This is a genomic window from Rhodococcus sp. IEGM 1306, assembly GCF_036541985.1.
Classification (GTDB): domain Bacteria; phylum Actinomycetota; class Actinomycetes; order Mycobacteriales; family Mycobacteriaceae; genus Rhodococcus_F; species Rhodococcus_F qingshengii.
Map to the genome: position 1 here is coordinate 114,013 of NZ_JAZHFF010000001.1, position 55,267 is coordinate 169,279.

General features: G+C 62.3%; 59 protein-coding genes (1 of these 59 cut by a window edge). 35 read left to right on the forward strand and 24 right to left on the reverse strand.

The genetic code is table 11. The annotated features are described in order from the left end of the window. Positions 1–81 precede the first annotated feature (81 nt). Both V3587_RS00600 and V3587_RS00605 read right to left on the reverse strand, forming a co-directional pair. Positions 82–2,037 (reverse strand): ABC1 kinase family protein, encoded by a 1,956-nt coding sequence (locus V3587_RS00600; RefSeq protein WP_283376001.1) that lies wholly within the window; start codon positions 2,035–2,037, stop codon positions 82–84. A gap of 303 nt (positions 2,038–2,340) precedes the next feature. Continuing rightward, positions 2,341–2,478 carry a hypothetical protein gene (locus V3587_RS00605; RefSeq protein WP_168421993.1) on the reverse strand — a complete coding sequence of 46 codons (138 nt, stop codon included), beginning with the start codon at positions 2,476–2,478 and terminating at the stop codon, positions 2,341–2,343. Between the two features lie 1,421 nt (positions 2,479–3,899). Between V3587_RS00605 and V3587_RS00610 the strand changes: the two genes are divergently transcribed. After that, positions 3,900–4,199, forward strand: coding sequence for a DUF4259 domain-containing protein (locus tag V3587_RS00610; protein WP_223304584.1), 300 nt, complete (start codon positions 3,900–3,902; stop codon positions 4,197–4,199). Between the two features lie 34 nt (positions 4,200–4,233). On the opposite strand, the gene V3587_RS00615 is transcribed toward V3587_RS00610, so the two are convergent. Further along, positions 4,234–4,410, reverse strand: a complete 177-nt coding sequence (locus V3587_RS00615; RefSeq protein ID WP_003940548.1) for a hypothetical protein — start codon at positions 4,408–4,410, stop codon at positions 4,234–4,236. A gap of 218 nt (positions 4,411–4,628) precedes the next feature. Further along, complete coding sequence (locus tag V3587_RS00620; RefSeq protein WP_003940195.1) at positions 4,629–5,510, reverse strand: alpha/beta fold hydrolase; 882 nt, start codon at positions 5,508–5,510, stop codon at positions 4,629–4,631. A 113-nt stretch (positions 5,511–5,623) separates the two neighbouring features. Here V3587_RS00620 and V3587_RS00625 point away from each other — a divergent pair, with 113 nt between their 5' ends. Genes V3587_RS00625 through V3587_RS00635 form a run of 3 tightly spaced genes read left to right on the forward strand, consistent with a single transcriptional unit; the run spans position 5,624 to position 7,164 of the window. Beyond that, on the forward strand, positions 5,624–6,268 hold the full coding sequence (locus tag V3587_RS00625; protein WP_003939902.1) for a TetR/AcrR family transcriptional regulator: 645 nt from the start codon (positions 5,624–5,626) through the stop codon (positions 6,266–6,268). A 9-nt stretch (positions 6,269–6,277) separates the two neighbouring features. Beyond that, positions 6,278–6,727, forward strand: a complete 450-nt coding sequence (locus V3587_RS00630; RefSeq protein WP_019745537.1) for an FAS1-like dehydratase domain-containing protein — start codon at positions 6,278–6,280, stop codon at positions 6,725–6,727. Next, a complete protein-coding gene (locus tag V3587_RS00635) occupies positions 6,724–7,164 on the forward strand; it encodes a MaoC/PaaZ C-terminal domain-containing protein (protein WP_283376002.1) in 441 nt (146 codons plus the stop codon). The genes V3587_RS00630 and V3587_RS00635 overlap by 4 nt, the downstream gene beginning before the upstream one ends. A gap of 76 nt (positions 7,165–7,240) precedes the next feature. Here V3587_RS00635 and V3587_RS00640 read toward each other — a convergent pair whose 3' ends face one another. After that, positions 7,241–8,095: a hypothetical protein gene (locus tag V3587_RS00640; protein WP_283376003.1), complete on the reverse strand. Its 855-nt coding sequence runs from the start codon at positions 8,093–8,095 to the stop codon at positions 7,241–7,243. Between the two features lie 120 nt (positions 8,096–8,215). Between V3587_RS00640 and V3587_RS00645 the strand changes: the two genes are divergently transcribed. The 4 genes from V3587_RS00645 (at position 8,216) to V3587_RS00660 (ending at position 12,313) form a co-directional block, all read left to right on the forward strand. After that, a complete protein-coding gene (locus V3587_RS00645; RefSeq protein ID WP_283376004.1) occupies positions 8,216–9,280 on the forward strand; it encodes an NAD(P)/FAD-dependent oxidoreductase in 1,065 nt (354 codons plus the stop codon). A gap of 119 nt (positions 9,281–9,399) precedes the next feature. After that, positions 9,400–10,587 (forward strand): ATP-binding protein, encoded by a 1,188-nt coding sequence (locus tag V3587_RS00650; RefSeq protein WP_042924931.1) that lies wholly within the window; start codon positions 9,400–9,402, stop codon positions 10,585–10,587. Beyond that, positions 10,584–11,303, forward strand: a complete 720-nt coding sequence (locus V3587_RS00655; protein WP_003940327.1) for a M50 family metallopeptidase — start codon at positions 10,584–10,586, stop codon at positions 11,301–11,303. The genes V3587_RS00650 and V3587_RS00655 overlap by 4 nt, the downstream gene beginning before the upstream one ends. Before the next feature lie 173 nt (positions 11,304–11,476). After that, positions 11,477–12,313 (forward strand): SDR family oxidoreductase, encoded by an 837-nt coding sequence (locus V3587_RS00660; RefSeq protein WP_158170428.1) that lies wholly within the window; start codon positions 11,477–11,479, stop codon positions 12,311–12,313. A gap of 54 nt (positions 12,314–12,367) precedes the next feature. Here the strand turns inward: V3587_RS00660 and V3587_RS00665 are convergent, their stop codons facing one another. Continuing rightward, positions 12,368–13,375, reverse strand: a complete 1,008-nt coding sequence (locus V3587_RS00665) for an NAD(P)H-dependent glycerol-3-phosphate dehydrogenase (protein ID WP_003940093.1) — start codon at positions 13,373–13,375, stop codon at positions 12,368–12,370. 97 nt (positions 13,376–13,472) lie between these two features. Further along, positions 13,473–14,201, reverse strand: coding sequence for a FadR/GntR family transcriptional regulator (locus V3587_RS00670; RefSeq protein ID WP_039973128.1), 729 nt, complete (start codon positions 14,199–14,201; stop codon positions 13,473–13,475). Positions 14,202–14,334: 133 nt separating this feature from the next. On the opposite strand from V3587_RS00670, the gene V3587_RS00675 reads away from it, so the two are divergent. The 4 genes from V3587_RS00675 to V3587_RS00690 all read left to right on the forward strand — a co-directional run bounded on the left by V3587_RS00675 (position 14,335) and on the right by V3587_RS00690 (position 17,895). Continuing rightward, complete coding sequence (locus tag V3587_RS00675) at positions 14,335–15,723, forward strand: GntP family permease (RefSeq protein ID WP_003939838.1); 1,389 nt, start codon at positions 14,335–14,337, stop codon at positions 15,721–15,723. Between the two features lie 12 nt (positions 15,724–15,735). Continuing rightward, entirely contained in the window at positions 15,736–16,266 is a 531-nt protein-coding gene (locus V3587_RS00680) for a gluconokinase (RefSeq protein ID WP_003940404.1), read from the forward strand. Positions 16,267–16,342: 76 nt separating this feature from the next. Then, on the forward strand, positions 16,343–16,780 hold the full coding sequence (locus tag V3587_RS00685) for an SRPBCC family protein (RefSeq protein WP_007729979.1): 438 nt from the start codon (positions 16,343–16,345) through the stop codon (positions 16,778–16,780). 143 nt (positions 16,781–16,923) lie between these two features. After that, a complete protein-coding gene (locus V3587_RS00690) occupies positions 16,924–17,895 on the forward strand; it encodes an alpha/beta hydrolase (RefSeq protein WP_095972066.1) in 972 nt (323 codons plus the stop codon). A gap of 6 nt (positions 17,896–17,901) precedes the next feature. On the opposite strand, the gene V3587_RS00695 is transcribed toward V3587_RS00690, so the two are convergent. Genes V3587_RS00695 through V3587_RS00705 form a run of 3 tightly spaced genes read right to left on the reverse strand, consistent with a single transcriptional unit; the run spans position 17,902 to position 20,175 of the window. Further along, positions 17,902–18,705, reverse strand: a complete 804-nt coding sequence (locus tag V3587_RS00695) for a transglutaminase-like domain-containing protein (protein WP_030536536.1) — start codon at positions 18,703–18,705, stop codon at positions 17,902–17,904. A gap of 58 nt (positions 18,706–18,763) precedes the next feature. Further along, a complete protein-coding gene (locus V3587_RS00700) occupies positions 18,764–19,330 on the reverse strand; it encodes a nucleotidyltransferase family protein (RefSeq protein WP_058037946.1) in 567 nt (188 codons plus the stop codon). Positions 19,331–19,332: 2 nt separating this feature from the next. Then, entirely contained in the window at positions 19,333–20,175 is an 843-nt protein-coding gene (locus V3587_RS00705; RefSeq protein WP_019745522.1) for an alpha/beta hydrolase, read from the reverse strand. 146 nt (positions 20,176–20,321) lie between these two features. Between V3587_RS00705 and V3587_RS00710 the strand changes: the two genes are divergently transcribed. Continuing rightward, complete coding sequence (locus V3587_RS00710; protein ID WP_042447024.1) at positions 20,322–21,431, forward strand: DUF6670 family protein; 1,110 nt, start codon at positions 20,322–20,324, stop codon at positions 21,429–21,431. 18 nt (positions 21,432–21,449) lie between these two features. Further along, positions 21,450–22,025, forward strand: coding sequence for an AAA family ATPase (locus tag V3587_RS00715; protein WP_261255136.1), 576 nt, complete (start codon positions 21,450–21,452; stop codon positions 22,023–22,025). Here V3587_RS00715 and V3587_RS00720 read toward each other — a convergent pair. Continuing rightward, positions 22,008–22,652, reverse strand: coding sequence for a formylglycine-generating enzyme family protein (locus V3587_RS00720; RefSeq protein ID WP_283376005.1), 645 nt, complete (start codon positions 22,650–22,652; stop codon positions 22,008–22,010). The two genes, V3587_RS00715 and V3587_RS00720, sit on opposite strands and share 18 nt — an antisense overlap. A 26-nt stretch (positions 22,653–22,678) precedes the next feature. Then, complete coding sequence (locus tag V3587_RS00725) at positions 22,679–24,199, reverse strand: PucR family transcriptional regulator (RefSeq protein ID WP_256670004.1); 1,521 nt, start codon at positions 24,197–24,199, stop codon at positions 22,679–22,681. Positions 24,200–24,374: 175 nt separating this feature from the next. On the opposite strand from V3587_RS00725, the gene V3587_RS00730 reads away from it, so the two are divergent. Beyond that, positions 24,375–24,839, forward strand: a complete 465-nt coding sequence (locus tag V3587_RS00730) for a nucleoside deaminase (RefSeq protein ID WP_003940577.1) — start codon at positions 24,375–24,377, stop codon at positions 24,837–24,839. Continuing rightward, positions 24,836–26,167 (forward strand): cytosine permease, encoded by a 1,332-nt coding sequence (gene codB / locus V3587_RS00735; protein ID WP_083056556.1) that lies wholly within the window; start codon positions 24,836–24,838, stop codon positions 26,165–26,167. Before V3587_RS00730 ends, codB begins: the two co-directional genes overlap by 4 nt. A 94-nt stretch (positions 26,168–26,261) precedes the next feature. Here codB and V3587_RS00740 read toward each other — a convergent pair whose 3' ends face one another. Beyond that, complete coding sequence (locus V3587_RS00740) at positions 26,262–27,113, reverse strand: mechanosensitive ion channel family protein (protein ID WP_430459228.1); 852 nt, start codon at positions 27,111–27,113, stop codon at positions 26,262–26,264. An 80-nt stretch (positions 27,114–27,193) separates the two neighbouring features. On the opposite strand from V3587_RS00740, the gene V3587_RS00745 reads away from it, so the two are divergent. From V3587_RS00745 to V3587_RS00760, 4 genes are all read left to right on the forward strand, one after another. Beyond that, complete coding sequence (locus V3587_RS00745) at positions 27,194–27,832, forward strand: DUF2461 domain-containing protein (RefSeq protein ID WP_073512600.1); 639 nt, start codon at positions 27,194–27,196, stop codon at positions 27,830–27,832. A gap of 428 nt (positions 27,833–28,260) precedes the next feature. Then, entirely contained in the window at positions 28,261–29,253 is a 993-nt protein-coding gene (locus tag V3587_RS00750; protein ID WP_283376006.1) for an ABC transporter substrate-binding protein, read from the forward strand. Between the two features lie 83 nt (positions 29,254–29,336). Further along, positions 29,337–30,122 (forward strand): alpha/beta fold hydrolase, encoded by a 786-nt coding sequence (locus V3587_RS00755; protein WP_064687776.1) that lies wholly within the window; start codon positions 29,337–29,339, stop codon positions 30,120–30,122. Positions 30,123–30,192: 70 nt separating this feature from the next. Further along, a complete protein-coding gene (locus V3587_RS00760; RefSeq protein WP_283376007.1) occupies positions 30,193–30,921 on the forward strand; it encodes a Clp protease N-terminal domain-containing protein in 729 nt (242 codons plus the stop codon). Here the strand turns inward: V3587_RS00760 and mqo are convergent. Then, complete coding sequence (gene mqo / locus V3587_RS00765; RefSeq protein ID WP_283376008.1) at positions 30,905–32,347, reverse strand: malate dehydrogenase (quinone); 1,443 nt, start codon at positions 32,345–32,347, stop codon at positions 30,905–30,907. The genes V3587_RS00760 and mqo overlap by 17 nt on opposite strands. A 95-nt stretch (positions 32,348–32,442) precedes the next feature. Between mqo and V3587_RS00770 the strand changes: the two genes are divergently transcribed. After that, complete coding sequence (locus tag V3587_RS00770; RefSeq protein ID WP_042447004.1) at positions 32,443–33,351, forward strand: LysR substrate-binding domain-containing protein; 909 nt, start codon at positions 32,443–32,445, stop codon at positions 33,349–33,351. A gap of 58 nt (positions 33,352–33,409) precedes the next feature. On the opposite strand, the gene V3587_RS00775 is transcribed toward V3587_RS00770, so the two are convergent. Continuing rightward, positions 33,410–33,613, reverse strand: coding sequence for a cold-shock protein (locus tag V3587_RS00775; protein WP_003939930.1), 204 nt, complete (start codon positions 33,611–33,613; stop codon positions 33,410–33,412). 346 nt (positions 33,614–33,959) lie between these two features. On the opposite strand from V3587_RS00775, the gene V3587_RS00780 reads away from it, so the two are divergent. Together V3587_RS00780 and V3587_RS00785 are read left to right on the forward strand one after the other, a co-directional pair. Further along, entirely contained in the window at positions 33,960–35,009 is a 1,050-nt protein-coding gene (locus V3587_RS00780; protein ID WP_283376009.1) for an ABC transporter substrate-binding protein, read from the forward strand. 46 nt (positions 35,010–35,055) lie between these two features. Then, positions 35,056–35,775, forward strand: a complete 720-nt coding sequence (locus V3587_RS00785; RefSeq protein ID WP_283376010.1) for a dienelactone hydrolase family protein — start codon at positions 35,056–35,058, stop codon at positions 35,773–35,775. Here the strand turns inward: V3587_RS00785 and V3587_RS00790 are convergent, their stop codons facing one another. Next, complete coding sequence (locus V3587_RS00790) at positions 35,776–36,501, reverse strand: SDR family NAD(P)-dependent oxidoreductase (RefSeq protein ID WP_054188428.1); 726 nt, start codon at positions 36,499–36,501, stop codon at positions 35,776–35,778. It lies immediately after the preceding gene. 72 nt (positions 36,502–36,573) lie between these two features. Here V3587_RS00790 and V3587_RS00795 point away from each other — a divergent pair, with 72 nt between their 5' ends. Beyond that, positions 36,574–37,113 (forward strand): MarR family winged helix-turn-helix transcriptional regulator, encoded by a 540-nt coding sequence (locus V3587_RS00795; protein ID WP_283376011.1) that lies wholly within the window; start codon positions 36,574–36,576, stop codon positions 37,111–37,113. Here V3587_RS00795 and V3587_RS00800 read toward each other — a convergent pair whose 3' ends face one another. The 6 genes from V3587_RS00800 to pcaH are packed head-to-tail and all read right to left on the reverse strand — an operon-like array spanning position 37,114 to position 43,042. Then, positions 37,114–38,325 (reverse strand): acetyl-CoA C-acetyltransferase, encoded by a 1,212-nt coding sequence (locus V3587_RS00800; protein WP_283376012.1) that lies wholly within the window; start codon positions 38,323–38,325, stop codon positions 37,114–37,116. Positions 38,326–38,349: 24 nt separating this feature from the next. Then, positions 38,350–39,174 (reverse strand): IclR family transcriptional regulator domain-containing protein, encoded by an 825-nt coding sequence (locus tag V3587_RS00805; protein WP_003940116.1) that lies wholly within the window; start codon positions 39,172–39,174, stop codon positions 38,350–38,352. Beyond that, positions 39,171–40,352, reverse strand: a complete 1,182-nt coding sequence (gene pcaDC / locus V3587_RS00810) for a bifunctional 3-oxoadipate enol-lactonase/4-carboxymuconolactone decarboxylase PcaDC (protein ID WP_283376013.1) — start codon at positions 40,350–40,352, stop codon at positions 39,171–39,173. The genes V3587_RS00805 and pcaDC overlap by 4 nt, the downstream gene beginning before the upstream one ends. Further along, complete coding sequence (gene pcaB, locus V3587_RS00815) at positions 40,349–41,677, reverse strand: 3-carboxy-cis,cis-muconate cycloisomerase (protein ID WP_283376014.1); 1,329 nt, start codon at positions 41,675–41,677, stop codon at positions 40,349–40,351. Before pcaB ends, pcaDC begins: the two co-directional genes overlap by 4 nt. Positions 41,678–41,688: 11 nt before the next feature. Then, positions 41,689–42,330, reverse strand: coding sequence for a protocatechuate 3,4-dioxygenase subunit alpha (gene pcaG, locus V3587_RS00820; RefSeq protein WP_218747810.1), 642 nt, complete (start codon positions 42,328–42,330; stop codon positions 41,689–41,691). Continuing rightward, positions 42,323–43,042 carry a protocatechuate 3,4-dioxygenase subunit beta gene (gene pcaH, locus V3587_RS00825; protein ID WP_007730015.1) on the reverse strand — a complete coding sequence of 240 codons (720 nt, stop codon included), beginning with the start codon at positions 43,040–43,042 and terminating at the stop codon, positions 42,323–42,325. Before pcaH ends, pcaG begins: the two co-directional genes overlap by 8 nt. A 171-nt stretch (positions 43,043–43,213) precedes the next feature. Between pcaH and V3587_RS00830 the strand changes: the two genes are divergently transcribed. Further along, positions 43,214–43,960, forward strand: coding sequence for a CoA transferase subunit A (locus V3587_RS00830; protein WP_030536554.1), 747 nt, complete (start codon positions 43,214–43,216; stop codon positions 43,958–43,960). Continuing rightward, entirely contained in the window at positions 43,957–44,604 is a 648-nt protein-coding gene (locus V3587_RS00835; RefSeq protein WP_003940102.1) for a CoA transferase subunit B, read from the forward strand. The genes V3587_RS00830 and V3587_RS00835 overlap by 4 nt, the downstream gene beginning before the upstream one ends. Before the next feature lie 63 nt (positions 44,605–44,667). Here V3587_RS00835 and V3587_RS00840 read toward each other — a convergent pair whose 3' ends face one another. Further along, entirely contained in the window at positions 44,668–45,546 is an 879-nt protein-coding gene (locus V3587_RS00840) for an AraC family transcriptional regulator (protein WP_283376015.1), read from the reverse strand. A gap of 154 nt (positions 45,547–45,700) precedes the next feature. Here V3587_RS00840 and V3587_RS00845 point away from each other — a divergent pair, with 154 nt between their 5' ends. The 4 genes from V3587_RS00845 (at position 45,701) to V3587_RS00860 (ending at position 49,802) form a co-directional block, all read left to right on the forward strand. Continuing rightward, on the forward strand, positions 45,701–46,273 hold the full coding sequence (locus V3587_RS00845) for a peroxidase-related enzyme (RefSeq protein WP_058037940.1): 573 nt from the start codon (positions 45,701–45,703) through the stop codon (positions 46,271–46,273). A 133-nt stretch (positions 46,274–46,406) separates the two neighbouring features. Next, the gene (locus V3587_RS00850; RefSeq protein ID WP_283376016.1) at positions 46,407–48,104 is read left to right on the forward strand and encodes a hypothetical protein; all 1,698 of its coding nucleotides are present in this window, start codon (positions 46,407–46,409) and stop codon (positions 48,102–48,104) included. Next, on the forward strand, positions 48,076–48,693 hold the full coding sequence (locus tag V3587_RS00855; RefSeq protein ID WP_283376017.1) for a sortase domain-containing protein: 618 nt from the start codon (positions 48,076–48,078) through the stop codon (positions 48,691–48,693). Before V3587_RS00850 ends, V3587_RS00855 begins: the two co-directional genes overlap by 29 nt. Positions 48,694–48,719: 26 nt before the next feature. Further along, a complete protein-coding gene (locus tag V3587_RS00860; RefSeq protein ID WP_283376018.1) occupies positions 48,720–49,802 on the forward strand; it encodes a M20/M25/M40 family metallo-hydrolase in 1,083 nt (360 codons plus the stop codon). Here the strand turns inward: V3587_RS00860 and V3587_RS00865 are convergent. Further along, positions 49,763–50,788 carry a LacI family DNA-binding transcriptional regulator gene (locus V3587_RS00865; RefSeq protein WP_042446970.1) on the reverse strand — a complete coding sequence of 342 codons (1,026 nt, stop codon included), beginning with the start codon at positions 50,786–50,788 and terminating at the stop codon, positions 49,763–49,765. The two genes, V3587_RS00860 and V3587_RS00865, sit on opposite strands and share 40 nt — an antisense overlap. Before the next feature lie 234 nt (positions 50,789–51,022). Between V3587_RS00865 and V3587_RS00870 the strand changes: the two genes are divergently transcribed. The 5 genes in view from V3587_RS00870 to V3587_RS00890 are tightly spaced (at most 2 nt apart) and all read left to right on the forward strand, a layout consistent with a single transcriptional unit that may run on beyond the window. Further along, positions 51,023–51,865, forward strand: coding sequence for a BtpA/SgcQ family protein (locus tag V3587_RS00870; protein ID WP_003940276.1), 843 nt, complete (start codon positions 51,023–51,025; stop codon positions 51,863–51,865). Positions 51,866–51,867: 2 nt separating this feature from the next. Next, positions 51,868–52,767: a carbohydrate kinase family protein gene (locus tag V3587_RS00875; protein WP_209921895.1), complete on the forward strand. Its 900-nt coding sequence runs from the start codon at positions 51,868–51,870 to the stop codon at positions 52,765–52,767. Beyond that, positions 52,764–53,771, forward strand: coding sequence for a substrate-binding domain-containing protein (locus tag V3587_RS00880; RefSeq protein WP_019745494.1), 1,008 nt, complete (start codon positions 52,764–52,766; stop codon positions 53,769–53,771). The genes V3587_RS00875 and V3587_RS00880 overlap by 4 nt, the downstream gene beginning before the upstream one ends. Positions 53,772–53,773: 2 nt before the next feature. After that, positions 53,774–54,544 (forward strand): ATP-binding cassette domain-containing protein, encoded by a 771-nt coding sequence (locus V3587_RS00885; RefSeq protein WP_003939830.1) that lies wholly within the window; start codon positions 53,774–53,776, stop codon positions 54,542–54,544. Next, positions 54,541–55,267: the 5' portion of an ABC transporter permease gene (locus V3587_RS00890; protein ID WP_283376019.1), read on the forward strand. It continues 317 nt past the right edge of the window; only the first 727 of its 1,044 coding nucleotides appear in the window; it begins with the start codon at positions 54,541–54,543; its stop codon lies off the right edge, out of view. Before V3587_RS00885 ends, V3587_RS00890 begins: the two co-directional genes overlap by 4 nt.

The window sequence follows — 55,267 nt, forward strand, 5'->3', positions numbered from 1 at the left end:
CGGCCGCGTTCCCTCGCGGCCGACGCTCCTGGCGCTCGACTTCGACGACATCGAGATCAAGCGATGAACATCAGTTACTGGTTACCGGTTGTCGAGTGTGAACAAACGGAACACGGTCCGCATGCACAGAACGACGCCGACGAAGCCCAGTACCGCACTCGCGAGTGCATAGCCCGACAGCTGAGGTGTGAGTTGTGGTCCGCCAGGTACGAACAGAAGGATCGCCGCGACAATCAGCGCGGTCACCCCCGCCGCCATACCCAGGGCGTTGTTCGCCGACCGTCGTAGCCATCGCCTGTCGTCGGGGTGTGCGATCGAGCGAGTGCGAAGTGTGAAGCTTCCCGACGCGATCGAGGTCGCGATCTGATCGAGCTGACCAGGCAGGCGCCTGACCACCGCGGTTGTGACCGCCGTCGTCGACAGGATTGCCTGCGCGGCTGCAGTCGGGCTGGCGACATGGGTCAACAGTCGGGGTACTTCGGCCCGAACAGCAGCGACGAGGTCGATCTGCGGATCCAGGAGCCGCAGGGCGCGCTCCAAGGACGCGAGCGAACGGAAAGCGGCGGCGACGTCTCCCGGCACTCCGATTCGGTGTTCGCGAAGCACAGTGAACATTCGCGCGAACGATGCCATGGAAACATTGGGTTGGACACTGAGCAGGGTGATCTCTCGGCCCACCTGGTGACGTAGTGCTCCGCGATCAACTTCGGGCGGCACGTCGAATGCCATCAGCATCGCGTCGACTGTCGCCACCGGATCACCTGCGAGGGCAGCGTTGAGGAGCACGGTGAACAAGATCCGTGTCTCGCCGTCCAGAACCCCTACTGCGCCGAAGTCGAGGAGCCCGACCCGGCCGTCATCGAGGATCATGATGTTGCCGGGGTGCAGGTCCGCGTGAAACACGCCGTGGACAAAGATCCCGTCGAGCAACGACGCAAGAAGTTCGTTGGCGATGCTGCTGCGGGTGTCGCGGTCGAGGCCGGTGAGCGCCGACTCACCGTCGGAGAGCGGTGTGCGGTGAAGACGTTCCATCACGAGCACCCGTCCGCTACTGAGGTTGGGGTAGATGTGCGGAACGACGATATCCGGGCGGTTCGACATGGTGGAAGCAATCGCGCCGGTATTCGCTGCTTCGGTGCGGTAGTCGAGTTCCTCGAGCAGTGACGTGACGAGGCCCCCGGCGAGTCGGTGAACGCCGATATCGCGTGCCCAGGGAAAACGGGTCTCCGCGCGGGATGACACGCGAAGGAAGATATCGCAATCCACGCTCACTTGTGCGCTCGCCTCGGGCCGTTGAACCTTCACCACAACGTCGACGCCTTCAACGGTGCGCGCGGAATGTACCTGTGCGACAGAGGCGGCGGCGAACGGCTCCACATCGAACCATGCGAACACCGACTCTGGTGCGTCGCCGAGTTCCGATGCCAGTAGCTCCGCAATGCGGACTGGATCAGCCGGTCGTGCCGAACTTTGCAGAGACGAGAGAGTGCGAGCCAACTCGGGTGGTATGAGGTCGTCTCGCGTGCCGAGGATCTGTCCCAGCTTGACGAAAGTGACACCGCACCGGTTGATTACTTCCACCAGCGCGTCCCCGAACTGAGGCGCTGATGGCCCAGCACGGAGAGCGGGCCCGCCTCCCGCTCGCACGACGATGCCCATGATCTGGACGTATCGCTTGGTTCGTCGCCACGATTTGCGGCTGCGCTGCAATGCTTCTGGCGGTCCGGGGATGGACCCTGTTGGAAGGACAACTTCGAGGAAAACCAATGCGGCCAGGCATGCTGCGAACACCCAGAGCGCGACAACTCCGAAGAATATGAGCGCTGTTCCTAAACTCACCAGAAGTTGATCGTCCTGGCTGGCAATTCCTGCAAGTGTTGCGACGTATCCCGACAGTGGAACCCCCGCCGAGAGTGCTATCACCGCGACCGCAAGGGTTCGCGGCCATCCGACTCTCGTCCCCAGCGTTCGTCGCATCACGCCCGCCAGTGCTGCTGCAAGAAATGGCGTCGTGACGATCCAGACCATCAAGTCCATTGCGATAGCGTACGGGTTCGCAATCTGCGATACATCCAGGAAAACCCCGAGCCCACCCCGACTGCCGGGTAACAAGCCCGACAGTGCCCAAGCGTCGAACATGCTTGGGCACTTCGGTGTTCATTCGCTCCGATGTCGACTCGTCCTGATCGACCGTCCAAAACTGCGTTCACTGACCATCCGCGAGGCCGAACTGCGCATCATGCTCGTCAGCGATGTCCCGGCCACCTTTCGCGAGGAGTATTACAGCCGAAGAACAGGCTGCGATGGACGCCGAGCAGAAGTGAGACCGAGTGGACTCCTTTAAAGAATGGGGCCGCCGGTGAACAGGTTGAGGAGACTCACCGCGAAGAACTGGACGATCGCTATGGCGGTGGCAAACGGGTCGCCCGCATACGTAGCTTGGTTGACCCATTCGTTGAATGCGTTGATCGAACCCATTGTGATTCCTCCTGAGTAGTGATGGCGTGACTGATTGAAACTGGTGGTGCGACACTCGACACGAGGGACGTCAGTACGGACCCAGCGCAGTTGGGCATATGAGGCCACGAAAGGTCAGTGACGAGCGCCGACAGTACGCTGCGGTTGCGGCCCTCTGTGTTTCGAATGTAGTTCCCCGACTTAGGAATACCGTGAAGGACGGGCGGATTCGGTTACGAGTGTCCCGCGACAGACGACATCGTCAATATTATGATGTCGGCAACAAGCGCGACGACGGCACCAATCGGATTCTGGACAATCCACGAAATTACTTCAGTCATGTTCTCGGTCCTTCCTTAGCGTAAGACGCGTGATCGAATACTCGATGAGCTATTGCAGTACCCGGCCCCGTTCGGCGAATTAAGCCTTTGCCGAGGATGATTGGCGCAAACAGATAGATCGCACACCGGGGGCGTTGAATCAACTCGCCCAATCGTTGCACCTCTGTGCTCCGGGTTCTATTCGTTACCAACATCTTTCGGAGAAGGGGTGATCAGTCCCATCAGTGATCGGTACCCCGTGTGCGAAGCCCTTTTCCGTAAACACCTGCCCAGCAACGTCGTAACGTCAGAGGTGGCAGTTGGCAAAGCCGACCGTCTTCTCGAGATCGTGGCGAGTTTTGCTGGGTAGATGTGACACTACCTTGCGGTTTCGCCGGATCAGTCTTCCTTTCGGAGATCGATGGCTGTTCTTCGTTTGGTTGTTACACAATCGACGGAATCGCTGTTGGGGGTTGCGATGCGCAGCTAATTCCCCTACGAATCTTCAGGAATTGCCTGCGGCACTCGTGGATATGGATCCTCGATCTCCACCGAGCGCAATTCCGTGTGCCGACAAACATCGCAGTGCTTCCGACCGGATCGATGCACCCAGAACCAATCGCCGTCACGCACAAAGGGCCAGACGGTTCTGGGAAAGACCCAAGCGCTCCTTCAGTTCCCGGCGATCTGTTGCGCCAGTTCGAGTTCACGCCTGATCTAACTGGTCGACGCACAGTGGTGTACCGGTAGCCAAAAGAGTCCTGCCGGTCGGTTAGTGTTGACGGTGAAATACGACGCGGAGGTGACTGTGAGAATCTGGAACTGGTTGATGCTCAAAATTTCAGCAATCGGCGGGTCGCCGAAATTTCGGAAGATAGTCGACAGTCCGATTTGGGCGGGCGCCAATGACCGCAAGCTCTGACTGAGCGGGCGGCAGATTCTCCAATTTGCAATTGCCGACCTGAAACTGCGAGCACGCTCACGGCCTGCTGCGACGGGAACGCGACTGTCGACCTGAATTTATCCGCAATCGATATGGGAGGGCTTGTGGGAGTCTGGGGTCCGGGAAACTTTGACAGTGACACCGTCGCGGATGGGTTGGGGGCCCTGACCGGTCGAATCGTGGACGACATCACTGCCGAGTTCGAAGACGATTCGAGTCTGGAGCCGGATGAATGGGGCGGGGAGATGGTGCCGGCGTGGCTCGAGATCCTCACCGATATTGCCCAGACGAAACGAGTCGGTGTGACGTTTCCATCCACGCAAGTGCTGATCGACTGGCGCGATCGATATCTGCGCGTGTGGGATGGCTACATTGACGAACTCGAACCGGACGAGGATCACAAGGTCGCTCGACGTGCAGTGCTCGTCCATACTTTCGAACAGGCGGTCGCCCTCGCAGCCGAGCGCGAACAGGCATAAACCTGGTGCGGCCGCGCTACTGACCATAGATCCGTCAGTTCCCCGGTGGAACGACGGTGAACGTGAACCCTCCGGAAGTCATTGCGTTGGCTTCTTCGAACATCGAACAGAGAGCTTCGGCGGCGTCGGTCGCCAATACTCGGGCGGCGCTGGGGGTTCGACCTCGGGCCGTCACCGCGAGCCCAGGTACGTCCGCATCTGTGATCGTCAATCGGACTCGTGGTCGGAAGCACTGCCACCGAGTATCTGCGCGAGGAGATGGTCTTCGTCCACCACAGACCTCCCGCCACGACCAAAACGGCGGCGGCAACGGCCACCATTACCTGACCGCGGTGGTCGGAGAGGAATGTTCTCCTCTGTCAGTTGTACCGCCTTGGCCAGCTGATTGACCGGCTTCATCACCACCTTGTCGGCGGCTGGTCCGCGAGATCACGTCCGCTTCGCGTCGTCATGATTGCGGACGAACTTCATGAGTCGGGGAATCACCCGATCGGGTATGTGTCCCAGGATTCCGTGGCCGGTTCCGGCATAGATCTCCACTTCGGCTTCAGGTACAAGATCAGCTAACCTCGCGGCCACCTGCTCGGGGTTGGAGACCACCGTCTCAGCACCGGAGATTACGAGCATGGGAACCGAAATCGACTGCACTTCTGCATCCTTGAGCATTCGTGCCCACCCGATACCGGGCCGGTAGTTCAGCGCTTCCTTGGCGAGGGCGAACTCGAGGTCGCCGAGAACGTACCCGGGGGACAGCCAATCGTTGAGCTTGCGAATATTCTTGTCGGTGCGGCGCATACCGGCGCGGACCATCTTCAGCAGCACACGCCACGAGGGCTTGTCGAAGACTCCACCCGGTTCGATGAGCGTCACACTCGCCAGTCGTTCAGGAGAATGAAGTGCTACGAGAACGGCATGCCACGCGCCCTGCGAGTAGCCGACCAGGTGGACGCGATCGACCTCGAGTTCGTTCAATACCTCGCTGATCCAGGTGGCGAAGTCGGACTCCCCGGTCAGTGGAGAAGTCTGGACACTGAGGCCTGGTGTGCCGATCGTGTCCAGTGCGTACACGACTCGGTCTCGGCACAGGTCCTCGATGACGATGTGCCATTGCAGACAATTGGCCCCGAGAGAGTGCACCAGGACGATCGGCGTCTCCGTGCCGGTCCCCGACCTACGGACATGGGTGGTTCCGAACGATGTCGGCACGTCGAGTTGTGTCGACGGAACCGGCCAGGTGCTCTCCAGTTCTCGGTAGATGCTCTCGTACGCCTGCTTTGATGCTTCGTTCTTGAATCGTCCGATCTTCGGCATGAGCCTCCCTCTCGCTGCATTCAATTTTGATGGTATGACCGTATCACTAATGCGGTACGTGCGTATCATTAACGGGTCAAAGTCATCTATATCGAAAGGGGAAGGACAGCCTCATGCCGCGACTGGTCGACCATGAAGTGAGGCAACGGGAGATCACCGACGCGGTGCGGCGAGTAATTGTCGACGGTGGGCTCGCGGCGGTGACATTTCAGTCCGTTGCTGCCGAGGCCGGGATTTCGGTGCGACTCGTGCAGTACTACTTCGGCACGAAGCGGGAATTCCTTCTCGCGACGCATCAAGCTGTGCGTCAGGATGCGGGTGCTCGCTTGATGCAGGAGTTGTCTGTTCTTGGCGCGGAAGCGACACCCCGCGAGGTTATTTCAGCGTTCCTTGTTGGCATGCTCCCACTCGATCGACAACGTCGGGAGGAAGCGATTGTTCTCGGCGCCTTCCACGCTGCCGCACTGACCGGACAAGGAATCGCCGCCGAGGAAACCCTCACTGCCCCAAGAGAGTTGACAGCGCTCATTTCCGGCCAGCTTCAACGAGTGACCAATCGGGACGCGGTTGCGCCGTCAATGGATCCCGACCTCGACGCCGAGCTCATTCTGGCGGCTGTCGCCGGGCTCGCCCAGGGGATGCTTCCCGGCTACGCCACAGCAGAATTGGCGGTCCAGTTGGTTGAGCGTCTCCTCGATCGCATTCTCGGGCCGACGAGACCTCAGGCCACGAATCAACCCGAAGTCGGCCGCCGTTAGTATTCCGGGATGTCTCCTGTGAACCCAGCGCTCGCCGGCCGGGTGTTTCCCTCGTCTTCGTACCTTGTCGGGCGCGAGAAGATTCGCGAGTTCGCTCTGGCGGTGCGTTCGAGCAATCCCTTGCACCATGATGTCGGTGTCGCCAGGGAGGCCGGGTTCGTCGATGTCATCGCACCGACAACATTCACAACCGTTGTCCAGCAACGAGCGATCATGGCACTGCTGCGCACGCCGGATACCGGGCTCGATCCGACTCGTGTGGTCCATACTTCCGAGAAGATCGAGCATCAGCGTCCGATAGTCGCCGGCGATGACCTGTCTACGACACTGACGATTACAGGGGTGACAGTGCGTGCAGGCAGTGCGATCCTGTCGACAGTTTCCGAGATCCACGACGTGACCGACGCTTTGGTTGCGACGGTCACCTCGACCCTGCTGGCGCGAGGAGAAGGCGCATGACCGTACCCGTCGTGCCGGTTTTCGAAAACCTCGTCCTTGGTGACATCGTCGCGAAGGTTGATCTGGTCCTCAATCGTGATGACCTAGTTCGCTACGCCGGTGCCTCCGGCGACATGAACCCGATCCATTTCAACGACGCAATCGCTACTGCGGCTGGGCTACCGGGAGTTCTGGCGCACGGAATGCTCACTGCCGGAATTGCTTTGCAGGCTATCGTCGACTGGGTTGGTGACCCGAGCGGTGTGATCTCGTATGAAACTCGCTTTACTCGGCCCGTCGTAGTCGATGCCGTCGATGGTGCTGATCTCTCCATCACTGCGAAGATCGCGCGGATCGACTCCACAACGCGGACTGTGCGTATCGATGTCACCGTCATGCATAAGGGCCAGACGGTTCTGGGAAAGACCCAAGCGCACCTTCAGTTCCCGGGCGCCTGACAGGATCGCGGGCTGCTACTGGTCACATCGGGACCTACGCATCCGGGCGGGAGATCAACTGCATTGTGGCGCAGCACTACCGGAAAGACACCAACAGCTCGTCCGACGCTTGCATCGGTGCGTATCCGTCGGCGATGACGCGCCGACATCCGTCGATCTCGACGGTGAGTAATCGTTCCTCGTTCGTAGGACGGTCCACGTAGATCGTCGACGCCATCTCGGTGGCCACCGCGTCACAGTCGGGAGCGGGTGGAAGTCCGTCGAAGGTTTCCGTCGTAGACGATGTGCCTACGAATTCGGTGGAGGAGAATCGGCAGAAAACGCTGCCCGCCGACAGCGATGTCAGCGCCGTTGTACCTGTCGTGGCTGGTCGGTAGGTCGGCCTGCAATGCGACAGTTCGTAGATCTGATCGTCGGACAAAGCTATCCGGTGTTCGGTACTGCCGACCGGTGTCAGTTCCTTGATGGCGGCCAGGCCACCGGGTTTCGGTAGTCCACACGAATCGGAGGGATACCCCGGCCGAGTTGCTCGGCCTCGATCGTCGACCAACCAGAATTGCTCCAGGACAGCCAGGCTGTAGTTGTCACCGCAGCCTTCGGGGAACCAAGTCTTGTGCGCGGACGAGCGGTTCAGCATTTCCACCGCCCGACTGAAATCGCCCTCCCAACGGTGAGCAGAGAAGCTGACGGTTCGGTCGGCTGCCACGTTGTCGCTGACAAACGGGTCGCACGTGACGGCGGCGACGGGTACGAAATCGTCTGGAACTGTCGCAGTTGGTGTCGTCTGGAGCGGGCCGATCGGATACGGGGTCGCGCACCCCAGCGTCTCGGCGTCGACTATTGCGGCAACAGGACGGTCGGGGATGGTCACGTGCCAAATGCCGGCAACAGCGAGGATGACGATCACGACTGCGAACCAACGCCAGAGCATGAGCACACCGTATCGTTCCCGATGTACGCCGAGCGGGAACATGCCTAGTCCTCCGTTAACCGCCGAAGTCCTCGCATCCAAATTGAGTGGATCCAGGTCGCGGCTCGCAGATATGGTCCAATGGTGACGCATCCGAATGGTCGAAACGACAGTCCGATCCTGGTGATTGGTGCCGGCATCGTCGGCGCGTCGATCGCGTATCACCTGGCGCGCGTTGGTCTCCGAGTCGCCGTGCTGGAGCACGGCTCGGTGGCGGGAGGGGTGACCGGCAACTCCTTTGCCTGGGTCGGCCTCTCGAAGAGTGCCGCAGAAACTTACTCAGATCCGTTCCGGCAAGGCGCTGCAGTCGAAATCGACCGCCTGGAGCGCGAACTCGTCGAGCCAATCGGTTTGCGCCGCAGAGGCGCGATCACCTGGGAAGAGACGGAAGCGGAGACTCGAGCGTTCGTAGATGCTCATCGAGCACTCGGCCATCCCGTCGACCTCATCGGTAAAGAGGAAATCCTTGCTCGTGAGCCGGGATTGCGGACGGCCCCCTCGGTCGCAGCGTACGCGCCTGATGACGGTGGCGTTGACCCGGTTGCGTTCGCTCGATCGCTCCTGCGAGGTGCCGAAGAGTACGGTGCCACAGTGTATTCCGATGTCAGTGCGCTCGGGGTGCTCGCGGAGGGCATGAGAGTGTGCGGAGTAATGACTGCCGACGGTCCCGTCTACGGATCGGCCACCGTGCTCGCTGCGGGTACCGCGATTCCTGGACTCGCGGCGTCGGCGGGAGTGGACGTCGAGGTCGACGCCTCCCCGTGTTGCCTCATCAGATTCTCGACGCCCTACCCATTGGTGAACGGAATACTCTCCTCTCCGGATTTCGAGATCCGGCAATTGGACGACACGACACTGATTGCGGCTGAAGATGTTCCGGTCGGGTTCTCCGGAGATGCTCGTGAGCTTGCGGGGCCGACGCTGCGCGCGATCCGCAGTCAGCTCGAGGACGGTGACCAAGTGGAACTGATCGAGGCGGTAGTCGCTGACCGTCCCATCCCGCGTGGTGGCCGCCCGCTGCTGGGCTTCGCCGAAGGCGTGTCGGGGCTCTATCTGGCCGCGACGCATCCGGCGATCATTCTGTCCGGAGCAATTGGAGCCCACGTGGCCGGGGACTTCGCCCGAGCGTCAACCCTGGACGGTTAGACGACGACGCCGGAGCCCGGTTCGACAAGGTTCGAGCCGATATTGCGGTTCCTAGTTCTCTCTAGGACACGCGCTAGAGAGCGGGATATTCGTCTACTCGGCTTGTACCGTCGATGGGCATGGACCCCGTGCGCAATCCGTATGCCCCCGGTGCCGGTCAACGCCCGCCGGAACTCGCCGGGCGCGACAAGCAGATCGACGCCTTCGACGTCGTTCTCGAGCGAATTGCGCGTGGCCGCCCGGAACGAAGTGTTGTCCTCACCGGATTGCGTGGCGTCGGCAAGACCGTCCTGCTCAATCAGTTGCGTTCGGCCGCGATCTCCCGGAGCTGGGGGACAGGCAAGATCGAGGCGCGCCCCGATCAGGATTTACGACGCCCACTCTCGTCGGCGCTGCACATGGCAGTCCGAGAGATCGCGGTCTCCCATCGCGATCCGGAGCGGGTCGAGCAGTTCCTCGGAGTCCTCAAATCGTTTGCCCTACGCGCCACTGCGGACAAGGGAATGCGGGAGCGCTGGCAACCAGGCATCGACGCACCCGCGATCAAAGGCCGGGCAGACAGCGGCGACATCGAGATCGACCTGGTCGAGTTGCTGCTCGACGCGTCGTCGCTGGCCAGGGATGTCGGCGTCGGGATCGCAATCTTCATCGACGAGATGCAGGACCTCGGTGCCGCGGATGTCTCGGCGATCTGCGGGGCCTGCCACGAGTTGAGTCAGGACGCGGCACCGTTGATCGTCGTCGGGGCGGGGCTTCCGCATCTGCCTGCTGTGCTGTCGGCGTCGAAAAGCTACTCGGAGCGCCTGTTCAGCTACCACCGGATCGACCGCCTCGAGCGTGAAGCTGCAGATCAGGCACTGATTGCGCCTGCCGAGCGTGAGGAGGTCGAGTTCACCGAATCCGCGCTCGACGCTCTGTACGAAGCGGCTGACGGGTACCCGTACTTCGTTCAGGCCTACGGGAAAGCCACGTGGGATGTGGCGGCGTCGAGTCCGATCACGGCAGAAGACGTGCGCGTCGGCGCACCGACGGCTGAGGAAGAACTCGCTGTCGGTTTCTTCGGATCGCGGTACGAGCGAGCAACACCTGCGGAGCGTGAGTACATGCGCGCCATGGCCGATCTCGCCGGTGACGACGGACCCGTCGCAACCGCGAAGATCGCCGTCGAGTTGGGGCGCAAACCGGCTTCCCTGTCGCCGGCACGCGATGGACTGATCAAGAAGGGGCTGATCTATTCGGCAGAACGTGGATCCATCGGATTCACGGTCCCGCACTTCGGCCGATACCTGCGCGGACAAGCGGAGTGAACGCGCTCGAAACCGCGTGGGATCGGGTGGCGGCGCTCAGTCCCAATCCGCCGGCCTGGGTGGTTCAACTGGCCGCGTTGATCGCCGTGATCATCGTTCTCGAACCGCACCTGTGGCGGATCGCCCGCAACGTCGTCACCATCGCACACGAGGGCGCTCATCTGATCGTCGCAGTCCTGGTCGGTCGACGGTTGAAAGGTCTTCGCCTGCATTCGGATACGTCGGGTGTTGCTATTTCGTCGGGCAAACCGACCGGCTTCGGCGTCATTCTGATGACGTTCGCGGGTTACGTCGGTCCGTCGATTCTCGGACTCGGCGCGGCCGGGTTGTTGGGCGCGCAGCGCGCGGTCTCGGTGCTGTGGATCGGCGTATTCGTCATCGCGGTGATGATGGTCCTGATCCGAAACCTCTACGGAGTCTTCTCACTTGCCGTGGTGGGAGCCGTGTTGTTCGGACTCGTCTGGTGGGGGACCCAGGAGCAGCAAGTGGCCGCAGCGTACTTCCTGACGCTCTTTCTCCTCTTTGCCGGACCACGCCCGGTCGTGGAACTTCAACGGCAGCGAATGCGACGAGGCGGGGCACCGGACTCGGACGCCGACCAATTGGCCAGGCTCTCACCGATACCCGCGATCGTCTGGGTCGGGTTGTTCCTGCTCGTGAACGTCGCGGTGCTCGTGCTCGGCGGATGGTGGATTCTGCGCCCGGTGGGTGGCTGACCGGATTGAGCCTTTGTCCCGTCAGGACAACGGACCAACGATTGTTGATGCTCTGCGGACGTAGTCATCGCATGAAGGCGCTCATATCGTGGAAGTCGACGAGTGGTCGTGTGGGGACTTCACGCGGCCACACCCGCAGCGACGAAGACCGTCGACGATGACAAGGATTCGTTTTGGACGACAAGAACTTCCGCGGAAGAACCGCGATCATGTCCGGGGGAAGCCGTGGCATCGGACTTGCCATCGCCCGTGCGATAGCGCGCCGCGGCGGAAACATCGTGTTGCTCGCCAAGACCGATACGCCGGATCCCAGGCTGCCCGGAACTATCCACACGGCTGTGGACGAGTTGAACGATCTCGAGGGTCATGCCGTTCCGGTCGTCGGCGACGTGAGGAACGACGACGACATCGCGCGGGCCGTGGCTGCAGCGGTGGAGCACTTCGGTGGCATCGACATCGTGGTCAACAACGCAAGCGTCCTCGACATTTCGAAAACCGAAGACCTCACGATGAAGCGATTCGATCTGATGCAGCAGGTCAACGTCCGTGGCACCTTCGCGCTCACCCGCGCGTGCCTTCCGTACCTTCGGGTTTCGGCCAACGCGCACGTATTGACGCTGTCGCCACCGCTCAACTTTTCGCCGCACTGGTTGGGTGCTCATCCGGGCTACATGCTGGCCAAATACGGAATGACATTGGCGGCCTTGGGCATCGCCGCAGAGTATTCAGGTGCACCGATTTCGAGTAATTGCCTGTGGCCGGAGACCATGATCGCCACGGCCGCCGTCGGAAACCTGCTCGGGGGAGACGACAGTATCGATCACTCGCGTTCACCCGAGATCATGGCCGATGCGGCTGTCGAGATTCTCGGGCGTCCCGCCGGCACGGATACCGGTCGTACGGTGCTCGACGTCGAGATCTTGCGCGAGGCGGGGATCTCGGATTTCTCGCAGTACGGCGGTCAGTCACCGTTGGCGATCGACATCTTCGTCGACGCTCCAATTTCGTGATCTCGGGCGATCTACAGGTATCTAGCCAAATCGCTAGATACCTGTAGATCTTCCTCACGCCACTTCGTGCTCGCCGCCCGGGGCAACCTTCTGAAGTCCGCGATATGCGTCGCTGGCACTTTGGCGACCGCCGATGACGGCCTCGACCTCCGCGGCAATCGGCATGTCGACACCGTATTCACGGGCCAGATCCATGACGGTGGGGGCAGTCTTCACGCCCTCGGCAACCTGGCCGAGCTTGGCGACCGCCTCCTCGACGGTCAATCCCTGCGCCAGAGCTTCGCCGACGCGACGATTGCGAGAAGTCGGAGCCATGCAGGTGGCAATCAGATCGCCGACGCCCGTCAAGCCGGCAAAGGTGCGCGGGTTGGCGCCCATCGCTTCACCGAGTCGAGTCATCTCGGCGAGGCCGCGTGCGAGCACCATCGCACGAGTGTTGTCACCGACTCCCAGGCCGTCGGCCATGCCCGAGGCGATGGCAACGATGTTCTTGAGGATGCCGCCGAGTTCGCAGCCGAGCACGTCGGTGTTGCGGTAGACGCGGAAGACCGACGACGCGAACAGGGGTTGCAGCGCGGCGGCGACACGATCGTCCTGGGTGGCCACGACCGATGCCGCGGCCATGCCGTCGACGATCTCCTTGGCGATGTTGGGGCCCGCGAGCAGTCCGACGGGATGGCCGGGCAGGCACTCGGCGATCACTTCGGTGGGGCGCTGCCGGGTGCCGGGCTCGAGACCCTTGGACAGTGACAACACCGGGACCCACGCCCGAACCTCGTTGGCGATCTCGGCGAGGGTGGAGCGAACGGCGTGCGAAGGCACCCCGCATACGAGTACGTCCGCTTCGCGGGCGGCTTCGACCAGATCCGAGGTTGCCTTGAGCCCCTTGGGAAGTTTGCGCTCACCAAGGTATTTGGAGTTGGTCCGTTGCGAATTGATCTCGTCGGCTGCTTCGGAATTGCGTGCCCACAACAGGGTCGGGGTGTTGCGGGCAGCGAGGCCGGCCACCGTGGTTCCCCACGATCCGGCACCGAGGACGACGACGCGTACCGGGCGGGCCATCAGAGTGCGCTGTTCTGGGTAGCGAGTGCTGTCATGGCGCCAAGCGTTCCACTTGCGGAGCAGTTGCGGGCCAATTCCGCCGAGTCTGTGGCTCGACTTACAGATGAGGCGGCGGTTCGGGGCTTTCGCGCATTGTTTCGACCGCTTCTGCGGATTCCGCGACGATCGAGCGCATGGCGGCTTCCGCGGCGTCGGCGTCTCCGGCCTGAATAGCCGATGCGACCACTCCGTGCAGGTGAATCGCTTCGGGGTCGGCCTCGTGGGGCATCAACGAGTGGCGGGTGCGGCCTTCGAGTATCTCGACGACGATCTGCGACATCGCCCGCAGCATCGGGTTGCCGGAAGCGGCGAGCAGTGTGCGGTGAAAGTCGGAATCATGGCCGAGATATGCGTCGGTATCGGCAGCGCGCGAGGTAGCTGACATGCCGATGACGGCTGCAGTGAGAGCGCCGCACTGCTCAGGTGTGGCGCGAGTTGCGGCCAGTCGCGCAGCCAGAGGTTCGATGCCGGAACGGAGTTCACTGAGGATCGAAAGTTGCTCGAACCGATCAGGACCGGCCAGTTGCCAGCGGATGACGTTGGGGTCGAGCGAGTTCCAGTGTCCGGAGCCCAGGATGGTGATTCCGACGCGTCGACGAACCGAGGCGAGTCCGAGGGATTCGAGAACGCGGACAACTTCGCGGATGACGGTTCGCGACACGTCGTATCGCGTTGCCACCTCGTCGGCGGAGATCGTGGTTCCCGGAGCGAGCACACCACCGACTATGTCTTGGCCGAGCTGTTCCAGCATCGAGTCGTGTAACTGCTGAAACGGGACAGAAGGCATACGTAGATCGTCCCATGCGTATGGAGTAAGCCCGGTGGAAGCCGAATAAATACTACAAATTAGTGTCTGCTCTTGAAATTGTAGGTTAATTAAGGAACAGTGACCTCAATCACTCATCGGACTGGGAGTCCCTATGAACACCACAGCATTGCTGGCGGCCGAGGTCGTCCCCGCTGGTAGCGACGCACGATTGATCATCGCTGCAGTCGCCGGCGTCGCGGTCATCATCGCGTTGATCACCTGGCTGGACCTGCATCCCTTCCTCGCGCTGTCCATCGGCGCGGTGGGCGTCGGTCTGGCGGCCGGCCTCGGATCGGCCGAGTCGGTCGCGGCATTCGCGACAGGCTTCGGGTCGACAATGGGAAGCGTTGGAATCCTGATCGGTTTCGGCGCGATGTTCGGCAAACTCCTCGCCGATTCCGGCGGTGCCGACCGAGTGGTCGACACGCTGGTCGGCCGTTCCAGCACGAAGGCGCTTCCGTGGACCATGGCTCTGGTCGGCGCAGTGATCGGTCTGCCGATGTTCTTCGAAATCGGTCTCGTCCTGTTGATGCCGGTCATCATCCTCGTCGCGCGGCGTTCCGGCTTGTCCCTGATGCGCATCGCGATCCCCACCCTCGCCGGCCTCTCGGCCATGCACGGGTTGGTTCCCCCGCACCCAGGGCCGCTGGTTGCAGTCTCGGCTTTGAACGCAAACCTCGGCCTCACCCTCGCGCTCGGTGTCCTCGTCGCGATCCCCACTGTTGTTCTCGCCGGACCGGTCTTCAGTAAGTACGCCGCGCGGTGGGTCGACGTGAAGGTCCCGGATCTTTTTGTCACAGGCGAAGATCGAGGCGAGGAAGAGAAGAAGCAGCGTCCCTCGTTCGCGGCTACTCTCGCAGCGATCCTCCTGCCGGTTGTTCTCATGCTGGGCAAGGCATTTGCAGACGTGATCGCACCCGATTCCGAGGCACTACCCAAGTCCGTCCTCGACTTCCTCGGAACACCCGTTGTGGCTTTGGGTCTCGCGGTTCTGGTTGGAATGGTGCTGTTGGGTCGCGGCGGCGGAATGGACCGCAAGGCCATCTCGAAGTCACTCGAGAGTTCCCTACCTCCCATCGCAGGCATCTTGTTGATCGTCGGCGCCGGTGGCGGTTTCAAGCAGGTCCTGATCGACACCGGTATCGCCGGAGTGATCGCCGACGCGATCAAGGGCAGCAGCCTCCCCGTGCTGTTCCTGGCCTGGCTGGTAGCGGTATTGATCCGCGTCGCAACGGGTTCGGCAACGGTGGCAACAGTGACGGCGTCGGGCATCCTCGCTCCGGTTGCGGCAGACCTCTCGTCCGCACATGTCTCGCTGATGGTGTTGGCGATCGGTGCGGGCTCGCTCTTCCTCTCGCACGTCAACGACGCCGGATTCTGGTTGGTGAAGGAGTATCTGGGCGTCAGCGTGGTACAGAACCTCAAGACCTGGACCGTGATGGAATGCATCATCTCGGTATCGGGCCTGGCCGGAGTGCTCGTGTTGAGCGCATTCATCTAGGTAGGCGAGCACATGAACAGCGAAGCGGCACAGCAGAAGCAGTATCCCGTGCTCGTCCTGATGGGTGTCTCGGGTTCGGGAAAGTCGACGGTCGGCGGCATGCTCGCCGGAGCGATGGGTTGGGACCTTCAAGAAGGCGACGATCTGCATCCGCAGGCGAACATCGACAAGATGGCGACCGGGCATCCGTTGAACGACGAAGACCGCTGGCCCTGGCTCGACAAGATCGCCGTCTGGATCAAGAGCCATACCGACGCCGGTCAGCCGGGCATCGTCACGTGTTCGGCACTCAAGCGCAGCTACCGCGACGTGCTTCGCGGTGAGCACGTCGTGTTCGTGCACCTCGCCGGTTCGCGGGATCAGATCGGCCAGCGATTGACCGCTCGCCTCGATCACTACATGCCCGCCTCGCTCCTCGACTCCCAGATCTCGACACTCGAGGCCGTCGACCCGGACGAACAGGCCATCGTCGTCGACGTGGGCGGGAGTCCCGCCAAGATCGCGGAGGAGATCCTGCGACGGGTGGAGACATTCGAATACTGAGCAAGCCCGGCGTGTAGGCACCCGCGGTTCGGGTTACGGTGCTTGGGTGACTGCTGCTGCGCAGACGGACTGAACCGTGACCGACTTCGACTTCCACAGCGTCTGGACGCTTCCTGCCTCTGCTGACCGCGTCTACGAGGTTCTCGCGGATGCCGAACGGTATTCGCAGTGGTGGCCTCAGATACGCCGAGTCGGGACGATCGACGAGCATTCAGGCTCCATGTCCATCCGCAGCGCTGTCCCTCTGACGCTGCTGGTCTTCGGGCGACGCGAGGTGGAAGACTCAGTTGACCGCTTTCTGAAAGTGCGTCTCACCGGCGCAATGACCGGGTGGAGTAGCTGGGCGGTGCGCCCCGCTGGATCTGGTTGCACAGCCGAATTTCGGCAACAGGTAGCGGTGTCCGGAGCGCTTGGTCTGGCCGCGAAGGTCGCGAAGCCGCTGTTCGAGTGGAATCATGAAGCGATGATGCGTGGAGGGCACCGCGGACTGTGCGCATATCTCTCCCGGCCGTGATCGCGACCAGAACTTGCACACGCTCGAGCAATTGATCCATACCCGTCGTGTCATTTTGACGCAGCGTCAGTTATCGTTCACATCAGCAGCCGACAAGTATGTGTAACTCAAATGCACAAAACGGCTTGACCTGGGAGGACGCTATGCGGACGCGAGATTCGACGGTATGGCATTGGAACGTGAGTCCGCGAGCGCGGGTTATCTTCTGCCTGACCAGGACGTTCGTGAAGCCGATGTTCACCCTTTGGCCGACCACCGAACGTGGTATCCGCCAACTCGAGCGACTCGATGCGATGGCGGACAAACTGCCGAAGCCGAAGAACCTCGATATCGAGCCTTTCACGCTGGGGGGTGTGCCCAGCGAGAAGGTGCAGCATCCACGCAAAGCGCAGGGCGAGTTGGCCGGCGCCACGATCCTCTACTTCCACGGAGGGGGATTCGTCTTCTGCGGTCTGGCAACGCACCGGGCACTGTGCGGTTTGCTCTCTGCGAAGGCCGGAGTACCGGTGATCTCCGTGCGCTACCGCCAGCTGCCGGAAGGTTCCATCGGCACCTCCGTCAAGGACGCAATGGCCGCGTACACCGCGTTGCTCGAGACAGCCGAAGACCCGAACAAGATTGTGGTTGCCGGTGACTCGGCGGGCGGATACCTGGCCATGAAGGTCGCCGAAATTACCGCACTGCGCGGAATCACGCGGCCCGCTGCCGTGGTGGGATATTCCCCTCTTCTCAACGTGAACCTCGAGGACCATGATCCCGATTTCATGAAACGTGATGCCTACCTACCGATGTCACAGGTGGAAAAGCTCAAGGACCGGTGGCTCGAGGGGCCGGACGAGATTCCTGGTGCGCAGTCGCCGATCAACGCCGACGCCAGTCTGATTCCGCCGTCGTTCCTGGTGTCCGCCGAATACGAACTGATGCGTCCGGACGTCGAGATCATGACCGAAAACTTGATCAAGGCAGGACAAGCCGTCGAAACGCACATCTGGAGTGGGCAGATCCATGCTTTCCCGGTGATCGGCAAAGCTCTTCGGGAGGGCAAGGCGATCGTCGATCTGACAGTCAAGTTCCTCGAGCGAACGATGGCCTCGCAGAACCAGATCAGCGCCTGACGCTTTTCAGCCGATCGATGTGAGTGTTGCGTAGTCGTCGTTGTCGAGAACGCCGTCGACGACTGCGCGAACTTCCGAGGCGTGCAACGTGATCGAACCGCCGTGATTGTCGAGGAAGGCTGTGTCTGCGGCATCTCGGCCGGTCGAGATGCGCACAAGATTGCTGCGCGGCGCCAATTGCGTTGCATCGACCACGCGCCAGACGTGGTCGATATTGGCTTCGACTACGGCGTGAAAATCCATCGGATCGCAGCCCGGCGCGTAGACGGCCACCAGTCGAGCGGGAATCCCCACGGCGCGCAGCAGTGAGATGGTCAGGTGCGAGTAGTCGCGGCACACTCCGGCGCCGGCGAGCAAGGTGTCGACCGCACTGTCGGTGCCGCGACTGGTGCCGGGAACATAACTCAAATGTGTACTCACCCAGCGAGTGACTTCGAGGAGGAGTTCGGCCGGGGGAGTGGCGAGATCGAATTGCCCGGCGACAAAACCGAAGAACTTGTCGGCCTCGGCATACCGGCTGGGGCGCAGATATTTCGACACGTCGTAGTCGCTGACCGACGCCGGTTCTGCGCGGCCGATGACGGTTGCGTCGTAGCTGACGATCAGTTTGCCTGGGGCACAGTCGAGTAGGTGAATCCGGGTACCGTGTTCGGCGGTGATCTCGCGGGGTTCGAGCGGATTGCCGTCATGGACGAACGACATCGTTTCCAGCAGTTCGACACCCGGCGCGCGCGTCACCGCGATCTTGAACTCCAGGTTGGTCGCCTCGTCGATCTCGATGTCGAGCAGGGCGGCGACGGTACGTTTCATCGGGCCATCTTTACACCGAATACGGACACCCACCACCTGGGAGGATTGTGACGTGCGATCAGGCTTCGGGGTAGTCGACGTCGACGCCGCTGCTGAGGTCGCTGCACTCCACCAACTCGACCCCGTGTTCGCGTAGGTAGGTGTTGGCGCCGCCGTCCCCGGTGAGTGACTTTGCAAGCGTCGGCCAGTGGTCGCGTCCGATCAGGACGGGATGGCCGGGACGGCCGTGAAAGACAGCTCTTCGCAGTATGTTTCGTGATGGGGAGCTGTGACCCACGATCCGCGTCACGGTGTCGGCGTTGAGGTCCGGGACGTCGACCAGAGAGATCGCTGCCGCATCTGCGTCGTCGATTCGCATGGCGGCCTCGAGTCCGCAGCGCAGTGACGCGCTCATTCCGTGTTGCCAATCCGATATCACCACAATGACATCGGTGGTGGGCAGTAGTTCGAGGGCGTCCTCTGCCTGCGCGCCGAGGACCACGATGACCGGTGAGAGGCCTGCGGACTGCAGTGTCGTCACCCCGTGGTGGAGCCAAGACTGACCCTCGGCGTTTGTGACGAGCGCTTTGGGCTTGCCCATGCGGGATCCGACCCCGGCCGCCAGCAGGATCCCGCACGTAGACATGACTATGCTCCGGTGACCCGCGGACGCAGCCACTCGATCAGATCGTTCAGAACTTCTTCCTGCTCAGGCTCGTTGAAGATCTCGTGGTACAGGCCGTCGTACACCTTCAAGGTCACATCCGAAGAGCCGGCCAGATCTGCGACGAGCTTGCTGCCGGCCGGGTCCGTCAAACGGTCGTCCGAGCCGTGTTGAAGCAGTACGGGAATGGTGAGCGAGGGCAGGCGCGCCGGGAAGCCTTCCGCGGCGGTGATCATGCCGCGCGCGATGCCGGCGGGAACCTTGCCGTGGTGAACCAGCGGGTCGGCGTTGTACTTGTCGACGACCTTCTGATCACGCGATACGGCAGCAGCTTCCAGGTTCTCGACGGGCACGTCCGGGAGGTATTTGCCGACGATCTTGCCCAGCTGCATCACGATCTTCGGAGTGCCGGTTGCGATGATCACCGCAGGTCCGGACAGGGCGAGGGCTTTGAGATCGGCCTGATGGTCGAGGGCGTAGGAAAGGGCGATCGCGCCGCCCATGCTGTGCCCGAGCAGGAACTTGTCCTTGCCGGGATGTGCCGCCGTCACGATCGAGAACAACGTGTGGACGTCGTCGGTGAAGTCGGAGAATTCCTTGAGGTGAACGCGCTTGCCGCCAGAGCGTCCGTGCCCGCGATGGTCGGGTGCGTACACGATGAGCCCGAGTTCCCCGAGCCGCGCAGCAACATGGTCGTAGCGCCTCGCGTGTTCGCCGAGTCCGTGGCACAGGACGAGAACCCCGGTGGGTTCGCGGTCCGGTGTCCACACGTCGTAGACGATCTTGGTGCCGGCCACTCCGGTGAACGACGACTCTTCGTGCTGCATTGTTGCGCCCTCTCTGCGACCGGTTCCGGTACGCGGATTCTCACATGCTATTCGCCGCGTGCGCAGGGCGCGGGTGTTCAGGGTGTGAGGTCGTCGAGGAAAATTCGACACTTGTTTGTTACGTCTGGTTACATTAACTTAGGAGCGTGACCGGACAAACCGTTGATCGTTCCGACCCTGTTCCCGCCACCCGCTCGCGCCGATTGTGGCGACCCGCGGTTCGGGCCTTGCTGGACGGCGCGCTACCGCTGATCGACAAGCGAATGGCGGAATCGGTACGCCCGTTCGATCGGCCCGACATGATGCGTCCGCACCTGGCTTCGCGGAAGTTCGCGTGGACGCACTACGGGATCTTCGTTCCCCGGCTGCCAGGGCCTCTCCGTTACCTCAACACCATGACGTTGATCGGTGCAACCGGGACGGTGGTGTTCGACAACGACTATCTCGCTGCACCAGACGCGCGAAACACCGCAACCGTGCTGAGTTCCACCGCAGCGCCGGGCCATCACTTCTACCGGGCGTACGACGCTGCCGATGAGTGTGCATTCGAAGAAGATGGTTCGCGAATCGCCTTCGGTGACAACCTGATCATCGAGAACAGCTATCCGAACTTCCGTGTCACCGGGCGATACGACTCATTCGACGTCGATCTCGAGATCGTGGCAACGGACCAAGCGTCGTGGTTCGTGCGTAATCCCGTCTACGACCACGTCAGTCTGCTGGCACAGTGCTCCGGAACAATTGCGAGTCCGGATGGACCGGTGAGTATTTCGGCTCCGTGCACCGTCGAGTACGCGCGGTGCATGACACCGCAATCGTTGACTCGCCGCGCGCTTCCCGAGTCGTGGAAGCTCCCGGCCGACTTTTTCACCTACCAGATCGTTCAACTGGACGACCGGCATCAGTTGTTGCTCACCGATGTTCGAGCGTCAGGGGTTACGGCGTGCAAGCTCGCCTACATTCGGACTGTCGACGGTAGTGCGAAGGTCTTCGACGACGTCGAGTTCGACGTGCTCGAGTACGCCGACGCATTGCACGTCGACCCACAGGGTCGCGAGATGCGTGTGCCGCGCGTACTGCGTTGGCAGGTACGCGATCACGGCAGGACGGTCGTGGAGTTCGAGGCCGAGATCGACTCGGAGTGGCGCTACGGTCACGGCAAGGGATACGTCGGCGCGTATACCTACCGGGGAAGCTTCGACGGTGCGTCGATCAACGGCACCGGTTACATCGAATGGGTGGACTGCGAAGTGTAAGGCCCCTAGGGTGTATCGGTGCCTTTCGTAGACCCCGCCGCGCTGACGATTCGTCCGCAGAAGATCCTTGTCGCGGGGACTTCCGGTGCCGGAAAGACGACTCTCGCCGGTCGAATCGGGCGGCTTCTCGAGATCGAACACACTGAGCTGGACTCGCTGTTCCACGGGCCCGGCTGGATTCCGCGCGACAGTTTCGAAACCGAAGTACGACGCTTTTCCAGCGAGCCGGCCTGGGTGACCGAGTGGCAGTACGGTGCGGTGCGTGAGCTTCTGGCCGAGCGTGCGGACCTGATGCTGTGGTTGGATCTGCCTCGGCGGACGGTGATGCGCCAGGTGATCACACGAACCGTGCGTCGGCGATTGCATCGAGAGGTGTTGTGGAATCGCAACATGGAGCCGCCACTGCACACCATTCTGTTCGATCCGGATCATGTGGTGCGCTGGGCCTGGCGAAGCGACGGACGCAACGTCGGGCGTATGGCCACGGTCCTTGTCGATGTGCCGTCGTTGCCGATAGTTCGGCTTCGCAGTCGAGAAGAGATCGAGGCTGTGCTCGAAGTCCTCGGCCGTCTGCCCTCAGATCGTCTGAGCTAGGCGAAATCCCAAGTCGTCGATAGCAAATGTCGGGTGGCTTCGCCTCCTTACGGTAGCGCCGCAACCGCGCTCACTTTCGGCCCAACTGCCGCCGCGGAAGATCCGGTACGTGCCGTAAACCTCGGGGTCGTAGAGATCCCAGCACCATTCCCAGACATTGCCGATCATGTCGTACAGGCCCCAGTTGTTGGGTGTCTTGGTTCCGACGGGATGCGCTCTACCCTCTGAATTGTCGCTGTACCAGGCAATCTCGTCGATCTCGCCGAAGCGGTAGCCGGAGGTGCCGGCCTTGCATGCGTACTGCCACTCAGCCTCGGTGGCGAGCCGGTAGCCAGTTGCGCCCCGGTCCCACTGCGGAGAATCGGTGTCGACGTCTCGATATGCGGGTGTCAGACCGTCCGCGACTGACAGTGTGTTGCAGGTTGCGATGGCGTCCTTCCATGAAAGGTCGACCGCTGGTTTGCTCGAATCGTCCGACGAATCTCCGTGAAGCAGCGCCCTGGTGGTGAGATGGCGTGCGAGGCGGAAGGATTCGACTTTCGAGGTCCACGCAGTACCTTTGCGGTCGTCCCGAAGGTGCACCTCGCCGGCAGGGATCTCGATCATCAACTCCGCTGCTCCGGTCATTCGTTCATCATCGCAGAGGTTGTCGCTCACCCGGGGAGACGCTCGAACGCTGCTTGTGGATCAAGGCCGGTGCGCATGCGCCATGCGGTCAGCGCAAGCCCGAGGCAGACCACCTGTGCCGGATCGTCGAGGGAAACACCCATCAGCTTCTCGATACGCGTGAGCCGTGCATAAAGCGACTGACGCCGAATGCCGAGGAAATCCGCGGTTCTCGCCTTGCCGCCCCGATGTGCGAGGTACGCGTCGAGCGTTCGGACGAGATCGGCGGAATGTGCTGTGTCGTATGCGATCAGCGAACCGAGTTGCTCGGTTACGAACACGGACAGCGAAGCGGGTGTCGTTCCGGCGGCGAGCAGTCGTTGGACGCCGACGTCCCTCGCGAGGATCACTCCGGTCCGGGTGCCGAAGCGCCGCGCGATCTGGACGACTTCGCGAGCTTGCGCGACCGCAGCCCCGACGCCCGACAGGTCCGCGACCGGCGTCGCCACTCCGAGCGTGCGTACCGCGGAACCGCCCGGCCCGCGGCGTAGCAGCTCGTCGGCTTCGGTGAACGCAGTCCGCACTCGAGCGGGGGATGCGGACGCCCACCCGTGCGCGAGCACGATGACGTGATTGGCCGCAGTCCCGACGACACAGGAGCCGAGCACGGCCCGCACGGCGTCGCGTACTTGGTCAGCGAGCTCTCGAACCGGGGTTTGCCGATCGATGTCGACAGCGGCGACGAGGACGTGGTGCCCCTCCGACAACGGCGTCCACCCGGCCGCTGTCAGTCGCTCGGACAAGTCGCCGTGCGATGTGAGCACACCGCCCACCACGTCGGTGATCACCGATTGGGCGAGTGACTGTCTTGGGCCGAGATCGCCGTGACGGCCGAGTTCCAGAGCTACCGCGACGGCGGCGCAGTTTGCGACGGCGGTTCGGCGTGTGGTTGCCGGCCCGCACAGGACAAGTCGACCGAGTGAGTTCGTCGGGCCGCGTACGTCGTGGATAGTGCGTTCGGTCTCGGATCGCTCTGCGCCGGTTGTGCTGCGCTCGACGGTTCTGCCATCCGCGTCGAGCAGATCGACGCCGCACCCCGCGAGTCGTGACACCTTGTCGAGCAGCGCAGTCATGCCCTGGCCTGCAACCACGAGACTCAGAAGTTCTTGCCAGACAGGCTCGCCCGCTTGCGCCGAACCGAGAGTGCGGCGGAGCATGAGGTCGTGAAAGTCTTCGACCATCCGCTCGAAGGGCACTACTGCGTGCAGGGCCAAGAACGCGAGTCCCCGTCGGCGCGAAGCTTCGACGAGTTCGGGAGGGGCCGTGAGGAACGAGCGCCCGACTTCCATCGCGAGTGCGACGCATCCCGCGTCCGCCAATTGGTCGATGTAGGCGGTGAGCTGCTCGGGAGATCGCCCGTGCAGACCGAGGCCCGTGGTCAGAAGGACCTCACCTCCGGACAGCAGCCCACCCATTTCGTACACCTCGGACGAATGGACCCAGCGGACCACCGCGGTATCGATGTCGCCCGCGAGCACCTCGATTGCGGCGGCCTTGAACGAGGGCATCGCAAGAACTTGTCGCAGAGTCGGGAGCATTTCTATATCGTCCGCCGAGGGGGCACTTCGTCATAGAGCTAGTTCTGCCGAACTGACAGGTTGTCCCTTGTCGGGCTGTTACCACCGTGGTCGGATTGTGACACGAGCCACAATCGACGATTTTGGTCAGACTCCAGGAGCGCACATGAATCATCCGGCACACACCGATGAGTATTTTCTCGGACTTGCGATCGAACAGGCGAAGATCGGTTGGGAGGAGGGCGGCGTGCCGATCGGCGCGGCGCTGATTCACCGGGGCGAGGTTCTCGCAGTCGGACGTAACCGTCGGGTCCAGATGAACAGCGCCATCCGTCATGGAGAGACCGACTGCATCGAGCGCGCCGGACGACTGCCGGCCTCGGTGTATCGCGAGTGTGTCCTCTACACGACTTTGTCGCCGTGCTTCATGTGCGCCGGAACGGCGCGCCTGTACGAGATCCCTCGAATCGTGGTCGGCGAAAATCGTTCCTTCGAGGCATCGGAGGAATGGTTGCGCAGCAGCGGAATTCAGGTCGACGTCGTCGACGACGCGGAGTGTGTGGCACTGATGGACCGCATGCTGGCCGAGCGCCCGAGCCTGTGGCTCGAAGACATCGGCGAAGTTGTATGAGCAGCGCCGTCGAACCTGCCACGGTCGCAGGCGATTCGGAGAGCGCAGGCCACCCGATCGATCCAGACTATCCCGTCACTCCGGTTCCGCTTCATGCACGTAAGCCGTTCTTCTCGCTCGCGGTGGTGTTGCTGGGGTTCACCATCTTCACACCGACGATGTTGGCCGGAGCAGCGCTCGGTACCGCGTTCTCGTTCTGGAAACTGATGGTGGTGATCGCCGCCGGATCCGCCATCTTGGGGGTCTACGTCGCCATGATGGGGTTCGTCGGAGCCCGAACCGGGCTGACAACAGTTGTGATGGCGCGCTACAGTTTCGGCACTCGCGGGTCCAAGCTCGCTTCGATCCTGCTGGGCGGTACCCAGATCGGCTGGTACGGAGTCATCATCGGCACGATCGGCGATCTCACCGCGCAGGCATTGGGCTGGGATTCCTATCTCGCGCGGGCGTCGGTGATGATCGCGGCGAGCATCTTGATGTGCATCACCGCCTGCTACGGCTACCGCGGAATGTATTGGGTCTCGCTCGTCTCGACGCCCTTGATCCTGGCGTTGGCCTGCTGGGTCGTATTCCGGTCCCTCGAGGAAGTCGGTGGGTTCTCCGGCCTGGTCTCGGTTCAACCGCAGACGACCATGACGATCGCGCTCGCAATCACCACTGTGGTCGGCACGTTTGTATCGGCGGGAACGCAAGCGCCCAACTGGACCAGGTTTGCCCGTTCCGGATCACAAGCGGTGTGGGCCTGCGTTATCGGGTTCCTCCTCGGAAACGGATTGATGATCCTGTTCGGTGCCATCGGAGCTATCACGTTCCACGAAGGTGACTTCGTGCTGATTCTCTACAACCTCGGGCTTGTCGGCTGGGGCCTGGTCTTGCTGTTCGGGAACCTCTGGAAGAGCAACGCCGACACCGCATACGCCTTCGGGGTGGCCGGCGCCGAATTGTTCAGAAAGCCCCGCAAGACCCCGTTCGTCATCGGTGGGTGTGTGATCGGCACGGCGCTCGCTCTGACCGGTGTGCACAACCATCTTGTCGACTATCTGAGCCTGCTCGGAACGTTCATCCCGCCATTGGGCGGTGTGATCATCGCGGACTTCCTGTGCCGCTGGCGGCGCGGCATTCCCGAGGGTTACACCCCGCAGCCGGTCCACTGGCGAAACCTCGCCGTCTATGCCGTCGCAGCGTTCCTCGCTTGGCTTTCCGGTGAGTTCGAGGTGGGAATCCCGCCGCTGATCGGAATCGTGGCAGCAATTGCTCTGACGATGTTCCTGCACAGGGTGTTTGGCAACAGCTCGGCAGATCGGGAGGTCTCGACCTCCACCGTCTGAATCGTGCGTCAGGCACCAGCGAGCCCCCGGTGGTTTCGACCCCGCCGGGGGCTCGCGTAATTGATGGAAAGGGCAGTCGATTCCGTTTCAACCGTCAGCGCAGAACAGGCAGGTACGGTGCCTCGATTCCCTGCTCTTCGAACGCAGTCAGCGCCGAGCGTGCAAATGCGCGCTGGACTGCCCACTGGCGCCCAGGCTTGACCTGCGCCGTCACTCGAATGGTAATTGCCTCGGCAGTAACCGAATTGACTCCCAGCATCTCCGGCTTGTCGATCATGTCCGCCCTGATCGGTTCGGACTCCGCCGCCTCGAGGACAGCTCGCGTCGCCACCTCGCACGCTTTGTGCACGTTCGCATTGTGGGCGATGGGGAGATCGAGAACTGCAGTGGCGTAACCCTGACTCATGTTGCCCACTCGCAGGATTTCGCCATTGCGGCAGTACCACAAGGTGCCGTTGGCATCTCGAATCGTGGTGACACGCAGGCCCACTGTTTCGACGGTGCCGACCGCGTCGCCGAGATCGACGACGTCGCCGACACCGTACTGATCTTCCAGCAACATGAAGATGCCGGAGAGGAAGTCACGCACCAGGTTTTGTGCACCGAAACCGATGGCAAGACCGATGACGCCGGCGGATGCGATGAACGGCGCGACGTTGATCCCGAGGATGCCGAGGATCTGCAGCACACACCAGACGAGGATGACGATGGACACCGTCGATTTGAGTACCGAACCGATGGTCCGGGCTCGCTGCGATCGGCGCTCGTTCACCTTGGCGTTCGGAGACTTGCGAGGCTTGGACATTCGATCGATCCCGCGGTGCAGTGCGAAGCGCAGAACGACTGCGAGCGCCACGTAGATCGCGATCTCGACGGGTCGGTGAATCAACCAGTCTCGGTTGGTATCGGTCAGTTCCCATGCTTGTATTTCGGAAATCATCTCCATGCAGTCTACGGATTCGGGCCGATCCGGGCATCGGTGCAGGGCAGACGGTCCAAAGCCGAACAGGCAGCTAGGCTTACGTCATGGCTGCGTTCACTGGCATACCCGTTGCTGCACTCGATTTCTACGAAGACCTGGAAGCCGACAACAGCAAGACCTGGTGGGCAGCGCACAAGGAGACGTACGACGAAGTGGTTCGTCGTCCGATGGCGTCGTTGACCGCGGCGTTGGAGGACGAATTCGGCACGGCCAAGCTCTTTCGGCCGTATCGTGACGTTCGATTCTCGAAGGACAAGATCCCGTACAAGACGCACCAGGGAGCGTTCGTCGGTCTCGCCGAGAGCTGTGGCTACTACGTGCAGATCGACGCGGCAGGGTTGATGGTGGCCGGTGGTTTCTACGCCAGCAGTTCGGAGACCATCGCGCGTTATCGTGCGGCTGTCGACGACGACGTTCGAGGGCCGGAGCTCGAGAAGATCCTGGCCTCCGTCGAGAAGGCCGGATTCACGATCGGCGGCGACAAGCTCAAGACGGCGCCTCGCGGATACACGGTCGATCACCCGCGGATCGAATTGCTGCGTCACAAGTCGCTGACTGCTGGTCGTAGTTACCCAAGCCCGTCGTGGCTGGACAGCGCCAGGACGTTGAAGGAAGTTCGCGCGGCGTGGCGCGCACTGACACCTTTGGTCGAGTGGTCGGGGCAGGTGCTCGGACCGAACTGACCGTCCGACAAAAAGTGTGACGCAGCCGTAGGAGAGTTCACCTCGAGTTCATCAAAACTCGAGACGCCTGGGGCTACCGTGGTGTGTGTAACTCAAAGTCTCGGCACCGCTTCGAGTCGCAGCGCCGCAGTTCGAAGCCATTTTCTCTCGATCGACATCGTGAACAACCCGTGTCAGTGGAGACCATCATGGCTATGTTTCTTGCTCTCGTCCTGATCATCTCGGTTCTCGGAATCGTCGGCACCTACCTCGCGTTCAGCGCGGTCTACTTCGTCGAGATGCGCAAGCTCGACAAGTAGGGCGGCTCGATTTGGCCTGATTCGACTATTTCTGGGCCGATCGCGACGACCCTCCCTGCGTACGCTGTTAGGGCATCCTTATCCGCTCGCAACAGTGGATGATTCATTTCTTTTGGAGGTTCGACACGCATGCCCGCTCAATCCACGCTCTTGCTTCCCGAGGGCTACTCCGACAACCGCCTCGTTTCGGACCTCACACGTCGGCAGTTCGGCTTCGGTGCCGGGATCGCCGGGCTGGGCGCGTTCCTGGCGGCCTGCGGTGACAGCGGGAGCAGTTCGGGTGAAACCGAAATGCGTTCTGTGACGACACCTCTCGGAACGTACGACATTCCTGTCAATCCGAAGAGGGTTGTCGCGATCGACTCGCGGCTCGATCTGGAACCTGCTGTAGCTCTGGAACTTCCGCTCGTCGGCTACACGTACGCCCAGGCGGCACCGTGGGTGCCTATCGATTCGTCGGTACCGTTCCTGTCGGAGATCCCCAACCGCGAGCAGATCTTGGCGCTCGAGCCCGACCTGATCGTGTGCCTGAACTACGAGAGCGAGTGGTGGCCGGTGGCCGAGATGTCCACCATCGCACCGGTTCTGACGACAGAGTTCACCGACGACTGGCGCACAAACCTCTCGCGGTTGTCGGGCTGGCTCGGTCGAACGGCCACACTCGATCGATTGACGCTCGACTACGACAATCTGATTTCCGACATCCGCAGTCGTCATGCCGAGAAGATTGCGTCCAAAACCGTTGCCAGTGTCTCGTTCATGCCGGACACGAACACGCTGTACGTCACGAGCATCCGTACCTCCGAGAAGGGCGACAAGCCCAGCGACATGACGCTCGGCGACATCGGTGGCAAAACCGCCACCTCGGAGGGGCTCGATCCCGAGGGCGGCGTCAGCCTCGAAGGCCTCGACGTGCTGGCCGGCGTCGACGGCTTCATGATCACCGAAGACGAGGACAGTGCGGCGTACCAGGCATTGGTGGCGAGCAAGCTGTGGCAGCGACTCCCGGCAGTGCAGGCGGGCAACGTCACCAGTCTGGGTGGCTCCACCTTCTACGGTTCGATCTACACGATTTCCTACGTGGCGCAGGGTTGGGATGCCCTGTACAACAAGATCAGCTGAAGCCTCTGCCGACCGGACCGATGAGTTTAGGTAACGCGGGCGGTCTAATCAGGTAGGCATTGACCAGACCTGAGGAGATCGACGTGCAAACAGAGCAATCCCCAGCGGTAGTGCAATCCCGCGACGGTACGACCATCGCATACGAACGCTCCGGTGCCGGACCAGCAGTGGTCCTGGTCGCCGGAGCGTTCTGCGACCGCGGATGGTTCGATTCCCTGGCTGCAGAGTTGGCGGCGGACTTCACGGTGTACTCGTACGACAGGCGCGGACGCGGGGACAGCGGTGACAGTCGCGCGTTCTCGATCGACGCCGAGGTGGAGGACTTGCGAGCGGTCGTCGCTGCCACCGGTGAAACACCGCTCGTTTACGGATTGTCGTCGGGTGCCGCGCTGGCTTTGGAAGCCGCTGCGCAGGCCGTTCCGATGCGTAAGCTCGCCGTCTACGAGGCGCCGTACATGGACGACGACCAGCGTGACGAGACTGCCCAAAGTGACCTGGAGCGATTGATTGCGGGCGGCGACAGGGAAGGTGCTGTGACGCGTTTTCTGGATCTGACCGGCGCGTCTCCGGAGATGGTCGACGAGATCAAGCGGAGTGCCGATTGGCCCGACATGTGCGCCATCGCGCACACCTTGCCTTACGACGTCGCGGTGTGTGATCACGGCTGCGAGTCGCTCGATTGGCTGGCCTCGATTACCGTCCCCACGTTGGTCATGTACGGCGGTGACAGTGGTCAATGGGCGCCTGCTTCGGCAATGCGAATTGCCGCACAAGTCTCGGGGACAAAGACTTTGGAGATCCCCGGTCAGGGCCACGGCGTCGCCGACGACGCTATTGTCCCGGCTCTGCGTGAATTCTTTTCCGGCTGAGCACTGGGCGGCGAAAACGATCGTCAACCTAGGGTTGACGTTTTCGATTGCGTCAACCTATGGTTGACGCATGAGTAAACCAGTGGAAATGACCAACAAGGTTCGACTCGACGACCTCATCGACGCGATCAAGAAGGTGCACACCGACGCGCTCGACCAACTTTCCGACGCCGTGATTGCCGCTGATCATCTCGGTGAAGTTGCAGATCACCTGATCGGCCACTTCGTCGACCAGGCGCGTAGGTCGGGAGCGTCGTGGACGGAGATCGGCGCGAGCATGGGTGTCTCGAAGCAGGCTGCGCAGAAGCGTTTTGTTCCCAAGGCGCCGAGTGATCAGAAGCCGATGGATCCGAACGAAGGGTTCAACCGGTTCACTCCCCGGGCGAAGAACGTCGTCATGGCCTCGCAGAACGAAGCCCGCGCCGCCGGTAACGCAGAGATCCGGCCGGAGCACCTGCTCCTGGGGCTCGTCGAGGAGCCTGCCGGGTTGGCTGCGAAGGCGATAGTGGCGCAAGGGGTGGAGCTCGAATCCGTCCGAGCTGCAGTGGCCGGTGTACTACCGACTCCGACTTCCGAACTACCAGAACTCATTCCGTACGACGCTCGTGCGCGCAAGGTCCTGGAACTGACGTTCCGTGAGGCTCTTCGCCTGGGCCACAACTACATCGGAACCGAGCACATCCTGCTCGCGCTGCTCGAACTCGAAGACGGATCAGGTGTTCTGGCTGATCTCGGAATCTCGAAGTCGGTGGCGGAGTCGAACATCGTTGGAGCACTGGCCGTCATTCAGGATCAGTGATCGGTGTCAGTGCCGGCATCAATTCCTTAAGTGCCGGCATCCATTGCTCGATGTGGCTCGGAAAGCACTTGGCGAGTACGTCCGTCATCACAGATGGTGCAACCGAAGCTCCCGGCGATGCACCCAGGAGACCGGCAATCGATCCCTCTGCGCTGGTGATTACCTCTGTGCCGAATGTCAGCATCCCGACCTTTCTCGGATGAGGCTTCACCAATTGGGCGCGCTGCCCGGCCTGAATCAGCTTCCAGTCTGCGGGATCGGCCTCGGGATAGAAGCGTTGCAGTGCGGCAAACTTGCGCCGTTTCGATGACAGTAATTGGCTGAACAGGTATCGGACGAGCGAGATGTTCTGTATTCCGACAGCAAGCAATACTGCGACGTTTCGGAATCGGATCGTAGCGAACAAGTCAGTTAGCTTGCCATGCTTGAGGAGTCGTGTGCTGAAGGTGGCATACGGTCCGAACATCAATGACGGGCAGCCGTCGACCACACGCCTGTCGAGATGGGGGACCGACATCGGTGGTGCTCCGATCGCGGCTTGGCTGTACACCTTCGCGTTGTGGGAGTCGACGACGGTGCGTTTTTCGGTATGCAGGAACTGGGCTCCGAGTGGGAACACCGCATAGCCTCGAACCTCGGGAACTCGCGCCTTCTGAAGAAGCCTGAGCGCGTACCCGCCTGCGCCGACGAAGACGAATCTAGATCTCAGTTGGAACCGAATGCCAGAGATAGTGTTTCGCCCACAGATGAGCCACGTGCCGTCTGTCATGCGCTGGAGTGATGTTACGTCGTGGCTCGTGCGGATGCGTGCACCACGATTTGTCATGGTGTGAAGCAGTTCTCGGGTCAGAGCACCGAAGTCCACGTCTGTACCTGCTGCGTATCGAGTCGCAGCTATCGGTTCGGAATCCATTCGGCCGCGCATCATCAGCGGCGCCCAATTATTGACCGTCTGAGGATCTTCTGTGTACTCCATGGCTGAGAATTCGGGTAATCCATGTAGCGTGGCGTGGCGCTGACGTAGATATTCGATGTCTCGTTTGCCGAAAACGACGTCCATGTGAGGGGTTGGGTTGACGAACGATGGGGTTTGTTTCAGCTCGCCGGTTTCCGCGAGTGATCCCCAGAATTGGCGAGACAGGTGGAATTGGTGGCTGATCTCTACAGCTTTCGCGGGGTCGCTGGGGTCGGGCATGTAGTTCAGTTCGCATAGGCCCGAATGGCCGGTTCCTGCGTTGTTCCACGCGTTGGAGCTTTCGCCGGCGGGTTCGCCGAGCCGTTCGAGTACCTCGATGGACCAATCGGGTTGGAGTCTTGCGATCAATGTACCCAGCGTTGCCGACATGATCCCGGCGCCGATGAGTATTGCGTCGAGTGGGGGCTCTTCGGAACCAGGTTTCAATCCCGACGGTGGCGACGTGAACATGGGCGGCCTTTCCTCAGAGGTTGGGGTGTATGTGCATCGTGGCCCCAAACAGACTCATCCGTCCAATGAAGAAACCATCGGTTTATGATCCGAATATGGATGAGTTTCGATCGGCTGAAGTAGAAGGGCTGGCGCCGCTTCTGGCGGCCTTCGATGTGGCCGCGGAGGAAGGTCACATCACGAGAGCTTCCGACCTGCTCGGGATTCCTCAGTCCTCGCTCAGCCGGAGATTGAAGACGCTCGAAAAGACGCTGGGATTTCAGCTTTTTCAGCCGGTTGGGCGCCGGGTTGCACTGACCTCGGCAGGGCGCGAATTACACGAACTAACTAGCCGCCTCGTCAAGGAGCTGGACAACGCAGTAGGTCTGGTCCGCAGTAACGCGGATCCGGAGGGTGGCCTCGTACGATTCGGGTTTCCACTGACATTGGGCCCGATCAGCGTCCCGTCGCTGCTCGCAGAGTTTCACGAGGCGGCGCCGCGGGTGCGATTGAACCTTGTGCAAGCGCATGGGGAATCACTCGCGCAAATGGTCCGAGACGGGCGTCTGGATCTTGCCGTGATGATTCCAGCGCCGGAGGACTTGCCTACAACGCTGTTGGGGCATCAGCAAATACTCCTGCATGTGGGTACTGGACATCGATTAGCGGCGAGAGATTGTGTCGACCTCGCGGAACTGGTCGACGAGACATTCATCGCGAGTCCGCCCACCTATCACCTTCGGATGTTGCTCGACTCTTGCTGTATGCAAACCGGATTCGAGCCGAGGGTTGCATTCGAGATCACGGAGTTCGAAACGATTCGTGCCCTGGTCTCGCGTGGTCTCGGTATCGCGTTGCTCCCCGTCGCCGAGGTCGATCACCCGGATCTCGTCGCTGTTCCGGTAACGGGCGTTCGCGATCGAACCATCGCGTTGGCCGTCGGCAATTACCGCCTGACGCCCGCCGTAATTCGACTGCGTGATCACCTGATTGCTCGTGCAACAGCGCTTCTCGGGTCGCCGTAAGGACAATGCAGAAGAGGGCCGCACCCTTGCGGGTGCGGCCCTCTTCTTGTGTCACTGATCAGACAGCGCGCACATTGGTGGCCTGAGGACCCTTCTGGCCCTGGCCAACCTCGAACTCCACACGCTGGTTCTCGTCGAGCGACTTGTAGCCGTTGCCCGAGATTTCAGAGTAATGAACGAACACGTCCGGTGTTCCGTCGTCGGGAGCGATGAAACCAAAGCCCTTTTCGCCGTTGAACCACTTCACGATGCCCTGTGCCATACCGATACTCCCTACAAACTCGATCCGGGCCCTCACATCGAAGTCCCGATCTCGATATGTCTATCCTCCCACGCCGCGCAAGTCGAACGGTGGGCGACGTGCAAAAGACGGTAATTCGGAAGCTTTCGAGGAGGGAATGGCAACTGATCTTCGACTGATTTTCGACGCTGGAGCGACCCGATCGCCGAAGGCAGGGACTGGTGGCTCGCCCAACTGCCTGCGGTGATAGATCAGCGGGAATGTACTTGTCCGCTCGAGAACGGTCCATTTTTATCGCTCCGATCTCTCGGAATCGCAAACGTAGGAACCCTATGGAAGATGAGGGTGGGCTAACCTCTCTTTCGCTGTGCCCTCGGCGCGCGCAGCAGTCGCCGAGAAGGAGAGTGCATACATGTACGGAACGATTTGTGAATCCACGACGTCTGAACTGGTGGACCAGCTCAGTCGCCGTGGGTTCTTCGGCGTCGGCGCGGCGGCAGCGGCCGCCATCCTTGCGGGGTGTTCGACTACATCAGATGCTTCTGATGCCGGCGAACAACGTGAGGTGATCAATGCGCTCGGAACCACCACGATCTCGGGGAAGCCGGAAAGGATCGTTGTTGCCAGCGACTTCACGGATCTCGAATTCCTGCTCTCTCTCGGCGTTCACCCAGTCGCCTACGGCAATACGGGTGCGTGGGACCGCGGTGCACTGCCGTGGCAGAGCACCGCTGGAATAGCCGATCTCGAAAGCTTCGACACCACAGGCGAAATCAGCCCGGAAATCATCGCGCGCTACTCACCGGATCTCATCATCGGAATGAAGACCTATCTCGAACCGGCAGCCGAGAGGCTCAGCCAGATCGCGCCGGTCATCGCGCTGGACTGGACCACCTCGTGGCGTGACGGCGTCGCCACGGTCGGGCAGGCCGCTTTTGTCGACGAGGCCGCTGCTGCAGCGATCGCCCGGACCGACGCCCTGATCTCCGACACCGCCGCTTCGCTGAACGGCTTGGGTGGCAAGACGATCATGATCGGCTCGATGTACGGCGATCAGTTGTATGTGCAGGGGGATGCCAGTGCGCCCGGGGTTCTGCTGCGCGAACTCGGACTCGACTATCGCGGATACAACGCCGAGCAGATGACTGCGCTGTCGATGGAGCAGGCGGAGGTACTCGCACCCGCAGACATTTTGCTCAGCCTCGCTTCTGATCAGGAAGCGACGACGAGGTTGGAGAACTTCGCAGTTTTCCAGAACCTCCCCGCGGTGAAGGCGCGAGCCTATGCGCCGGTCGAACTTCTGCTCTCGAATGCCTTTGTCGACAATTTCGGTCCACTGAGCGCACCGTACGCCTTGCCGCAGCTCGCCGGGGTCTTGACCGGGCTTGCGGCGGGCCAGGGAAAACAGCTCCCCTGACCTCGCTTCCGAGCCTATTGACGCCGCGTCGGCCTAGCATCGAAACATGGTGGACATAGATCTGACGGGCCGCGCCGCAGTAGTCGGCGGATCACAACCGCTGCGAGCGATACTCGAAACCCCCACTACCCCCGGCCCGTGGCCGGGGGTAGTGATGATTCACGAGGCCTTCGGGCTCGAGGAGGTGATGCAGCGGCAAGCCAAGCGGCTGGCCGCTGCGGGATTCCTGACGCTCGCTGTCGACCTCTACAGCGCGGGCGGGGCGAAGCGGTGCCTAGTGCCCACCATGACGTCGATGCTTCGAGGACACGGCAAGGCGTTTACCGACATCGAAGTCGCTCGCAGTTGGCTGGTGGAATCCCCGGACTGCACCGGAAAGATTGGTGTCATCGGATTCTGCATGGGCGGCGGCTTCGCGATGGTCAGCGCCGGAGATTTCGACGCTGCCTCGGTCAATTACGGTCAGCTTCCACGCAAACTCGATGAGGCCGTGGTGGATGCGTGCCCGATCGTCGGGAGTTTCGGAGGCAAGGACTTTTCGCTCCGGCGCGCGGCAGCGAAGCTGGAGACGGCGCTCAGCAATGCCGGTATCGAGAACGACGTCAAGGAGTACCCCACCGCCGGCCACGCGTTCCTCAACGACGCGGAGGCCGGACCCAAGGTGCTTCGTCCTTTGGAGCGCATCCTCGGAATCGGTCCCGATCCTGTTGCAGCGCAGGATGCCTGGAAGCGAATCGACTCGTTCTTCGAGCGCCACCTGGCGTGATCAGCGACTGGTTCTCTCACCGCCGTTGACTGCCAATACCTGACCGGTGATCTGCCGGGCACCCGGTGAGGCCAAGAAATGGACGGCTGATGCGATATCGTCCGGGGTTCCGGCGCGCTTGGTGCTGGTGGATTCGATCAGCATCGCGCGACGCTCGTCCGTCAGAAAGTCCCGGAAGAACTCGGTGTCGGCGATGTAACCGGGGGAGACGATGTTCGCCGTGATGCCTTCTGGGCCCAGTTCGGCGGCCAGATCGACATTCCACGTCGCAACTGCTGCTTTGGCAGCGCCGTACGCTCCAGCTCCCTTGTCGGCGGCAATCGATCCGATGGTGATGACGGCACCGCCACTGGGGATTCGATCTCGAACTGCTGCTGTGGTCAACACTGCCGAGATCAGATTGGAGTCCAGATTGGCCCGCCACCCGGCGGCCAGGGATTCCAGATCTGACGGCGCTTCACGATCGAAGTCCGTGTTACCGCCGGCGCAGTGCGCCACGACGTCGATGGTTCCCGGAAGCGAATCCTGCAGCCGCTTCAGGTCTTTCGGGTCGGAGTTGTCACAAGTCAAGGCGTGAACATTATCGCCCAACTCCTCCGCGGTCTTTTCGAGTGGTTCCGTGCGTCGGCCGGTGACAAAAACGGTGTCTCCGTCCCGGGCGAACGCCGCTGCAACTGCGCGCCCGATCCCTGTTCCGCCGCCGGTTACCAGAACTGTGCGTGTCATGCCTACCTCCGTGAGCTACGTTTAGACCTATACGAAGAACGTATCATTTAGAGCTAAACGAGGTGTGCAGTGGTGGGCGACTACAACCCGGACGACGCGGTGGACGCGGTTGCCTTGGCGTGGCTTCGCGAAAGGCCGGGCACGCCCGTGGAGGGTATCGGCATCGTCACCAGGCTGTGGATGTGCGCCAAGCTGCTCGGTGAGGATCGCCGACGGGTACTCGCCTCGGCCGGTGCGGACACAGCCACGCTGGACCTACTCAGTGTCCTGCGGCGATCCGGCGAGCCGTATCAGTTGACGACTCGCCAGATCACCGAGCAGACCGGAGTCACGGCCGGTGCGATCTCGCAGCGACTCGCACGCGCGGAGAACGCGGGTCTGGTGGAGAGGTCCTCCGCCGCGCAAGGGTCACGAATAGTGCTCGTGACCCTCACTGCCGCCGGTCACGAGCTGGTGGAGCAATTGGTGGACCGAGTTCTCGGCCGTGAAGCCGAACTGACGTCGATTCTCACCGAGCAGCAGCAGGCCGAACTCACCGACCTGCTGCGTGTCTTTCTCGACGGCCTACGCGGCGAACTCGGTGACTCCGGCGTCGCGCACGTCGGGGCTTGATCAGGACAGGCGCTCGAAGACCGCAGCCAGGCCCTGCCCGCCGCCGATGCACATCGTCTCGAGGCCGTAACGCGCTTCGCGACGGTCCATCTCGCGCAACAGGGTGGCCAGGATTCGTCCACCCGTGGCTCCGACCGGATGTCCGAGGGAGATGCCGGAGCCGTTGGGGTTGATGCGTGGGTCGTCGGCCTCGAGATTCCAACTCTGCAGGACTGCAAGTGCTTGTGCCGCAAAGGCTTCGTTGAGTTCGATGACGTCCATGTCCACCAGGGACAGCCCGAGGCGGCCGAGTGCCTTCTCCGACGCCGGTACGGGGCCGATGCCCATGGTGCGCGGCGGAACGCCCGCAACGCTCCAACTCGCGAGGCGTGCGAGCGGTCGCAGTCCGAGGGTACGAGCTTTGTCGGCGGTGGTGACGATCGCCAGTGCTGCGCCGTCGTTCTGACCGCTGGCATTACCTGCAGTCACGGTGGAGTCGGGGTCGATCTTTGCGCGCATGGGACGAAGGCGCGCAAGCGATTCCATCGAGGTGTCGGCGCGTGGATGCTCGTCGGTGTCGACGAGCAGGGCCTCGCCCTTGCGCTGCGGAACGGATACCGGAACGATTTCTTCGGCGAAGACGCCGTTCTTCTGTGCTGCGACTGCACGCTGATGGGACTGAACCGCGAGTGCATCTTGATCCTCGCGGCTGATGGAGAACTCGGCGCGCAGGTTCTCTGCCGTTTCGATCATTCCGCCGGGAACCGGGAAGTCACGTCCGCCGGCTGTGACGCGGGCGCGCGCGAGACGATCGCTGAGCGCAACTCCTTCACCCTTGACGCCCCAACGCATTCCGGTTGCGTAGAACTCGGCCTGGCTCATCGACTCGGCACCGCCCGCGAGGACCAGGTCACTGCCACCGGACTGAACCTGCATGACGGCCTGGATGACTGCCTGTAATCCCGACCCGCACCGACGATCCACCTGCATGCCGGGAACATCGATGCCCAGACCCGCGTTGAGCGCCGCGATGCGTCCGATCGCCGGAGCCTCACCGTTCGGCGAAGCCTGGCCGAGAATGACGTCGTCGATCTCCGCGCCCGAAATGCCGGTACGCGTGACGAGTTCGGTGATCAGCGTCGAGGCGAGATCTTCCGGGGCTACGTCACGGAAGACACCGCCGAAGCGGCCGACAGGGGTACGGAGCGGTTCACAGATGACAACGTCAGGCATTGGTTCTTCCTTGGGTCTGCTCGGTCAGCGGGTCGCTGCCGAGTGATTGTTGGACGACTGAGTACGTCCGAGATCGACGGAGATTGCGTCTGCGGTGGCGACTGCGGCCGGAACCAGTTCACCGCGAACAGCTTCGGCGCTGTAGCGGGCAGCCTGGGTGGAGATGTTGACGGCCGCGACCACGTCACCGGTTGCGTCCCGGATGGGTGCGGCAAGAGAGCGCAGACCCTCTTCGAGTTCTTGATCGACTATCGCGAATCCGTCGGCGCGAATCTTCTCGAGTTCGGCGCGTAGTCCGTCGGCCGTGGAGATGGTCTTGCCGGTCAGGCGGGCGAAGGACACTCGAGAGAGGTATGCGTTTAATGCGTCGTCGGGTAGGCCCGCGAGCAGGACCCTGCCCATGGACGTCGCATAGGCGGGAAAGCGCGTGCCGATGGTGATGGACACCGTCATGATGCGGCTGACCGGAACACGAGCCACGTAGACGACGTCGTCACCGTCGAGGATCGACACGGACGTGGATTCACGGACCTTGGCGGACAAGGCTTCCAGATGCGGCCCGGCGATCTCGGGAAGGGACAGACTGGAGAGGTAGCTGTAGCCGAGTTCGAGGACACGGGGCGTCAACCAGAACACCGAACCGTCAGTACGTACGTATTCGAGTTCGACGAGCGTGAGTAGGAAGCGGCGAGCAGTCGCACGCGTGAGATCGGTGTGCCGGGCAACCTCGCTGAGGGTGCGACGCGGGTGCTCACCGTCGAAAGCCTTGATGACGGAAAGCCCACGGGCCAGCGACTGCACGTAGTCCGGGGACGGTCCCGGCGCCTGCTCGCTGCTGTTCTCACTCATGTTGTCTCGTTCTCCTCAGGTTCGGCCGAGAGGTCCGCGAGTGCTTGCTTTCCCAGCGCAAAAGCCAAGTTGCTGTTCGGCACACCCGCATAGACCGCGGTATGGAGAAATACTTCCACGAGTTCGTCGGGATCGATCCCGGCACGCAGCGCAGCGCGAATGTGCATGTCGAGTTCGTGTTCGTTGCCGACGGCGGTGAGGATCGCGAGAGTGAGGAGCCTGCGGGTGTGGTGATCGAGGCCGGGGCGCGACCAGATGTCACCCCACGCCGTGCGAGTGATGAAGTCCTGGAAAGGGGCGGTGAACTCGGTGGCACCGGCAATGGAACGGTCGACGTGGGCGTCGCCGAGCACCTGGCGTCGTATGGTCATGCCGGCCGACACCGCGGCGCTACGTTGGGCGAGCGCAGATGTGTGCGAGGCAATATGCGTTGCAAGTAGTTTGGTGACGCGCCCGGCTTGTTCGACGTTGGCCAGGTGTGCGCCCGGATCGACCACGTGCAGTACCGCATCGGCGATGCCGTCGGCGATCGCACCCAACGTCGACGGAGGCGTCGCCGGATCCTGCTCGCCCGCGATGAGGAGCGTCGGAGCGACGATGCGGGCCAGGTCGGCGCGGCCGTCCCACGTCGAAAGCGCCTCGCAGCAGGCGGCATAGCCCTCGTCGGGTGTGGCTTCGACCATCGCGACGTGACGGGCGACAAGCTCCGGATCATTCTCGGCCAGTCCCGGCGTGAACCAGCGTCCGACGACGGCGGCCGCGATTGACGCGATACCGTCCGCACGGACAGCCCGAGCACGATCGATCCACGGCTGAGCCGGGGCGAACTGCGAGGACGTGCACATCAAGGTCAACGTCTCGACGCGAGTGGGGTGGTGTGCGGCGATCCACTGGCTGACAGCGCCGCCGAGGGAGAGCCCGACGAGATGTACGGACTCGAGTTCGAGCGAATCGAGGAGAGCGATGACATCGCCGGCGAGATCGGCAATTGAGTAAGGGCCCGCAGGCACCGGTGACTTGCCGTGGCCGCGATGGTCGACGGCGATGACGCGGTAGCGATTCGACAGCGCGTGAATCTGCGGCTGCCACATGGACAGATCGGATCCGAGTGAACCCAGGAGAACTACTGCGGGAGCATCAGGATTGCCGGTCTGTTGAAAGTTGAGCGCGACGCTCATCGAGATCCTCCTGTGGGGCGTTCGGCGAGGGCGCGGTCGACCAGATCGGTGGCGTGGCCCAGATAGTGTGCGGGGTCGAGTAGTTCGGCGATCTCGGTTTCGCTCAGGTGCTCTGCGATGGCGGGATCACGATCCAATCTGGTTCCGGAAGTGGCTGCCGCGGTGACGATGTCGCGCGCTCGATCAGTGTGTGCGGACAGGGCCTTGGTGGCCCGCTCGGCGAGAATCAGGCCACCGGTGATGTCGAGATTGCGAGCCATCGACTCGGTGTGTACTTGCAGGCCGGTGAGGCTCACGGAAAGCTGGTGCGCGGCTCCGCCTGCCAGACGCAGGAGATCGGTGACGGTTTCCCACTCGGCGTGCCAGGGGCCTGCGGCGCGAGCGAATTCGTGATCCATGTTCGACAGGGCTGTGGCCACCAGCGCGGGAGCACGTCGCGCTGCCGCGCGGGCGGTGATCGCGGCAACCGGATTCTGCTTGTGCGGCATGGCCGATGAGCCGCCCGGAGCGCTCTCGGCAACCTCGGACAGTTCGGTGGACGCCATGACGGTGATGTCGGTGGCGGGCTTGGAAACGGCGCCGGCGACGATACCGAGTGTGGTCGCGAGTTCTGCGATAGTCACGCGGTCGGTGTGCCAGGGAGTGACCTGCCTGGCCAGGCCGAGTTCGTCGGCCAGCGCGTCGGCGATCCTGAGCCCGTCGGGATACAACGCAGCGAGTGTTCCTGCGGCTCCGCCGAATTGAACCGGCAACGTGGACAATACGATCTCGAGGCGAATCGCTGCGGCGTCGAGTGCGGTGAACCAACTCGATGCCAGTAGCCCGAAGGTGGTCGGAAGTGCTTGTTGTCCCAGGGTTCTCGCGACCATCGGAGTAGAGCGATGGATGCGGGCGAGGTGGGCGGCGGAATCGGCGGCGCGGGTCAGGTCGGCCAGAACCACCGCGCCCGCGCGTCGCGTCAACAGCATCAGCGCACAGTCCATGATGTCCTGACTGGTGGCGCCCGGGTGCACCACGGAGGCAGGCACACCTTCCTGTCCCACCCTTTCGCGCAGCATCTTCACCAGCGGAATGACGGGATTTCCGCCGGCGGCCGACGCGCGGCCGAGCGCCACGATGTCCAGACCGCCCGGTTGTGAGAGTTCGGCCGCGGCAGCAGCCACCGCGGCGCAATGTTCCCCGTTCGCCAACCCGACTGTGGCCATCGCACAACTCAGTGCGGCCTCCACGTCGAGCAACGCGGTGACCCACGCCTGGTCGGACAGGTGCTCCGATACGCGGGTGGCCCCGAACACCGGGTCGAACAGTGCGCCGCGAGTGGGCATGTGTACTCCTCTTACAGCTCGAAGAAGGGCGTCTCGACGCCGTTCGCGTCCTCGTCCTGAACATAGACCGTCCAGGAGTACCCACCGTCGACCTTGGTTGCAACCAACTTCGCGCGTTCGGTTTCGCTCAGTGACGACAGCACCGGATCTGTTGCGTGTGCGTCGGCGTCTTCGGGGAAGTACAAGCGGGTGACCAGGCGGTCGAGCATGCCGCGAGCGAAGACCGACACGTTCACGTGTGGGGCCTCGTCCGCATCCGTTTCAGTGGGCTGCGCACCGGGCTTGACAGTGTGGACCAATGCAGTGCCCGTGGGATCCGCTGCGCTGCGGGCGAATCCGCGAAAACCAGCCGGAGTGAGCTCCACTGCGCCACGGGGATCGTCCGGATGGTTGAAGCGTCCGAGCGTATCGGCCTGCCATGTTTCGATCATCGCGTCCGCGACGGGTGTACGGGCGCCGTCGATCACCGTGATGGCCAGCATGATTCGTCCGGGGGTATCGCTCGGGGCAGCGTCGGGGCCGTCCGTCCAGGGGAGGCCGATGTGCCAGTACGGCCCGACGGTCTGAGAGGGCGTGACCCCGAAGGGGGCAGTGGTGAAGTCGCCGGGGACGACCGGATAAGTGGGTGCGGGCTTCGCGGTGTGATCAGTCATCGTGGTCTTCCTCGTTCTCGAATACGGAGGCATTACGGCCGCGCAGGACGATGTCGAAGCGGAACCCGAGAGCCCAGTTGGGGACTGTGGCGTCGTAGTCGAAGACGCTGACCATGCGGTGACGTGCTGCTTCGGGTACTGCGTTGTAGATCGGGTCCTGGAAGAACATCGGATCGTCGGGGAAGTACATCTGCGTCACGAGGCGCTGCGTGAATGCCGTGCCGAACAGCGAGAAATGGATGTGTGCCGGTCGCCAGGCGTTGTCGTGGTTCATCCACGGGTAGGCGCCCGGCTTGATCGTGGTGAAGCTGTAGTGGCCGTTCGCGTCGGTGACGCAGCGACCCAGGCCGTTGAAGAACGGATCCAGCGGCGCGGGCCAGTTGTCGCCGGTGTGGCGGTAGCGTCCACCGGCGTTGGCCTGCCACACCTCGAGCAGTGTGTGGGGGACGGGTTTTCCGTCGCCGTCGAGTACGCGGCCGTGAACGACGATGCGCTGTCCCTGTGCTTCGCCGCCGTTGGCAATGGTCAGGTCGTTTTCACCGGCGCCGACGCGATCCTCGCCGAATACCGGCCCGGTGAGCTCCGTGAGCCGCTGGGGGAGCAGCTTCAGCGGCTGCTTCGGGTGGCGAAGGGAAGTCGTCTTGTAGTCCGCGAAATCGGCCGGGGCGTTGACGCCAGTCGGCCGCTGGTACCTCGGCGGTAGATGCAGCATAGGGAACCTCGTCGTTCGGTTACGTGAAGTTGTTCGCAATGTGTACATGTGTTGCGCTCTGCGAACAGAATAGTTCGTAGATGTGACCCAGGCAATGCCGGGGGCGAAAAATGTTCGTTATGCGGACGGGGGTTCACAATACGTACGGGTCGCGCTACTGTGATCGACATGATGGACAAAGTCATTCCCACTGCTGCCGAGGCCGTCGCCGACGTGCCGGACGGCGTCACGATCGCTGTCGGAGGTTTCGGGCTCGTCGGAGTGCCGGAAATCCTCATCGATGCGCTCCTCGAGCAGGGCGCGACATCACTCGAAACGGTGAGCAACAACTGCGGCACCGACGGGTTCGGGCTCGGAGTGCTTCTGGAGAAGGGGCGTATCCGTCGTACTGTCAGCTCGTACGTCGGCTCCAACAAGGAGTTCGCGCGTCAGTACCTTTCCGGTGAGCTGGAAGTCGAACTCACGCCGCAGGGCACGCTCGCCGAGCGCATGCGCGCCGGGGGAGCGGGCATCCCCGCGTTCTTCACCCCGGCCGGCGTCGGCACCCAGGTCGCCGACGGCGGCCTGCCACTGCGTTACGACGGCAGCGGCGGCATCGCAGTTGCCAGTCCGCCCAAGGAAACTCGTGACTTCGACGGCGTCACCTACGTGATGGAGCGCGGCATCGTCGCCGACTATGCACTGGTCCATGCCTGGAAAGGTGACCGGCATGGCAACCTCGTCTACCGCGCGAGTACCCAGAACTTCAATCCGGCTGCAGCAACGTCGGGGCGCATCACCATTGCGCAGGTCGAGCACCTCGTAGAGCCGGGTGAGCTCGACCCCGCCGAGATCCACACGCCGGGCATTCACGTTCAGCGTGTTGTCCACGTCGGCCCCGTGACGGTCGGCATCGAGAATCGGACGGTACGAGCATGACTTCTGTACTACCCACCAAACTCACCCGCGAAGAGATGGCGGCCCGCGTCGCGCGGGAACTCGAGGACGGGCAGTACGTGAACCTCGGCATCGGTATGCCGACGCTGGTTCCGAACTACCTCCCGACCGATATCACCGTTGTATTGCACTCGGAGAACGGCGTTCTGGGCGTGGGGCCGTACCCGACCGAGGACGAACTCGATCCCGAGCTGATCAATGCGGGCAAGGAGACCATCACCGTTCTCCCCGGTGCGTCGTTCTTCGACTCCTCAGCGTCGTTCGGCATGATCCGCGGCGGCCAGGTCGACGTTGCCGTGCTCGGTGCCATGCAGGTCAGTGCCACCGGAGACCTCGCGAACTGGATGATCCCTGGCCACATGGTCAAAGGCATGGGCGGCGCGATGGATCTGGTCCACGGCGCAAAGCGCGTCATCGTGATGATGGAGCACGTCTCGAAGAAGGGTGAGCACAAGATCGTCGAGAAGTGCTCGCTTCCGCTGACCGGTAAGGGCTGCGTCCAGCGAATCATCACCGACATGGCCGTGATCGACGTGACTGACGACGGTCTCCGCCTGGTGGAGACGGCGCCGGGCATCAGCGTCGAGGACGTGGTTGCTGCTACCGGAGCGAAACTGATTCTTTGACAGTCTGTTTCATCTGATGGCTCAGCCGCCGGGTCGTGACTTCCATCCGACCTGGCGGCTGTTTTACGCCCCGACGTCGCTCAGCTCGCTCTCGACCGGAATCCAGAGCTCGAACCGTGCGACGGTGAAATCGTCGTTGTATTCGGTACGCATGATCTCGGGACCAGGTACGGAGCGAAAAGGGTTGGCAGGGAACCATTCCGTGTAGATATCTCGCCACAAATACTGCACAGATTCGATTTCCGACCCGTCGGCGGTGAAGACGGCCCACGTGTGTGCGTCGACCGTCAGCACATCGAAACCCGTGGGTGAAGGTTTGCCGGTGACCACTCCCAGGTAGTAATCCAGTTCTGTGCCTTCGGTTCTGGGATGCGCCAAATTGTCGACGACACTGACGATTCCCGCCGGGTCCTGATCGGAGAGCTCGCGCAACCCTCGCAACGCAACCTTGTCCACGGAGCCGGTGAAATCTTCGATCGCAGAATTGGGACCTTCGTGAACCAATGGAACCCGGGTCTTGAACCCGACTACCGTCAGGGCAGGTTTGTCCACAAGCATGTAGTCCATCGGTGTGGCTCCTTCCAGTGTCACGTGAATGACAAGTTTCTGTTGGGATTTGAGAACGGCGGGAGCGCGTTTGACCGCGCCGGGGCTCACGCCGTGAAATGCGGTGAACGCTCGTGTGAAGGCTTCCGCGGACGAGTAGCCGTACTTCACGGCGGTCTCCAACACTCCTGATCTGCTGACGGACAACTCGGCACCAGCCAGGGTGAGTCGACGTCGACGGATGTATTCGGATACGGGAATGCCGGCCAGGGCCGAGAACATCCTCCGAAAGTGATACTCCGAGGTGGTTGCCAGCCTTGCCATCTCGGCTGTCTCGATCTCGCCGCTCAGATTGCTTTCGATGTAGTCGAGCGCGCGGTTCAGTCCGTCGATCATCGTGTCTTCCTGTTCACGGGTTTCACGCTACGCAGATCACTTGGGCCGTACCCGACTATCCGTGCCCGAAAAAGTAGGGCAGGAAATGCATCTGGACAACTCAGTTAATCATCATTATCTTGAATCGAACATCGATGGCTGACCAGGAGGCACAGTGAGCACCCGTTTTCCGCAGGCTGAATTGACCGAGGTGCCCGAGGACATCGCCGCCAAGATTCTCGAGATCCAGGAGAAGTCGGGGTTCGTGCCCAACGTCTTCCTGATGTTCGCTCGGCGCCCAGCCGAGTTCCGGGCATTCTTCGCATACCACGACGCGATCATGCTCAAGGAAGATTCCGCACTCACCAAGGGTGATCGAGAAATGATCGTCACCACGATCTCTGCGGCCAACAAATGTACGTACTGCGTTGTCGCGCACGGCGCAATTCTGCGTATCTTCGAGAAGAAGCCGCTGGTTGCCGACCAGGTTGCGGTCAACTATCGCACCGCAGAAATCTCCGATCGTCAGCGCGCGATGCTCGACTTCGCCACCAAGGTGAACTCCGCCTCACACGAAATCGCCGACGCCGACTTCGACGCCCTCCGTGTGCACGGCTTCGGCGACGAGGACGCGTGGGACATCGCCGCGATCACTGCATTCTTCGGGCTCAGCAATCGCATGGCGAGCTTCTCCGGCATGCTGCCCAATCCGGAGTTCTACCTGATGGGGCGCGTTCCGCGGTCCTGATTCTTGCGGGTAGAGCAGCAGCTCTCAATTTTTCGGACCGACCGGTCGTAACGTCTGGAAGTCAGCCGACGAAGTAAAGGCTGTCCACGCCGGAATTGCCGTCTTCGTAAAGAAGGCCGAAAGGTTGAGCGCTATGTCGGAGAAGTCCATCGCCCATTCTCGGAGGGTCCGCTCTGCGGCCGCCGGTGCCGTACTAGCTCTCGGATTGGCGGTGGGCGGCACGGGAATTGCATCGGCAGAGCCGGAAACCGTGTGTACCCCGAGCGCTGATCCGCTGGTGACCTGCGCCGAGGAAGAGGCAGCTGCCACCACCGACGCCGACGCGGCGACGAGCACCGAGACCACGCCGGAGAAGGTTGAAGCCGGGGTCGCCGGCACGGGCAGTGCCGAAACCGCTGGTACGGACGCTGCAGCACTGGCGGAAGCCGAAGCAAAAGCCAAGGCAGCTGCCGACGCGGCAGCGAAGGCCGCCGAAGCAGCCGCGACGGCAGGGGTCGACTCGTCCGCAGCGACAGACACTTCGGTGAAGGCGACCGAGGCAATGACCCAGGCGAGCGTCGAGGCAACCAAGGCGGCGGTCGAATCGACCAAGGCCAAGGCGGAGGCCGGGGCCGCGGAACAGTCTGCCAAGGAAGCCGAAGAGGCGGCCAAGGTTGCGGAGTCCGCGGCGGCCGATGCCAAGGAGGTAGCAAAAACAGCTCAGGCAGAAGCCGACGCGGCCGCAGCCAAGGCTGCGGAACTCGAGGAGGCTGCGAAGGCCGCCGGTTCGGGGCCCAAGACCGAAGAGGCAGCAAAGGCGCGCGCCGAGGCTAATGCTCTGCAGGCCAAGGCCGATGAGGCGAAGGCTGCCGCGGATGCAAACGCCAAGCTGGTTGCGGACAAGAACAAGGAAGCCGAGGAAGCCTTCAAGAACTGGGATTTCGCGAAGGCAGCCGTCGCTAAGGCTCAGGCGCTGGCCGCAGCTTGGAATGCCAAGCAGCTCGCGATCACCGTCAAGGAAACTCAGAAGGTGGCCACCGCCGCCGAAACCACCGCCAAGGCAGCCGAGTCCGCAGCCGCCACCGAGGTAGAAGCTGCCACCGCCGCCCGTAAGGCCGCAGATGAAGCGGCAGCTACCGCAGCTTCCGCACAGAAGGACGCTGCCGCTGCACAGAAGGCCGCGGAGACGGCGCAGGCCGAGGCCGATGCTGCAGGGGAGGCGGCCACCGACAAGCGAGCAATCGCCGACGAAAAGGCTGCCGAAGCCGCCAAGAAGGCCGAAGCTGCCGAAGTAGCGAGTAAGAAGGCGCAGGATCTCTACCTGGCCGCCGAAGACGCGAAGGCGGCGGCCGACGCCGCAGCAGCAAAGGCCAAGGAAGCTCAGGCCGCTGCAGCCGCCGCAAAGGCCGAAGCGGATGCAGCGCAGAAGATCGTCGACGAGCTCAAGGCAAAGGGCGAGAAGGAGATCGACAACGGAACAGGCGTCGGCGGTGAGGTGATCATCGGTGAGCACACCGACGACGGCTCCGGAGTCACGAAGGTCGACGAGACCACCGCTGTAGTGAACAAGACCGGCGTCAAGCTGGTCGGCTACTACAACAACAAGGGAGCCTTCGACGTCGTCGACTACTACGTCACCGACGCCGACGGCGATCCGGCACTCGCTGGAAGCCTGCCCCCGGTCGATCTTGCTCTCGGCGACACCGCAAGCAGCAGCACCAGCGGTAGCAGCAACTCCAACCTGCCGGCTGTATTGATCGGCGTCGGAGTCGTCGGCGCTGCCGCCGCAGCAGCTACGACGGTGGTTGTTCGTCGCAAGCGTCATGACGGCCCGGGCAACACGTCTGCGTAGCGCCGGCCTCTCGGCGGTAGCGATCCTCGCCCTCCTCGCATCCGGATGTTCGGGCGAGAACGCAGGATCGCTACCAGACCGCTCGCCGGTGCAGTCGCATATCGCGGCTGCACCGGCTTCGGTGACCGTCGATCCGGCAGAACCCGAGCGGATCGAGTTGAGGTCTGCGTCCGGGGTCACGTACCTGAGCAGTCCGTTGCACTCGGAGAAACTGATGCGCGGCGGCGAGAGTGGGCAGCAACTGAATCCCGTCGACGAACTGCCGGTGTGGTGGGGTGAAAGCGGAATGCCGGGAACGTCGACCACACAAACAGTTGTCGTGGTCGGCCACAACTACACCACTCGCGAAGCACCGTTCCGGGCGCTCCGGGTAGTGGAGTCGGGCGATCGAATTCTCCTGGGTACACCGAACGGGGTGCTCGAGTACGACGTCGAAACCGTCGGGCCGCTGCACAAAGGTTCGCTGCTGGGCGCTCACGAGTTGCGCGAATCGGTTCCGGGACGGCTGATCCTCGCCAATTGTGATGTCGTCGAAGGAGAGTCGACCGACGACAATTACGTCGTCATCGCCCAGCTGGCAGCGCACTGAATCCGTGGCAGTGCAAGAATAGGTACATGGATTCCCTCGGACTTCTCTCGGAACTGGTAGCTCTCGACACGGTCTCGGGGGAGTCCGCTCCTCAACGGCGGGCGATGGATTCGATTGTCTCGTTGGTTCTCTCACGTGCGCCACAGGCGAAGGTGGAGTCAGACCTGACCGGCAATCATCCCTGGGCCTTGATCACCAACGAAGCTGCACCCTCGGCAGCCAGACTCCTGTTCGCCTGCCACGTGGACACGGTGCCGGTGGGCACTGTCTCCGACTGGGAGTTCGATCCGTATGCCGCACAGGTCGACGGCGAATTGTTCCTCGGCAGAGGGACATCGGATATGAAGGCCGGCCTTGTTGCCGCTACTGCCGCGGTTGTCGACGCTTTCGAACGTGAAGTCCCGGTCGCGCTGTTGCTGACGAGCGACGAGGAAATCGGATCGCTCGGGGCTGTTCGTTCGGCCGACGCCGTTGCGAATCTCGAGGTCGGGGCCGTCATCGTTCCCGAGGCGACCGGCAATCGCATCAACCTGGGGCACCGCGGTGCACTGTGGCTCGAAGTGTCCGTCAAAGGAAAAGCCGCGCACGGGAGTACGCCGCAGCGAGGAACTAACGCCGTCCTCAAACTGCTTGACGTCGTCGACCGAGCCCGGCGTGAGCTTCCGCTGTCGTCCGACGCGTTTCTGGGTGCCGAAACCTGGAACCTCGGCTTGGTCGGCGGGGGTTCGGCTCCGAACATCGTGCCGGACAGTGCACGTGCGGTGATCGATCACCGCACGGTGGGAGACGGCGCCGACCTGCTCGCGTGGTGGCGAGCCCAACCAGAAGTCGACTCGGTGGAGACGTCGATTCATCTGGGAGGTGTGCGTACCGACGCGTCGGACCCGTGGTTGGCCACCTTGCCTATCCCTGTTGCAACCGAACCGGTTTCGTACTTCACCGACGCTTCGGTACTGGCCGCCGCCGCCCCTGGTGCTCCCGTCGTGATCTGGGGCCCCGGCACTCCCTCGCTGATGCATGCGGCCAACGAAAGCGTCAAGGTCTCCGAACTGGACGATGCGATCGCTGCTTACGGTGCGGTTGCCGCCGCTTGGCCGACGGTGGACTGACGGACAATCAGTTCAGGAGCAAGCGCGATGTGGGCTGTCGACTCGGAAGAGTTGTTCATCGCCTGATCCAGAAGTCGCACAGCTTCTTCCGCGATTCTTTCCTGCGGCTGACCGACGGTGGTCAACGGCGGGTTGCACAATTCGGAGAACGGGATGTTGTCGAAACCGGTGACTAGAACGTCGCCGGGAACGTCGATGCCCAATGCGTGACAGGTCTGCAACACGCCGAGTGCGATCAAGTCGTCGGCGCAGACCAGGGCGTCGGGGCGAGTTTTGCCGGTCAGGATGATGTTGGATGCCGTGCGCCCCCACTCGATCGAGTACTCGCCGAGTTGTGTCCACTCGTCACGAGTTTCGATGCCCATTCGATCCGCGTGGCGGAAGAAGCCGGCCCGGCGAAGTTCTGTTGACGAATTGGTCAGCTCGGAACTGATGAAGGCGGCAGATTGCGCGCCACGCTCCGACAGATGCTCCATCACCAGGGATTGAGCGGCGTCGTCGTCGACGCCGACCCAGTCCGTCTGGGTATCCATTGCAAACCGGTCCAGTTGAACGACCGGAAGCGTTGCCGCGCTGGCTCGGACGGCTTCGGCACTCAGTTCGCCGTGGCACGGGCTGATGATGATTCCGTCCACTTGCCGGGAGACGAGCGACTTGAGCCGCTGCGCTTCCACGTCGGGATCGGAACGAGAATCGCACAGGAACAGTTGTAGGCCGCGCCGAGCGAGGACGTGTTCGACGTTGACCACCAGCGAAGTGAAGAAGGGGTTCGCGATACTCGGAACCACCATTCCGACAGTGTCCGTCCGATTACGACGCAGTGAGCTGGCGATGATGTTTCCCGAGTATCCGAGAGAGTCCGCGGCTCGTTTGATCGTCGCTGCAAGCTCGTCCGAGACAGGGCGGGAGCCGGACAGTGCCCGCGACACGGTGGCCGTCGAGACCCCGGCCAGTTCCGCGACATCGCGAATGGTCGCCTTGCGCATGCGTCCCCCGTTTTCTGCTCGATTCGGGTCCGAGGTTATCGAACCGCACGGTCCAGTGTCCCGCATGTAACGCGATTGAGGCAATCGTTTACAAATTCGAATTGTGAAATCCTTGACACAACCCGGTGTTGATCGCATAACCTGCTAATTCATCAAGGCAATCGATTACATCGTGTGCAGATCTTGTGCATGGACATACAGCGCAAATCTTGCGCATGGAATGGGGTAGCTGAAGTGACCGCATCACCGCTCGGAGTCTTTCCGCCCAAGCCCTCGGCGCTGGCAGAGATGTTCACCGGCACGCCATCTCTCATCGGGGCCATTCACCTCCCGGCCCTGCCGGGCAGCCCGCACTACACCGGGCAGCCGGTTTCGGAAATTGCTCGCTTCGCCGTCGAGGAAGCACACGCGTATGTCGACAACGGTTTCGACGGTGTGATCGTCGAAAATCACTGGGACATACCGTTCCTCAAGCCCGGCGAACACGGATACGAAACCGCCGCCAGCATGGGAGTCATCACGGCAGCGGTGGTCGGCGAGTTCGGCAAGGCGGTCGGCGTCAGCATCCTGTCCAACGCCGGCGAGTGCGGAGTGGCCGCAGCGTGGGCGGCAGGCGCGAGTTTTGTGCGTGTCAATCAGTGGGCAAATGCCTACATTGCCAATGAGGGATTCATCGAGGGTCAGGCGGCCAAGACGACGCGCTTCCGCCATCGCATCGGCGCCGACCCGGTCCGGATCTTCGCTGACGTGCACGTCAAACACGGTGCGCATGCCATTGTCGCGGACCGCACTGTCGCGGAACAGACCGAAGACGCCGAGTTCTTCGACGCAGATGTTCTGATCGCGACGGGTTCGCGCACCGGTGACGCCGCTTCGGTCGACGAGGTTTCCGTGATCCGAGACAACACCGTTCTTCCGGTGATCATCGGCTCCGGCATCACGGCTGCCAATGTCGCAGCGCTGATGAAGGAATGCGACGGCGCGATAGTTGCATCCTCGGTGAAGGACAATGGACGCTGGTGGGGACGGGTCGCAGGCGAGAAGGTCCGCGAACTGTCCCGGGCCGCAGGAAAGTAACCATGATTGTCTTTTGTGGATACGCCAACAACGATGTGACGGTACATGTCCCACACGTACCGGTACTCGGTGAGCGCGTTCAGGCAACGGCCATCAGTCAGATCGACGGTGGAATGAATGCAAATGCTGCGGTATCCGCGGCCAGAATGGGCGCGCAAGTGATCTTTGCCGGTGCCGTGGGCCCGGACGCGCGGTCCACCGAGTTTCTCGAAGCCCTCGAGGCAGATGGCGTCGACACCAGTTGGTCGCCGCGAGATGCGTTCCTGTCGACGGCAGTTGTTCTCATCGCGCAGGACGGCGATCGCTCCATCATCAGCCAGGACGACCCGAACGATGCCGAACGCATCGGAGTTGTCGTCACCCGATTGGCGGCTGCCGGCGGTGGACGACTGTTCCTCGACGGATACCGTGCGGTCTTCCTCCCGGATGAATTACCGGGAAGCGTAAGTCTGGTAATCGATCTGGACGGTTGTGAAAACAAAGCCGCGGCACTGCGCGCGTTCGCTCTGGCCGACCACGTCGTCGTAGGGCGTGCCCTGTGGGAAGGCGAGTTCGGGATCGGTTTCGACCAGTGGCAGACTCTGGCCGCCGAGCACAACACGCACCTGCTGGTGACCGACGGCTCGCGAGGTTGGACACTGGCCACACCGGACGGCGAGGTGACGAGCGAACCGGCAGTAGTGGTCGACGTCGTCGATGCCGTCGGGGCCGGTGATTGCTTCGGCGGTACGTACATCGCTTTTGTCGACGCCGGGCGCTCACCGGTGGACGCCGCACGACTCGCCGGGGCATCGGCTGCATTGGCTTGCGCCACCGCAGGCCCCCGCGGATGCCCCACCCGAGATGAATTGGACAGCTTCACAGCAACATTGACCCCTCACACCCTTTTGGAGACTCGATGATGAAACGTGCATTGCCTCTGGCGCTGGGAGCTGCAGTCGCGCTCACGCTCACCGCTTGTGACTCGGCTTCGTCGAGTGACTCGAAGGACGCATCGGGGGGCTCGTCCATCCCGCAGCCGACCCGGGTCGCCGAAAGCTGTGACGGGACGAACGGCAAGCTCAAGGTCGGTCTGGTGACCATCAACCTCCAGGCGCTGTACTTCAACCAGATCAACAATGCCGCGAAGAACGTCGCGGACAAGGCAGGCGTCGACCTGCAGATCATCAGCGGCAACGACGATTCCGTCGCGCAGGCCAACGCCTTCGACAATCTGATCGCCGCCGGAGTCGACGCGATCATCGTCGATGCAATCGACACGGACGGAATCAAGCCGTCGGTGGTCAAGGCCAAGAACGCGGGCATCCCCGTCGTCGCGGTCGACGCGACCATCGACGATCCGGCACTGTCGACTCAGGTCGGTACAGCCAACGCCGAGGGCGGTGCCAAGATCGGAAACACCTTGGCCGACGTCGCGAACAACACCGGAACGGTCGGTATCGTCGGCGCGCTCAACAGCACTGTTCAGTTGGAGCGGCAGAAGGGCTTCACGGAGACCGTGACCGGCCGCGGAATGACCGTCGGCACCGTCGTGGACGGACGTAACATTCAGGAGAACGCACAGACCGCAGCGGAGAACCTGCTGACCGGCGGTGGCGACATGAAGTACGTCTACGCAACCGGTGAGCCGGCACTGATCGGTCTCGTCGCGGCGGTCAACAGTCAGAAGGCGCAGGATCGCATCGAAGCAGTCGGTTGGGATCTTTCGGATCAGGCGGTAGGCGGACTCAAAGCCGGTTGGCTTAAAGGCGTGGTCCAGCAGAACACCTTCGAATTCGGCCATGAGGCAATGAATTCGGCAATCGACCTGGCTTGCGGACGCGGCGCTCCGGCAAACATCCCGGTTCCCACCCAGATCGTGACCCCGGAGAACGTGGCCGACTACATGTACTACTTGGAGAAGTAATCATGGCACCTCCACTGATCGAACTCTCGGGCATCACCAAGTCGTACGGACCGGTGAAGTCCCTTCAAGGAGTGGACCTTCGGCTGGCGAAGGGTGAAGTACTCGGAGTGGTCGGCGACAACGGCGCCGGTAAGTCCACTCTGATGAAGATTCTCGCCGGTGCGGTTCAGCACGACGGCGGCGAAATGCGCGTCAACGGTGAACCAGTGCGCTTTTCGACGCCTCTCGACGCCCAGCAGAAAAAGATCGGAATCGTCTACCAGGATCTGGCTCTGTGCGACACGCTGGATGTCGCCAGCAACCTGTTCCTCGGCAGAGAACCGCGAAAAGGCCCCTTCCTCGACCGGCATGCCATGCACGAGAAGGCGGCTCACATTCTCGCCGACCTGCATGTCAAGGTGAAGTCGACCTACCAGGAGATCGGGCAACTGTCCGGCGGACAGCGGCAAACCGTCGCGATCGCCCGCGCAGTCTCCTTCCGCCCAGACGTACTGATCCTCGACGAGCCCACCGCAGCGCTTGCCGTCGCCGAGGTCGAGTCGGTGCTCAAGCTGATCACGGACGTCGCAGCGGCCGGCGTGGGCGTCATTCTCGTGACACACCGCCTGCAGGACCTGTTCCGCGTGTGTGACCGAATCACGGTCATGTACGAGGGGCAGAGTGTCGACGACGTTCCGATCGGCGACCTCAACATCGAGTCCCTCGTCGGACTCATCACTCGAACTCCGGTGCCGCAACGGACATCGGCAGCAACACAGGGAGCCACGGCATGACCACTCTCGAGAAGATCCAGGCGCCGATCGAGCGCAAGCTCGCCGCGAAACCCTCCTTGTGGGACAGCGTCAACAAGCCCACCCTCGCGATGCTGGCGGTGACAGTTGCCGTCGCAGCCGTCTTCTCGGCGACCACGTCGTCGTTCCTGACATTCACGAACCTGTCGAACCTGGCAACCCAGATCGCTCCGGTTCTGATCATCGCGGTGGCGATGACTTTCGTGATCACGGCAGGTCAGATCGACCTGTCCGTCGGTGCGATCGTCGCGTTCGTCGCGGCGATGAGTGCCGAGCTTATCCAGGCCGGCGTCGATTCGTCCCTGGTCTTCGTCGCCGCCCCGGTGATGGGTGCGGCCTGGGGCCTGGTCAACGGATGGCTCGCTGCCTATCAGGGCATTCCGCCGTTCATCGTGACTCTGGCGACGATGTCCGTCATTCGCGGTATCGCGCTGTATCGGACCGAAGGATTCTCCGTTCCGGTTCCGGCCGACACTTACTTCGCGAAGCTCGGAACTGCTGAGTTCCTCGGGTTCTCCGCCAGCGCCTGGATTGCTCTCGTCGTCGTGGTCATCGGAGCAATTGCGCTCAACCGCATGCGCTTCGGGCGCTACGTCACCGGTATCGGCTCCAACGTCGAATCCGTGCGACGGTCCGGCGTCAACACGCGTCGTGTGCTCATGATGACGCTCGTCTTCACCGGCTTGGCTGCCGGTATCGCGGGAC

Coding starts and splice junctions, on each gene's coding strand:
- V3587_RS00760 (WP_283376007.1), top strand. CDS start 30,193: ATGAGTAAACCAGTGGAAATGACCAACAAGGTTCGACTCGACGACCTC.
- V3587_RS00670 (WP_039973128.1), bottom strand. CDS start 14,201: ATGCCTTCTGTCCCGTTTCAGCAGTTACACGACTCGATGCTGGAACAG.
- V3587_RS00775 (WP_003939930.1), bottom strand. CDS start 33,613: ATGGCACAGGGCATCGTGAAGTGGTTCAACGGCGAAAAGGGCTTTGGT.
- mqo (WP_283376008.1), bottom strand. CDS start 32,347: ATGTTCACGTCGCCACCGTCGGGATTGAAACCTGGTTCCGAAGAGCCC.
- V3587_RS00725 (WP_256670004.1), bottom strand. CDS start 24,199: ATGCCCTCGTTCAAGGCCGCCGCAATCGAGGTGCTCGCGGGCGACATC.
- V3587_RS00605 (WP_168421993.1), bottom strand. CDS start 2,478: ATGGGTTCGATCAACGCATTCAACGAATGGGTCAACCAAGCTACGTAT.
- V3587_RS00665 (WP_003940093.1), bottom strand. CDS start 13,375: ATGGCCCGCCCGGTACGCGTCGTCGTCCTCGGTGCCGGATCGTGGGGA.
- V3587_RS00750 (WP_283376006.1), top strand. CDS start 28,261: ATGCCCGCTCAATCCACGCTCTTGCTTCCCGAGGGCTACTCCGACAAC.
- pcaG (WP_218747810.1), bottom strand. CDS start 42,330: ATGACTGATCACACCGCGAAGCCCGCACCCACTTATCCGGTCGTCCCC.
- V3587_RS00720 (WP_283376005.1), bottom strand. CDS start 22,652: ATGACCGGAGCAGCGGAGTTGATGATCGAGATCCCTGCCGGCGAGGTG.
- V3587_RS00730 (WP_003940577.1), top strand. CDS start 24,375: ATGAATCATCCGGCACACACCGATGAGTATTTTCTCGGACTTGCGATC.
- V3587_RS00630 (WP_019745537.1), top strand. CDS start 6,278: ATGTCTCCTGTGAACCCAGCGCTCGCCGGCCGGGTGTTTCCCTCGTCT.
- pcaDC (WP_283376013.1), bottom strand. CDS start 40,352: ATGAGCGTCGCGCTCAACTTTCAACAGACCGGCAATCCTGATGCTCCC.
- V3587_RS00600 (WP_283376001.1), bottom strand. CDS start 2,037: ATGGACTTGATGGTCTGGATCGTCACGACGCCATTTCTTGCAGCAGCA.
- V3587_RS00790 (WP_054188428.1), bottom strand. CDS start 36,501: ATGACACGCACAGTTCTGGTAACCGGCGGCGGAACAGGGATCGGGCGC.
- V3587_RS00850 (WP_283376016.1), top strand. CDS start 46,407: ATGTCGGAGAAGTCCATCGCCCATTCTCGGAGGGTCCGCTCTGCGGCC.
- V3587_RS00620 (WP_003940195.1), bottom strand. CDS start 5,510: ATGCCGAAGATCGGACGATTCAAGAACGAAGCATCAAAGCAGGCGTAC.
- V3587_RS00830 (WP_030536554.1), top strand. CDS start 43,214: ATGGACAAAGTCATTCCCACTGCTGCCGAGGCCGTCGCCGACGTGCCG.
- V3587_RS00675 (WP_003939838.1), top strand. CDS start 14,335: ATGAACACCACAGCATTGCTGGCGGCCGAGGTCGTCCCCGCTGGTAGC.
- V3587_RS00800 (WP_283376012.1), bottom strand. CDS start 38,325: ATGCCTGACGTTGTCATCTGTGAACCGCTCCGTACCCCTGTCGGCCGC.
- V3587_RS00625 (WP_003939902.1), top strand. CDS start 5,624: ATGCCGCGACTGGTCGACCATGAAGTGAGGCAACGGGAGATCACCGAC.
- pcaH (WP_007730015.1), bottom strand. CDS start 43,042: ATGCTGCATCTACCGCCGAGGTACCAGCGGCCGACTGGCGTCAACGCC.
- V3587_RS00680 (WP_003940404.1), top strand. CDS start 15,736: ATGAACAGCGAAGCGGCACAGCAGAAGCAGTATCCCGTGCTCGTCCTG.
- V3587_RS00705 (WP_019745522.1), bottom strand. CDS start 20,175: ATGCAGCACGAAGAGTCGTCGTTCACCGGAGTGGCCGGCACCAAGATC.
- V3587_RS00645 (WP_283376004.1), top strand. CDS start 8,216: ATGGTGACGCATCCGAATGGTCGAAACGACAGTCCGATCCTGGTGATT.
- pcaB (WP_283376014.1), bottom strand. CDS start 41,677: ATGCCCACTCGCGGCGCACTGTTCGACCCGGTGTTCGGGGCCACCCGC.
- V3587_RS00885 (WP_003939830.1), top strand. CDS start 53,774: ATGGCACCTCCACTGATCGAACTCTCGGGCATCACCAAGTCGTACGGA.
- codB (WP_083056556.1), top strand. CDS start 24,836: ATGAGCAGCGCCGTCGAACCTGCCACGGTCGCAGGCGATTCGGAGAGC.
- V3587_RS00700 (WP_058037946.1), bottom strand. CDS start 19,330: ATGTCTACGTGCGGGATCCTGCTGGCGGCCGGGGTCGGATCCCGCATG.
- V3587_RS00640 (WP_283376003.1), bottom strand. CDS start 8,095: ATGCTCTGGCGTTGGTTCGCAGTCGTGATCGTCATCCTCGCTGTTGCC.
- V3587_RS00865 (WP_042446970.1), bottom strand. CDS start 50,788: ATGCGCAAGGCGACCATTCGCGATGTCGCGGAACTGGCCGGGGTCTCG.
- V3587_RS00635 (WP_283376002.1), top strand. CDS start 6,724: ATGACCGTACCCGTCGTGCCGGTTTTCGAAAACCTCGTCCTTGGTGAC.
- V3587_RS00805 (WP_003940116.1), bottom strand. CDS start 39,174: ATGAGTGAGAACAGCAGCGAGCAGGCGCCGGGACCGTCCCCGGACTAC.
- V3587_RS00860 (WP_283376018.1), top strand. CDS start 48,720: ATGGATTCCCTCGGACTTCTCTCGGAACTGGTAGCTCTCGACACGGTC.
- V3587_RS00835 (WP_003940102.1), top strand. CDS start 43,957: ATGACTTCTGTACTACCCACCAAACTCACCCGCGAAGAGATGGCGGCC.
- V3587_RS00745 (WP_073512600.1), top strand. CDS start 27,194: ATGGCTGCGTTCACTGGCATACCCGTTGCTGCACTCGATTTCTACGAA.
- V3587_RS00695 (WP_030536536.1), bottom strand. CDS start 18,705: ATGAAACGTACCGTCGCCGCCCTGCTCGACATCGAGATCGACGAGGCG.
- V3587_RS00690 (WP_095972066.1), top strand. CDS start 16,924: ATGCGGACGCGAGATTCGACGGTATGGCATTGGAACGTGAGTCCGCGA.
- V3587_RS00855 (WP_283376017.1), top strand. CDS start 48,076: ATGACGGCCCGGGCAACACGTCTGCGTAGCGCCGGCCTCTCGGCGGTA.
- V3587_RS00875 (WP_209921895.1), top strand. CDS start 51,868: ATGATTGTCTTTTGTGGATACGCCAACAACGATGTGACGGTACATGTC.
- V3587_RS00880 (WP_019745494.1), top strand. CDS start 52,764: ATGATGAAACGTGCATTGCCTCTGGCGCTGGGAGCTGCAGTCGCGCTC.
- V3587_RS00740 (WP_430459228.1), bottom strand. CDS start 27,113: ATGGAGATGATTTCCGAAATACAAGCATGGGAACTGACCGATACCAAC.
- V3587_RS00770 (WP_042447004.1), top strand. CDS start 32,443: ATGGATGAGTTTCGATCGGCTGAAGTAGAAGGGCTGGCGCCGCTTCTG.
- V3587_RS00840 (WP_283376015.1), bottom strand. CDS start 45,546: ATGATCGACGGACTGAACCGCGCGCTCGACTACATCGAAAGCAATCTG.
- V3587_RS00785 (WP_283376010.1), top strand. CDS start 35,056: ATGGTGGACATAGATCTGACGGGCCGCGCCGCAGTAGTCGGCGGATCA.
- V3587_RS00650 (WP_042924931.1), top strand. CDS start 9,400: ATGGACCCCGTGCGCAATCCGTATGCCCCCGGTGCCGGTCAACGCCCG.